This is a genomic window from Kitasatospora sp. NPDC057965, from assembly GCF_042887135.1.
Lineage (GTDB): Bacteria > Actinomycetota > Actinomycetes > Streptomycetales > Streptomycetaceae > Kitasatospora.
Genome location: NZ_JBHVPZ010000014.1, coordinates 113,602 through 169,496 on the forward strand (window position 1 = coordinate 113,602; position 55,895 = coordinate 169,496).

A 55,895-nucleotide genomic window follows, 5' to 3' on the forward strand; every position below is an offset into this window, starting at 1 on the left:
CCCCGCCCCGCCACCCGGGGAGCGGGTGGCGGGGCGGGGCCGTGAGCGGCTTGCGGGTGGTGCGGGCGTCAGGCCTTGGTGACGTCCTCGATCTCGTCGTCGTCCTCGCGACCGGGGGTCTTGAGGTCGAACTTCACGATCGCGAAGCGGAACAGGAAGTAGTACAGCGCGGCGAACGCCAGGCCCAGCGGGATGATCATCCACGGGTCGGTGGCCTTGCTCCAGGCGAGCAGGTAGTCGATCAGGCCGCCGGAGAAGGTGAAGCCGTCGTGCACGCCGAGCGCCCAGGTCACGGCCATCGAGACGGCGGTGAGGAGGGCGTGGATCACGTACAGCAGCGGGGCGATGAAGACGAAGGAGAACTCGATCGGCTCGGTGACACCGGTCACGAAGGAGGTCAGCGCCAGCGACAGCATCATGCCGGTGACGGCCTTGCGGCGGTGCGGCTTGGCGGTGTGGGCGATGGCGAAGGCGGCGGCCGGCAGGGCGAACATCATGATCGGGAAGAAGCCCGACATGAACTGTCCGGCGGTCGGGTCACCGGCGAAGAACCGGGTCAGGTCGCCGTGCACGACGGTGCCGTCGGCCTTGGTGAAGTCACCGGTCTGGAACCAGGCGTAGGAGTTCACGAACTGGTGCATGCCGACCGGCAGCAGACCGCGGTTGACCAGGCCGAACGCGCCGGCGCCGAACGCGCCGGCCCCGATCAGGGTGTCGTTCAGGCTCTTGATCGCGTCACCGATGGGGCCCCAGGTCAGGGCGAACACGACACCGACGGCGGTGCCGACGAAGGCCATGATGATCGGGACGAGGCGGCGGCCGTTGAAGAAGCCGAGCCAGTCGACCAGCTTGGTGCGGTGGTACTTCTGCCACAGCACGGCGCTGAGCAGGCCGATCACGATACCGCCGAGGACGCCGGGGTTCTGGTAGGTCGCGGGGACCCACTTGCCGTCGGCGATGTGGCCCTCGGTGATCGGGAACGCGGTCAGCACGTTCTTGTAGACCAGGAAGCCGACCAGCGCGGCGAGGGCGGTCGAGCCGTCGGCCTTCTTGGCGAAGCCGATGGCGATGCCGACCGCGAAGAGCAGCGGCAGGTTGTCGAAGACGCCGTTGCCCGCGGTGGCGAAGACCGCGGCCACCTTGTTCCAGCCGAGGCCGTCCTTGCCGAAGACGTCGTCCTGGCCCAGACGCATCAGCAGGCCGGCGGCGGGGAGAACGGCGATGGGCAGCTGGAGGCTGCGGCCGATCTTCTGCAGACCCTGGAGCAGGTTCTGGCCGAACTTCTTGGTGGGGCTGGGTGTGGCCGGAGCCGTGGCGGGCGCCGGTGCCTGCGCAGACTGACTCATGGGGGTGGGTTCCTAACGGCAAGGGCGGGTCGGTCGGGAGAGGGTGCACAGGGGGCCGAACCGCGAACTGGTCTACACCACACGTGGTGTAGACCAGTTTTGTAGCACGGGTGGAGGAGGGGCGGAACCCTTGAAAGCGCCGCAGCTGAGAAGCGCTATGAAATCGAAACCTACTTGCGGATCAACGATCTTGATTACCCGCCGTGATTGGCATTTTGGCTATTTGCGCAACAAAAAGCCGGGGCGGCCGGACGCTCCACGGCAGGTCACCGGCTCGTCACCGACTGCCCGTCCGGGCAGCGTCGGTGGGCGTTCGCACCGGGACCATCGGCCCGGCCCGGATATGGCGAAGGCCCCCGGACGGGCGGTCCGGGGGCCTTTTCGGATTCGACGCGGTGACGCTCGGTTTATGCCTTGGTCACGTCCTCGACCTCGCTCTCGTCCTCGCGTCCCGGCGTTTTCAGGTTGAATTTCACGATGATGAAGCGGAAGAGGGCGTAGTACACGGCGGCGAAGCCGAGGCCGATGGGAATGATCAGCCACGGCTTGGTGGCCAGGCCCCAGTTGATCACGTAGTCGATCAGGCCGGCCGAGAAGCTGAAGCCGTCGTGCACCCCCAGCCCCCAGGTGACGGCCATCGACGCGCCGGTCAGCAGCGCGTGCACGGCGTACAGCGCCGGGGCGATGTAGGCGAAGGAGTACTCGATCGGCTCGGTGACGCCGGTCACGAAGGAGGTCAGGCCGACCGAGAGCATCAGGCCGTAGATCTCCTTGCGCCGGTGCGGCTTCGCCGAGTGGGCGATCGCCAGCGCGGCGGCCGGCAGCGCGAACATCATGATCGGGAAGAAGCCCGACTGGAACTGTCCGGCGGTCGGGTCGCCCGCCAGGAAGCGCGGGATGTCGCCGTGCACGATCATGCCGTCGGGCTTGGTGTACTCGCCGAACTGGAACCAGACGAAGGTGTTCAGCAGCTGGTGCATGCCGATCAGCAGCAGGGCCCGGTTGGCCACGCCGAAGATTCCCGCACCGCCCGCGCCCAGGTCGGCGAGGGTCTGGCTGAAGGAGTTCAGTCCGCGGCCGATCGGCGGCCAGACCCAGACCGCCACGACGGCCAGCAGCATGCCGACCAGCGCGGTGATCATCGGCACCAGGCGGCGGCCGTTGAAGAAGCCCAGCCAGTCGACCAGTTTGGTGCGGTGGAACCGTACCCAGAGCCAGGCCGACATCAGGCCGAGCAGGATGCCGCCCAGCACGCCGGGGTTCTGGTACGTCGCGGCCGCCGCCTTCGCCGAGGTGTAGTCCACGCACTGGTCGCTCACCAGGACGGTCGGCGGCTTGCAGTGCTCCGGGAAGGCGTGCAGCACCCGGTAGTAGACGAGGAACCCGACCACCGCGGCCAGCGCCGTCGACCCGTCGGCCTTCTTCGCCATGCCGATCGCGACGCCGATGCAGAACAGGATGGGCAGGCCGAACGAGGAGTCCAGCAGCGCGCCGCCGGCCGCCGCGAACACCTTGGCCACGTTGTCCCAGCCCAGCCCGTCCTTGCCGAAGACGTCGGGCTGTCCGAGCCGGTTGAGGATGCCGGCGGCGGGGAGCACCGCCACCGGCAGCTGGAGCGAGCGGCCCATCTTCTGGAGGCCGCCGTAGAAGGTGTGCCACCACGTCGCCTGCGGTGCCGTGGCGCCTGCCGAACTCATCATTCGCCCTCCGGGTGCGGTGGCCGGCCGACGGGCCCTGCCGGGGCCCGGGGGCGGGGCCGGGAACACCCGGGGCCCTTCCTGCGTTCATCGGAGTACACATATATTGGTGTAGACCACTTTTGGGACGCAGGCCGCGCGCCGGGAGACGGCCCCACTGCTCGTCATCCTCGGACGTCGGTCCGGGGGATGCGCGCCGAAATGGGCCAAAAGTGGACTAACGTGGCATATCGGTTCGGCTCGGGTCATGCTGGTCGCGCTGCTCCGGCAGCACGCCACGGCACGACCGACCACTGACCCCGCGTCACCGCGACCGAGGTCACCGCGCAGGACGGCACCCGGCAGAGCAGCCGACGGGCCGAGACAGAGGGAGAAAGCAATGGCCAGCAAGGCTGAGAAGATCGTCGCCGGTCTGGGCGGCATCGACAACATCGAAGAGGTCGAGGGCTGCATCACCCGCCTGCGCACCGAGGTCAAGGACGCCTCCCTGGTCAACGAGGCCGCGCTGAAGGCCGCCGGCGCCCACGGCGTCGTGAAGATGGGCACCGCGATCCAGGTCGTCATCGGCACCGACGCCGACCCGATCGCCGCCGACATCGAGGACATGATGTGAGCTGAGCCCACCAGGCTCGCTCCCGCGGCCCGCCGACCCCACCGGGGCGGCGGGCCGCGGTACGTCCGGGCACCGGGAGCGGTACGTCCGGGCAGACCCGGACGCCTCGGGACGCCTCGGGGCGTACCCGGAGCACCGGCCGAAACCGACTACGCTCGGTGCCTATGTCACGCATCGACGGCCGCACCCCCGACCAGCTCCGCCCCGTCACCATCGAACGGGGCTGGAGCAAGCACGCCGAAGGCTCCGTCCTCATCTCCTACGGCGACACCAAGGTGCTGTGCACCGCCAGCGTCACCGAGGGCGTCCCGCGCTGGCGCAAGGGCAGCGGCGAGGGCTGGGTCACCGCCGAGTACTCCATGCTCCCGCGGGCCACCAACACCCGCGGCGACCGCGAATCCGTCAAGGGCCGGCTCGGCGGCCGCACCCACGAGATCAGCCGGCTCATCGGCCGCTCGCTGCGCGCCGTGGTCGACCACCGCGCGCTCGCCGAGAACACCATCGTCCTCGACTGCGACGTCCTCCAGGCCGACGGCGGCACCCGCACCGCCGCCATCACCGGCGCCTACGTCGCGCTCGTCGACGCCGTCAGCTGGGCCCGCGAGCGCAAGCTGCTGCGCGCCAAGGGCAAGCCGATCACCGGCGGCGTCAGCGCCGTCAGCGTCGGCATCATCGACGGCGTCCCGATGCTCGACCTCCAGTACGAGGAGGACGTCCGCGCCGAGACCGACATGAACATCGTCTGCACCTCCGACGGCCGCTTCGTCGAGGTCCAGGGCACCGCCGAGGGCGCGCCCTTCGACCGCGCGCTGCTCGACCAGCTGCTCGACCTCGGCACCCTCGGCTGCGCCGAGCTCGACGAGGTCCAGCGCAAGGTCCTCGGTGAGCTGGAGGGCTGACGCCGGGGGCACGCCCTTTACCCCCTGAGGTACCGGTTCCGCTTCGGTTTCCGGAAATCCCCGGGCTCCGGGCCAGGCCGCTGTACAGGCCGGGTCCGGAGCCCGTACGGTTCCGGCAGCACCCGTTGCGGGAACCGCGCACCCCTCAGCGCGCGTCCTTCCCTTCCGGATACCCGCGCACCGAGGAGGACCGGATGCCCCAGAGCATCGCCCGCCCCACCATGCTCGCCGTGGCCGGCCTGATCGCCATCCTCCCGCTCAGCGCGGTCAGTTGCTCCGCCGCCCAGAAGGCGATCGACTGCGGGAACACCGCCGTGAAGATCACCGGCGACATCAACGAGGTCAGCAGCGCCTACAACAACGCGAGCAACGACGCGGCCGCCGCCGGCGAGGCGCTGCAGAAGCTGAAGAACGACCTCGACCAGCTGGGCAAGAACTCCAAGGACACCGACGTCGCCCAGGCCATCACCGACCTCGGCACCCAGGTCGACAAGGTCCAGCAGGCGGTCAACAACAAGCAGGTGCCGGACTTCAAGCCGCTGGGTGACGCCGCCTCGAACCTCACCAAGGTCTGCACCGGCTGACACGGCTTCACCCGGGACGGCGCCGGATCGCGCGGTTTGCTCGGTTTAGGGTGGATCCATGACCACTCGACTCATCCTCGCCACCCGTAACCAGCACAAGGTCGCCGAACTGCGTGACATCCTCGGCGACGCCGGCCTGGACGTCGAACTGGTCGGGGCCGACGCCTACCCGGAGATCCCCGACGTCCCCGAGACCGGCGTCACCTTCGCCGAGAACGCCCTGCTCAAGGCACACGCCCTGGCCCGCGCCACCGGCCTGCCGGCCGTCGCCGACGACTCCGGCCTGTGCGTGGACGTGCTGAACGGCGCCCCGGGCATCTTCTCCGCGCGCTGGTCCGGCAAGCACGGCGACGACCGCGCCAACCTCGACCTCCTGCTCGCCCAGCTCTCCGACATCGCCGCCGAGCACCGCGGCGCCCACTTCTTCTGCGCCGCCGCCCTCGCGCTCCCCGACGGCACCGAGCGCGTCGTCGAGGGCCGCCTCCTCGGCACCCTGCGCACCGCCCCGGCGGGCGACGGCGGCTTCGGCTACGACCCGATCCTCCAGCCCCTCGGCGGGACCCGCACGTGCGCCGAACTCACCCCCGCGGAGAAGAACGCCATCAGCCACCGCGGCCAGGCCTTCCGCGCCCTCGCCCCGGTGGTGAAGGACCTGATCGGCTGACCCCCGGCCGACACGAAGGCCCGCCCCGGAGATCACTCCGGGGCGGGCCTTCGATTTTAAGGCTGGTGCGGCCTGAGGGATTCGAACCCTCACGGGATTTCTCCCACGGGCACCTAAAACCCGCGCGGCTGCCCTTTCGCCAAGGCCGCAAGGCCTTCAGTCTAGGCGCTCGCGGGGTGCGGGGACACCGTCATTCCGGCTCGTCGGGCGGCCTCGGCGGGCATGGCCGGCGGACTCCGTCCGGCGGTTCTTGTTCCGTCCGCAGTAGGTGTCCGTGACGGCATGACAGTTCGGGCAGAGCAGTCGGAGGTTGTCCGGGCGGTTGTCGGACCAGTCTCCGTTGACGTGATCCACCTCCAGGGTGAGCGGGCGGCCCCGCCACTCGGGCCCGGTGCCGCAGCCCGCGCACAGTTCCGGCCGGCCCAGTTCGGCCAGCGCCAGGCGGATGCGGGAGCCGGGCAGCCGCTTCGCGTCCGGCGGGCGCTGGACCAGGACGTCCTCGGGGGAGAGCCGTCGCGCCGAACGCTTGCCGCGGTTGTGGGCCTGCCCGGTGAAGTGCGAGGTGTCGATGCCGAGAGCCTTGATCCGGCGCCCGATGTGGGCCTGCGTGCCGCCGGCCTGCCGCAGACGCAGGTGGCGCACCACGCCGGCGACGCTGTGCGAGGCGTCGACGGCCTCCTGGAGGAGCTCGCGGGTGTAGACGCTCCCGGTCGGGCGGAAGTGGGAGGTGTCGACGCCGAACGCGGTCAGCTTGCGGCGCAGGTACTTGCGGCGGTCGGTGTCCGGCTCCTTGCCGAGCGCGATCAGCATCTCGTCGAGCGACGCGGCGGTCGACGCGACGTGCGCGAGCAGTTCGCGGGTGTATTCGACGGCCATGGCGTTCCCCCTCCGGGCGCGTGCGGGCCCCGTCCCCGTGGGGGTGAACGAGTGGCGGGGCGTTCGGTCACGGGGTGGCCGGAGGGAGGTGGGGCGGGTGGGGCGGGTGGGGTTGGTGGGGTGTCAGGGCGGTGCCGGCCGGTGGCCGTTCGACCGGGGATGTTGGGGAAATGATTACCAATTGGTCCAGACCTATTGACCTATGTGGTTCAGACCACATAGCTTCGGCGCCAATCTGCTTTCCCCCACGTGCGTGCTCCCCCACAGGCACGCGCCGGCACTCTGCCCGGAGGACCGAGTGTTGATCCGATCCACGGCGGAGCGGCGTCCCACCGCTGCCCGTCGTTCCACGAGCCCGGCGGCCCGCGCCGGCCTGGCCGCGCTGGCGGGTGCCGCGATGGCCGGCCTGCTGGTGGCCACGCTGGGTGCGGCGCCCTCCCAGGCGTCCGCCACCGTCGACAACGCCGCGTGTCGGCCCGACGGCCTCTACACCACGCCCGGTGTCGACGTCCCGTACTGCAGCGTCTACGACACCAACGGCCGCGAGAAGATGGGCGCGGACCACCAGCGCCGCATCATCGGCTACTTCACGAGCTGGCGCACCGGCCAGGACGGCACCAAGCCGTACCTGGTCAGCGACATCCCGTGGGACAAGGTCACCCACCTCAACTACGCGTTCGCCCACGTCGGTTCCGACAACAAGCTGTCGGTCGGCACGGACAACGAGAAGAATGCGGCCACCGGGATGTCCTTCCCCGGGGTGCCGGGCGCCGAGCTCGACCCGTCGCTGCCCTACAAGGGGCACTTCAATCTGCTGACGAAGTACAAGAAGCAGTACCCGAACGTCAAGACGATGATCTCGGTGGGCGGTTGGACCGAGACCGGTGGGTACTTCGGGGACGACGGCAAGCGCGTCAACTCCGGCGGCTTCTACTCGATGACCGTCAACCCGGACGGCAGCGTCAACCAGGCGGGCATCGACACCTTCGCCAACTCGGCCGTCGACTTCATCAAGAAGTACGGCTTCAACGGCGTCGACGTCGACTACGAGTACCCGACCTCGATGAAGGACGCCGGCAACCCGCTGGACTGGCAGCTCGCCAACGGCAAGCGCGCCTCGCTGGCCAAGGGCTACGCGGCGCTGATGAAGACGCTGCGCGAGAAGCTGGACCGGGCCGGCGCCGCCGACGGCAAGCACTACCTGCTCTCGGTCGCAGCTCCGTCCTCCGGCTACCTGCTGCGCGGCATGGAGACGTTCCAGATCGCGCAGTACCTGGACTACGTCGACATCATGTCGTACGACCTGCACGGGTCCTGGAACAAGTACGTCGGTCCGAACGCCGCGCTGTTCGACGACGGCAAGGACGGCGAGCTGGCGGCGGCCAACGTCTACGGCACCGGCCAGTACGGCGGCATCGGCTACCTGAACGCCGACTGGTCGTACCACTACTTCCGCGGTGCGATGCCGGCCGGCCGGATCAACGTCGGCCTGCCGTACTACACCCGCGGCTTCAAGAACGTCCAGGGCGGCACCAACGGCCTCTGGGGCACCGCTGCCGCGACCACCTGCCCGGTCGGCTCCGGCCTGACCGCGTGCGGTGACGGCGCGGTCGGCATCGACAACATCTGGAACGACAAGGACGACGCGGGCAAGGAGTCCCCGGCCGGGTCGAACCCGATGTGGCACGCCAAGAACCTGGAGAAGGGCATCGTGCCCGACTACCTCTCCAAGTACGGCGTGACCGACACCGCCCTGCAGGGCAGCTACGTCCGCAACTACAGCTCCACCCTGGTGGCGCCGTGGCTGTGGAACGACAGCAAGAAGGTCTACCTGTCCACCGAGGACGAGCAGTCGATCGCCGCCAAGGCCGACTACATCGTCAACCAGGGTGCCGGCGGCACGATGATCTGGGAGCTCGCGGGCGACTACAAGTGGGACGCCACCGCCAACGGCGGCAAGGGCCAGTACGTGCCCGGCGACACGCTGACCTCGCTGATGTACGACAAGTTCAAGGCCTCCTCGCCGTACGGCGCGACCCGCTCGACGATCGCGCTGCCGCAGCAGACCCTGCCGATCGACGTGTCGTTCACCAACTTCGCGCTGGGTGACTCGAACTACCCGATCAACCCGAAGATCCACATCGTCAACAACTCGACGACGACCCTGCCGGGCGGCACCGAGTTCCAGTTCGACTACAGCAACTCGGCCCCGGGCAACGCCAAGGACCAGTCCGGCTTCGGCCTGACCGTCATCCGGCAGGACCACACCGGCACCGGCAACGTGGGCGGCCTCAAGGGCACCTACAACCGGGTCTCGGTGAAGCTGCCGGGCTGGCAGTCGCTCGCGCCGGGCGCGTCGATCGACATGGACTTCGTCTACTACCTGCCGGTGTCGACCCCGTCCAACTGGACGGTCAACGTGGGCGGCACGCTGTACGGCCTCAAGGGCGACCTGACCCGCGGTGCGGTGGACGGCGGTACGACCCCGCCCACCACTCCGCCGACCACCCCGCCGACGACGCCTCCCACGACGCCGCCCACCACTCCGCCCACCACTCCGCCCACGACGCCGCCGACCACGCCGGCCGGTTGCGCGGGTGCGCCGAGCTGGGACGCGGGCACCACCTACGCCACCCCGACCAAGGTCTCCTGGAAGGGCCACTACTACCAGAACAAGTGGTGGACCAAGGGCGACGACCCGAGCGCCAGCGGCTCTTGGGGTGTCTGGAGCGACCTCGGCGCCTGCTGATGACAGCGGTCGCCTGAGGTGAGAGACGGCGGTGGCGGTGCACCCGGTCGGGGGGTGCGCCGCCACCGCTGCTCTTCCGGTTCCGTCGCGGGCCTACTTCTCGATGTCGCCGCGCATCTTGGCGAACAGGGCGGCCGCCTCGGCCGGAGTGGTCCTCGGGAACAGCGCGACGCCGGCGGTGGAGGCGTCGGACCAGCCGCAGACGACGTCGGTGGTGGGCGCCTCCGGCAGCTTCAGGCACTCCAGCGAGCCGCCCAGCGGTCCGGCGGCGAACGGGGTTGCGGTGGTCGGGGTGCCGGTCGAACCGTTCTGCAGGGCGTAGTCGATCATGCCGCGCCAGAGGTGCTCGCGGCGCTTGGCCGGGTCCTCGGGGATGTTGTCGACGGCGATCAGCAGGATCCGGCGGCCGGAGGTCTGCCCGGGGCGGTCGTAGTTCGCGAGCACCATGTGCATGTTGTCGCGCATCTCGCCCGGGTCGACGGCGACGTCGGAGACCGCGTCCTGGCCGATGGTCTTGGCCAGCCCGCCGGCCGTCATGGGCCCGACCACCTGCCGCTTGCCGGCCGGGGCCGGGGAGGAGGGCTTGGCGGTCGTGGTCGGCTGAGTGGTCGTGGTCGCGGTCGTGGTCGGCTGAGCGGTCGCGGTCGCGGTGGCAGTCGGCTGAGCGGTCGGTTGCGCCGTCGCGGTGGCCGGCGGCGGTGCGGCGGTGTCGTCGTTCTCCGGCCCGCAGGCCGTCAGCGCGAGCGCCGCGACGATCGCGCCGGCGACGGCGACACGGGCGGTGGACACGGATCTGGCACTCTGCACGGCTCTGCTCCCCTGACAAGGACGGGCCCGGGCCGCTGGTGCCCGGTGGAACAGAACGCTAGGGGGCGCCGGGGTCCCTCCGACAGGTTCCGGGCAGAGCGCGGACAGCACCGGGACACGGCGGTGACGAAGTGTCACGCGCCGCCGCCGTGTCCGGACGGCGCGTCAGGCCGCCTCGACCTTGAGGTCGCGCAGCAGCTTGGCCACGTGGCCGGTCGCCTTGACGTTGTACAGCGCGTGCTCGACCTTGCCCTGCTCGTCCACGATCACGGTGGAGCGGATCACGCCGGTGACGGTCTTGCCGTACAGCTTCTTCTCGCCGAACGCGCCGTAGGCCTCCAGCACCTTCTTCTCCGGGTCGGAGAGCAGGGTGACCTTGAGGTCCTCGGCCTCGCGGAACTTGCCGAGCTTCTCCGGCTTGTCCGGCGAGATGCCGATGACGTCGTACCCGGCGCCGGAGAAGACCTCCAGGTTGTCGGTGAAGTCGCAGGCCTGCTTGGTGCAGCCGGGGGTGAGCGCGGCCGGGTAGAAGTAGACGATCACCTTGCGGCCGAGGTGGCCGGCGAGGGACACCTCGTTGCCGTCGGCGTCGGGCAGGGTGAAGGCGGGCGCGGTGTCACCGGGCTGGAGACGCTCACTCACGGGGTTTCTCCTGGTGCTGGACGGGCGGTCGTACCACGGCAAACTTACCTCCGATGGTGGGTGGGGCCGCGCGGCCCCGCGTGGCAGCTGACACACTGGGTCAGTCGCACAGGACGAACATCGTGAATGGGGTGGCCCGAGTGGGCGAGGCGAGCAGTACGGACAAGTCGGCGCGGACGACCGCCCAGATCGAGGCGGACATCTCCCGGACCCGCACCCAGCTGGCGGCGACGCTGGACGAGCTCGCCGTGCGCGTGCACCCGACCACCATCTCCGCCCAGGTCAAGGCGAAGGCCGTGGCCGCCGTCGAGGAGAAGGCCGGCCGGGCGTACGTGGCCGCGAGCGGTCTGGTGGAGCAGGCCCGCGCGCAGTTCGTGGACGAGAAGGGGCAGCCGCGCAAGGAGCGGATCGTCCCGGCCGCGCTGGTCGGCGTCGGCCTGGTGCTGCTGGTCGCCTCGGCGCGCAGGCGCCGCAAGCGCTGAGTCACGACCGCACCTCCCGGGCCGGGCAGCCGCTGCCCGGCCCGCGCCGGTCCGCCGGTCCGCCCGCGGCACCGGGCTGGCGTCACACGCCGCGCCCGGGAGCGGTACCTTCGGGGTCGTGAGTACGAACGACGAACCGACCCAGCAGTCCCTGCCCGGCGCGGGCGACGCGCCGCGTCACGACCGGCTCGGCGAGAAGCTGCCGATCAAGATGCTGCACGACCGCGTGCTGGTGAAGACCGAGGCCGGCGAGGGCGAGCGCCGCTCCACCGGCGGCATCCTGATCCCGGCGACCGCGGAGATCTCCAAGCGCTGCGCCTGGGCCGAGGCGGTCGCCGTCGGCCAGAGCGTGCGCTCCGTGGAGCCCGGTGACCGGGTGCTCTACGACCCCGAGGACAAGCTGGAGGTCGAGGTCCGCGGCGCCACCTACGTCCTGCTGCGCGAGCGCGACCTGCACGCCGTCGCCGCGATGCGCTTCGGCGACACCGAGGGCTCGACCGGGCTGTACCTGTAGTCGCCGAGCGGTTCTCCCCGGTGGGCCGCCGTGCCGTGGGCGCGGCGGCCCACCGGCCTTTCCGCAGGTCCGTCCCGGCGTGGTGGTAGCGTCGCCGGACGGGATGGTCCGGGCAGCGGGACGGGGGACGGCATGGGGACTTCGCCGATCGATTTCGGTGGCACGGCTCCGCGGGTGCGGGGACTGGACGTGCGGTGGATCCACGGGTCGGAGTCGGCGAAGCACAACACCGATCCGGACATCCAGGTGCACGAGTACGACGAGCACACCTTCGTGCTGCGGCAGAACATGGCGGTGAACTACGAGGCGCCGTTCCTGTTCCTGCTGTTCGGCAACGAGCGGGCGGTGCTGATCGACACCGGGGCCACCGCCTCCGCGGAGTACTTCCCGCTGCGGGAGACCGTCGACGGGCTCGTCGCGGACTGGCTGGAGCGCAACCCGAGGGACGGGTACGAGCTGCTGGTGCTGCACACCCACGGGCACGGGGACCACGTCGCGGGGGACGGGCAGTTCGCGGACCGGCCGGACACCCGGGTGGTGCCCGCGGACCGGACCACGGCCTGGGCGTTCTTCGGGTTCGACCGGGACGCCGACGCCGTGGCCCGGGTGGACCTCGGGGGCCGGGTGCTGGAGTGCCTGGCGACGCCGGGGCACCACGAGGCGGCGGTGACCTTCCACGACCCGTGGACGGGGTTCCTGCTCACCGGAGACACGGTGTACCCGGGGCGGCTCTACATCCAGGACTGGGCGGCGTTCGGCCGGTCGATCCGCAGGCTGATCGACTTCTGCGAGGCCCGGACGGTCACCCATGTGCTCGGCTGCCACATCGAGATGAGCGTGAAGCCGGGGGTGGACTACCCGATCCGGTACACCTACCAGCCGCACGAGGTCCCGTTGCAGCTGACCGTCGGCCATCTGCGGGAGATCCGCGCGGCGCTGGACGCGATCGGCGAGGTGCCGCAGCGGCGGGTGTTGCCGCTCTTCATCCTGTCGCCGAACACCTGAGCAGCCCCTAGGATCCGCCCATGGTGAGCAACGGGGCGGTCCAGGTCGACGACGGGCAGCGGCGGGCGCGGTTGGGGCGGCGGTTGCTGCTGGCGCCCGCCGGGCGGGCGGCGCGGGTGGAGGAGGTGGCCGACGCGGTCGTCGGGCTGCACGCCACCGATGCCGCGACGGTGTACCTGTCGGCGTGCGCGCGGCTGCGCGAGCCGTCGGCGGCCGAGGTGGAACGGGCCCTGTACGACGAGGTCTCGCTGGTGAAGCTGCTGTCGATGCGGCGGACGATCTTCGCGGTGACCGAGGAGTTCGCGCCGTACGTGAGCGCGGCGGCGGCGCGGCAGATCGCGGCCAAGGAGCGGGCGACGCTGCTGAAGCACCTCGCGGACTTCGCCGAGGGGTGGGACGAGGCGCGGCTGGACGAGACCCAGCGGGCGGTGCTGGCGGCGCTGGCGGTGCGCGGCGAGGCGACCACGGCCGAGCTGGGCGCGGACGTGCCGGCGCTGCGCGAGACGATGCTGATGTCGGCGGGCAAGCCGTACGAGGCGAAGCAGAGCGTGGGGAGCCGGCTGCTGCGGCTGCTGGCCTCGGACGGGCACGTCCGGCGGTGCCGGCCGCGCGGGTCGTGGCTGAGCAGCAGCTATCCGTGGGCGCCGGTGGCGCCGTGGCCGGAGGTGCCGGCGCGGGAGGCCAAGGCGGAGGTGGTGCGGCGCTGGCTGGCGCGGTACGGGCCGGGCGGCGTCGAGGACGTGAAGTGGTGGACCGGCTGGACGCTGGGGGACGTGCGCAAGGCGCTGGCCGACGTGGGCGCGGTGGAGGTGACGACGGCGGGTGGTGCGGCGGGCCTGGTGCTGCCGGGGGACGAGGGGCCGGTGGCGGAGCCGGAGCCGTGGGCGGCGTTGCTGCCGGCGCTGGATCCGGCGGTGATGGGCTGGCGGGGCCGTGACTGGTACCTGCGGCCCGAGGACGTGCCGGCGCTGTTCGACCGGGCGGGGAACGCGGGGCCGACGGTGTGGTGGTGCGGCCGGGTGGTCGGCGGCTGGGCGCAGCGGGCGGACGGCGAGGTGGTGTGGCGGCTGTTCGAGGACGCGGGGGCCGAGGCGCGGGCGGCGGTCGCGGTGGAGGCGGAGCGGTTGGCGGGGTGGCTGGGAGCGGTCCGGGTGACGCCGCGGTTCCGTACGCCGCTGGAGCGCGAGCTGGCGGCCTGAGTCGCCGGACCGGGCCCCAGGCGGTGGAGCCGGGCCCGGGCCCGGGCTGTCAGGCCGGGGTCGAGGTGGCCGGCTGGGGCGTGGCGGGGGGTTTGCCGGTGCCGGTCGGCGGGACCGGCGGAATCGGCGGGGCCGGGGTGCGGGTCGGGTCCGAGGTCTTGCCGGGGGCGGTGGACGGCGGTTCGGCGGTGGGCCGGTCGGCGGTCGGCCGGGTGCCGGGGGTGGGCTGCGGCGGTGCGGACTCCTGTGGCGCGGAGGCCGCGGCGGTGGGGGCCACGGGGGCGGACGGCTCGGGGGCGGCGCTGGTCCGGTCGGGTGCCGGTGCGGTGCCGGCCGTGGTGGCCGTGGTGGGCCGCCTGGGTACGGCCGGGGCCGCGGGGGCCGCCGGTGCGGCCGGTGCCGCCGGGGCCTGGACGGTGCCGCCGTGGCCGCCGGTCGGGTCCGGGGCCGAGGAGGGGGCGGTCGGGGTGGTTGAGGCGCGGGCGTTGGTGGGGGTGCCACTCGGGGCGCCGGTCGGGACACCGGTGCCGGGGCGGCCGTTGCCCTCGCTGGGTTCGAGTTCGAAGTCCTGGACGGGGGTGCCCTCCAGGGCGTCGCTCATGTAGGCGGTCCAGATCCGGGTGGGGAAGGCGCCGCCGTTGATCCGGGCGTAGCCGGCGGTGCCGGCCAGCGGTTCCTTGGCGTGGGTCCTCGGGTTCTCCCGGAAGAGGCCGACGGTGGTGGCGAGTTCGGGGGTGAAGCCGGCGAACCAGGCGGAGAGGTTGGCGTCGGTGGTGCCGGTCTTGCCGGCGGCGGGTCGGCCGAGGTCGAGGGCGGCGGAGCCGGTGCCGCGCGGGCTGATGACGTCGCGCAGCACATCGGTGACGGCGTCGGCGGTGCCCCGGTCGAGGGCGGCGGTGGTGTTGTGCGCGGGCAGCTCCGGCGGCTCGACGGGGCCGGTGCCGGGGGTGATCCGTTCCAGTCCGGCGACCGCCCAGGGCCGGTGGGCCTCGCCGTGGTTGGCGAGGGCGGCGTAGACGCCGGCCAGGTCGAGGGCGCTGGGGGTGGCGGTGCCGAGGGTCATCGAGGTGTTGGCCGGGTCCATGCCGGGGACGTCGGCGGGGATGCCGAGCCGGATGCCGGTCTCCCGGACGTGGCCGAGCCCGGCGTCCACGCCGACCTGCGCGTACACCGAGTTGACGGACTTGACCATGGCCTGGCGCAGGCTGATCGGGCCGTAGTCGATGTCGTCCTCGTTGGGCGGCGCGTACGGGGTGGGGCCGTCGGTGACGGGGCGTTCGCTGGTGCCGTCGTAGCGGGTCTCGGTGGTGATCGGGCGGCCGTCGCCGCTGCTGTGGTTGGAGGTGAGGCCGGCGGCGAGGTCGACGGGCTTGAAGGTGGAGCCGATCTGGTTGTCCTGGCGCAGGGCGTCGTTGTAGGGCTGCTCGGCGTAGTCGGGGCCGCCGTAGACGGCGACGACGCGGCCGGTGGCGGGTTCGACGGAGGCGCCGGCGACCCGGACGTCGCTGTCGGTGTCGGGCCGGGCGGTGGGGTCGAGTTCCTCGGTGAGCTCGTCGTGGACGGCGTGCGCGAAGGCGTCCTGCTTCGTCCGGTCGAAGGTGGTGGTGATGCGCCAGCCGCCGGCCTTGAGGGTGGCGCCGTCGAGGATGCCGCTGCCGACCAGGTAGTCGTCGGCGACGCCGACCAGGTACCCGGCCTGGCCGGCCAGGCCGCTGGCGGGCTGCGGGTCGATCGGGTCGGGGAAGGTGAGGGAGGAGCGTTCGGTGGCGCTGAGGAAGCCGAGCTGGACCATGCCGTCGAGGGTGTAGTGCCAGCGGGCGACGGCCTTCTCGCGGTTGGCGGGGGTGGCGGTCTTCACGTCGTACGCGCTGGGGGCCTGGAGCAGGGCGGCGAGGTAGGCGCTCTGCGGGAGGGTCAGTTCGGAGACGTCGACGCCGTAGTAGGCGCGCGCGGCGCTCTGGATGCCGTAGGCACCGCGGCCGAAGTAGCTGGTGTTGAGGTAGCCGGCCAGGATCTCGTCCTTGCCGCGCTGCTGGTCGACCTTGAGGGCGATGAGGAGTTCGCGGCCCTTGCGCTCGATGGTCCGGCTCTGGGTGAGGTAGTAGTTCTTGACGTACTGCTGGGTGATGGTGGAGCCGCCCTGCAGTCCCTGGCCGGTCAGGGTGTTCCAGCCGGCCCGGACCATGCCCTTCAGGTCGATGCCGCGGTTCTGGTAGAAGGTTCGGTCCTCGGCGGAGACGACGGCCTGCCGGGTGGGGACCGGGACCTTGTCGATGGTGACGTCGGTGCGGTTGACGGCGCCGGTGCGGGCGATCTCGGTGACGCCGTCGGCGTAGAGGTAGACGTTGCTCTGGGCGACCGCCTGGGCGTTGGGGTCGGGCAGCGGCACGATGACGTAGAGCACGGCGAAGGCGCCGACGGCGAGCAGCAGCGCGGCGAGGACGGCGCCGAGGACGATCCGCCAGGTGGGCAGCAGCCGCCGCCAGAACGGCAGGGCGCGGCGTGCCTCGCGGCGGGCGGCCCGTCTGGCCCGGCGGCCGGTGCTCAGGGTCATGCCGAGATTATGTGCTATTTGACCGAGGATCAGGGGCCGGGGCGACTCCGTCCGGGTGGTGGGAAAACCGGGTGCGCGAGGGATCCCGCCGCAGTACGGTGAAAGGTGCAAACCAGATAGCGCGGCCACTTCGGGCCGAGGCCCGGTTCGAGCTCCGCCCGCCGTCCCGGCCCCCCGGGAAGGCGGTCGGAGCCGGTCCGGCATGCGCTGCCGCGCGGACAGGGGTCTCCCTGTACCGCCATTTGTCGATAAGGAGACAATATGCAGAGGCTTGGGCCACCGCAGGCCGAGCTCCGTCCCCCCGATCCCGGCGGCGCTCCCGGCGGCGCGCGGGCCGCCTTACTCCTGTACGCCGCCGTCGTCCGCGGCGCCTTCCGCCGCTTCTCCACCTATCGGGCCGCCACCCTGGCCGGCGCCTTCACCAACACCGTCTTCGGCTTCATCCTCGCCTACACCTTCCTCGCCCTCTGGCACGCCCGCCCCGGCCTCGGCGGCTACGACGAGGCCGCCGCCGTCACCTACATCTGGGTCAGTCAGGCCCTGCTGGCCACCGTCGCCGTCATGGGCGGCGGCTTCCAGGACGACGTCCAGGAGCGCTTCCGCAGCGGCGACATCGCCATCGACCTCTACCGGCCGGTGGACTTCCAGGGCTGGTGGCTGGCCACCGACCTCGGCCGGGCCGGCTTCGAACTGCTCGCCCGGGGCGTGCCGCCGACGCTCGCCGGCGCCCTGGTCTTCCACACCCGGATGCCCGAACACCCGCTGACCTGGCCGGCGTTCCTGCTCGCCACGCTGCTCGCGGTGGTGGTCAGCTTCGGGCTGCGCTTCCTCGTCTCGCTCACCGGCTTCTGGCTGCACGACTCGGAGGGCGTGCAGTCGGTGCTGATGGTGGTGTCGCTGTTCTTCTCCGGGATGCTGCTGCCGCTCGCGCTCTTCCCCGGCTGGCTCGGCACCCTCGCCCCGCTGCTGCCCTGGGCGGCCCTGATCAAGGTGCCCACCGACGTCTTCCTGGAGCGTGCCACCGGCACCGAACTGCTCGGCGCGCTGGGCTTCCAGCTCGCCTGGGCCGTGGTGCTGCTCGCGGCCGGCCGGCTGCTCCAGCTGCTGGCGACCCGCAAGGTGGTGGTCCAGGGTGGCTGACCAGGCCGTCATGACCCGTGAGCCGCTGCCCGGCACCGCCCGTGAGCCGCTGACCGCCCGCACGGCCTGGGCGCTGCGCTCCTGGTGGCTCGTCGCCGGCATGTGGACCAGGGCGATCATGTCCTACCGGGCCTCGTTCGTGATGATGCTCGGCGCCAACCTCGTGGTCACCTTCCTCGACTTCGTGGTGATCATCCTGATGTTCCGGCACACCGACAGCCTCGGCGGCTGGAACCTGTCCGAACTCGGCTTCCTCTACGGCACCTCGGCCCTCGCCCTCGGCCTGGCCAACCTCTTCGTCGGCTCCATCGACGCCCTCGGCGAGCGGATCCGCACCGGCACGCTCGACGTCATGCTGGTCCGGCCCGCACCCGCGCTCGCCCAGCTCTGCGCCGAACGGTTCTCGCTGCGCCGGCTCGGCCGGCCCCTCCAGGCGGCGGCCGTGCTGGCCTGGGCACTGGCCGCGCTGGACACCCACTGGACCTGGGACCGGGTGCTGCTGGTCCCCGTGCTGGTGGTCTGCGGCACCCTGATCTTCAGCGCGGTCTTCATCGGTTTCGCCAGCCTCCAGTTCTGGTGGGGCGAGGCCAGGGAGCTGCAGAACTCCTTCACCTACGGCGGCGCCACCCTGCTGCACTACCCGCCGACCGTCTTCGCCAAGGAGCTGGTCGCCGGCACCGTCTTCGGCGTGCCGCTGGCCTTCGTCAACTGGCTGCCCGCGTTGCGGATCCTGGACAAGCCCGACCCGCTGGGCCTGCCGACCGCCTTCCAGTTCGCCTCGCCCCTGGCCGCCGTCCTCTCCCTGGCCGCGGCCGGCCTCGCCTGGCGGATCGGACTGCGCGCCTACCGCGGCGCCGGCGGCTGACCCCTCCACCCCTCTGGACCTGGGAACCACCATGACACTGATCGAACTCGACGACGTCCGCCGCACCTTCACCGTCCGCGCCAAGGCCGGCCGGCTGAAGCGGGAGAAGCGCGAGGTGCGCGCCGTCGACGGACTGACCTTCACCGTCCGGGCCGGCGAGTGCGTCGGCTACATCGGCCCCAACGGCGCCGGCAAGTCCACCACCATCAAGATGCTGACCGGCATCCTCGTCCCCACCGCCGGCCGGCTGCGCGTCGCCGGCGTCGACCCGGCCCGTGAACGGGTCGCGCTGGCCCGCCGGATCGGCGTCGTCTTCGGCCAGCGCACCACCCTCTGGTGGGACCTCCCGCTGCGCGACTCCTACGAACTCGCCCGCCGGCTCTACCGGATCCCCGAGCACCGATATCGCGCCAACCTGCAACGCTGCGTCGAACTGCTCGACCTCGGCGCGCTGCTCGACACGCCCGTGCGCCAGCTCTCGCTCGGCCAGCGGATGCGCGGCGACCTCGCCGCCGCCCTGCTGCACGACCCCGCCGTGCTCTACCTGGACGAGCCGACCATCGGCCTGGACGTGGTCAGCAAGGGCAAGGTGCGCGACTTCCTGCGCGAGGTCAACCGCGAGCGCGGCACCACCGTGCTGCTCACCACGCACGACCTCACCGACATCGAGCAGCTCTGCGACCGGGTCATGGTGATCGACCACGGCCGGGTCGTCTACGACGGCGGTCTCGACGGCCTGCACGCGGTCGGCGACAGCGAGCGGACCCTGGTCGTCGACCTGGCCGAGGCCGGGCCGCCGATCGAGGTGCCCGGCGCCCGGGTGGTCCGGGTCGAGGGCCCGCGCCAGTGGCTGGCCTTCCCGGCCCAGCAGAGCGCCGCCCCGCTGGTGGCGGCCGTCGCCGCCCGCTACCCGCTGGTCGACCTCTCGGTGCGCGAGCCCGCCATCGAGGACGTGATCGCCCGGATGTACGCGGAGGCCGCCATCGGCTGAGCCTTCGACCGGGGAACGGGCGTCCGGTGTCGCTCGCTCGTGCGGGTGGCGGACGTGACCCCGTGCCGCGCCGCCTAGTTGACCGTTTCATCGCCCGGCGCCGCGCCGCCCGTCCCGTTCCACGGGCGGCGCGGCGCCGGGCACCGTCCTGGCGACCCGCGCACCGGAGGGCAGCGCCCGATGACCGTACCCGACGTGACCGTGGTGATCGCGGTCTACAACACCCTGCCGTACCTGACCGCCTGCCTGGACTCCCTGGTCCGGCAGAGCATCGGGCCCGCGCGCATGGAGGTGGTCGCGGTCGACGACGGCTCCACGGACGGCGGCGGCGAGCTGCTCGACGCCTACGCGGGCCGGCACCCCGGGCTGTTCACGGTGGTCCACCAGGCCAACTCCGGCGGCCCGGCCGCCCCGACCAACCGCGGCCTGGCGCTGGCCCGCGGCCGGTACGTGTTCTTCCTCGGCGCCGACGACTGGCTCGGCGACGAGGCCCTGGAACGGATGGTGACCGCCGCCGACGCCTGGGAGTCGGACGTGCTGATCCCCAAGCAGGTCGGGGTGAACGGGCGGCTGGTCCCGCAGGGCATCTTCGACGCCACCCGCGCCTCGGTCGGCTTCGAGGACTCGGCCCTCGCCTGGGCGCTCGCCGACACCAAGCTGTTCCGGCTGGACCTCCTCCGGCGGCACAACCTGGCCCGCAAGGAGGAGCTCAAGGTCTACTCCGACCAGCCCTTCACCCTCGCCGCCTGCCTGCGCGCCCGCCGGATCTCCGTGCTCGCCGACGACGACCACTACTTCCTGGTGCTGCGCGAGGACCGCGGCAACGTCACCCAGCGGGCCGGGGCGCTGGACCGGATCCGGGGCGTCGCGGCGGTTCAGTGGGTGGCCGCCGAACTCGCCGCGCCCGGCGGGCAGCTGGACGCGATCAGGGCGCGGCACTTCGGCTGGGAGGTGCCGCAGCTGCTCGGGTCCGACCTCCTGGCGCTCGACGCGGGGCAGCGCGAGGAGGTCGTCGCCGGAGTCGGCGAACTCGTCCGGCGCTTCGCCGCCCACGAGGTGTACCACCGGCTCGCCGCGGCGGACCGGGTCCGGCTGGAGCTGGCCGCCCGCGGGGAGTACGGCGCGCTGTGCGAGCTGATCGGGTACGAGGCGGAGCACGGCGCGCCGCCGGTGGTGACCGAGGACGGGGCGGACGGGGTGCGGCGCCGGTACGCGGGCTACCCGGCCTTCCGGGGCGGCCTGCCGGAACTGGCGGACGCGCTGTTCCTGCTGGGGGAGGAGGCGCTCGCGGCGCCCGGGCCGTCCGCCGAGGCGGCCGAGCCCCCGGGCGAACCGGCCGCGCCGCCGCCCACCCTGGTGCAGCAGCTGTGGCGCGGCGCGGTGCCGGTCCGGGTGCGCCGGCGGCTGCGCCGCCACCCGGCCTGGCGCCGGCTGGCGAACGCGGTGGCCCGGTCCGGCTCCGCCGCGAACGGGGGCGGCCGGTGACCCCGCTCGTCATCCGGCCGCCCGCCGACCGGCCGCTCGACGTCTGCGTGGTGGGCCTCGGCAAGCTCGGCCTGCCGCTCGCCGTGCAGTTCGCCGCCAAGGGCCACCGGGTGACCGGCGCCGACCTCGCCCCGCCGGTCGTCGAGGCCGTCAACCAGGGCCGGCCGCCGTTCCCCCGGGAGGCCGGCCTGGACGAGGCGCTCAAGCGGGTGGTCGCCGGGGGACGGCTCTGCGCCACCACCGACACCGCGGCGGCCGTCGCCGGCGCCGAGGCCGTCGTCCTGGTCGTCCCGCTGGTCACCACCGCCGACGGCGCCCCCGACTTCGCCCTGCTCGACGCCGCCACCGACGCCGTCGCGGCCGGGCTGCGCCGGGGCACGCTGGTCAGCTACGAGACCACCCTGCCGGTCGGCGTCACCCGGGGTCGCTGGGCACCGCGGCTGGCGGCCGGCTCGGGCCTCGTCCCCGGCCGGGACTTCGCGCTGGTCTTCAGCCCGGAGCGGGTGCGCACCGGCCGGGTCTTCGCCGACCTGCGCCGCTACCCCAAGCTGGTCGGCGGGACCGACCCGGCCGCCACCCGGCGCGGCGCCGCGTTCTACCGGGCGGTGCTGGACTTCGACCCGCGTCCGGACCTGGACGCCCTCGGCCGGCCGAACGGCGTCTGGGAGCTGGAGTCCGCCGAGGCGGCCGAGTTCGCCAAGCTCGCCGAGACCACCTACCGGGACGTCAACATCGCGCTCGCCAACCAGTTCGCCCGGTACGCGGACCGGATCGGGGTGGACTTCGCGGCGGTCGCGGACGCCTGCAACTCGCAGCCGTTCAGCCATCTGCACCGGCCGGGCATCGCGGTCGGCGGCCACTGCATCCCGGTCTACCCGCGGCTCTACCTGTGGAACGACCCCTCGGCGACGGTGGTCGGCGCGGCGCGGGCGGCCAACCTGGAGATGCCGGCGTACGCGGTCGGGGTGCTGGACGGCGCGCTGGACGGCGGGCTCGCCGGGCAGGGCGTGCTGGTGCTCGGGGCCGCCTACCGGGGCGGGGTCAAGGAGACCGCGTACTCGGGGGTGTTCCCGCTGGTGGAGGCAGTGCGCGCGGCCGGGGCCCGGCCGTACGTGGCCGATCCGCTGTACCCGGCGGCGGAGCTGACGGCGCTGGGCCTGCCCCCGTACGCCGGCGAGCCGGTGGTGGCGGCGGTGCTCCAGGCGGACCACCCGGAGTACCGGGAGCTGGCCCCGGCCGATCTGCCGGGCGTCCGGGTGCTGCTGGACGGCCGACGGTGCACCGATCCGGCCCGCTGGACGGGCGTGGCCGGGGTGCGCCGGATCGTGCTCGGGGGCGCGTGACGCCGCGTCCGCGCTGACCTCCGCGCTGACCTCCTCGGGTCCGGGAGGGCTGCACGCCGGCGGGCGCGGCACCGGCGGGGCACGCGTTACCCGGGCGCGCCGTCCGTTCGCGCCGGGCAGCGGGCAGACTGGCGGGGTGAGCGACGAAGCCTTCAGCGGGACCGGCCCCGGAATGCGGTTCACCGCGGCCGACGAGGAGAAGAGACGCGGCGTCCGCCGGATGAAGACCATCGCGACCGGCCTGCTGGCCCTCGCGACCCTGGTCTTCGCCCTGGCCACCTGGGCGAAGGCGGCCGGCGCCGGCGCCTGGGCGGGCTATCTGGCCGCCGCCGCCGAGGCCGGCATGGTCGGCGCGCTGGCCGACTGGTTCGCGGTGACGGCGCTGTTCCGCCGCCCCTTCGGCCTGCCGATCCCGCACACCGCGATCATCCCGACCAAGAAGGACGCCTTCGGCCGCTCGCTCGGCGACTTCGTCGGCGAGAACTTCCTCTCCGGACACGTGGTGCGCGGCCGGCTCGCCGCGCTCGGCATCGCCCGGCGGCTCGGCGAGTGGCTGGCCGCGCCCGGCAGCGCCGAGCGGGTCACCAAGGAGGCCTCGGCGGCGCTGCGCGGGGTGCTCGCGGTGCTGCGCGACGACGACGTGCAGGCGGTCGTCGCCGAGGCGGTCACCCGCCGTGCCGCCGCCACCTCGGTCGCCGAGCCGGCCGGCCGGATGCTCGGCAAGGTGGTCGCGGACGGCGGCCACCACGGGGTGGTCGACCTGATCGCGGTCCGGGCGCACGACTGGCTCACCGACAACCACGCCGAGGTGGTCGAGCGGGTCACCCAGAAGACCCCGGGCTGGACCCCGAAGTTCATCGACCACCAGGTCGGCGAGCGGGTCTACAAGGAGCTGATGCGCTTCGTCACCGACATCCGGGACGACCAGGAGCACCCGGCGCGCGGCGCGATCGACAAGTTCCTCGCCGACTTCGCCACCGAGCTGCAGACCGACCCGGAGACCATCGCCCGGGTCGAGCGGGCCAAGGGCGAACTGCTCGCCCGGCCCGAGGTGCAGGACCTCATCGCCTCCACCTGGGCCGCCGTCCGCTCGCTGGTGCTGAACGCCGCGGAGGACGAGGAGAGCGAGCTGCGCCGGCGCATCCGCGAGGGCGTGCGCAGCTTCGGCACGCGTCTGGCCACCGATCCGAAGCTCCAGGCCAAGGTGGACGGCTGGCTCCAGGACGCCGCCCAGTACCTGGTCGACACCTACCGGACCGAGATCACCTCGCTGATCTCCGAGACGGTGGCGGGCTGGGACGCCGAGGACGCCTCGCGCAAGATCGAGGCCAACGTCGGGCGGGACCTCCAGTTCATCCGGATCAACGGCACGGTCGTCGGCGCGCTGGCCGGGCTGCTGATCCACACCGTGGCGGTCGCGCTCGGCGGCTGAGCCCGGGCTGCTTATCCTTTCCTGCACCACCAGAAACGCGCGTAGATCCTCACCTCAGACCTCAGACCTCAGACCTCAGCCTCAGAGAAGAAGGGCACCCACCGTGGTCCAGCCGGACGGAAGTCGGATCGGAACCCCCAGTGCCAGCGCTCCCGCGACCCTCGCGGCCCCCGCGGACCGCTCCATCGAGGCGTTCATCGCCGCGATGCCCAAGGCGGAACTGCACGTCCACCACGTCGGGTCGGCCTCGCCGCGCGTGGTCGCCGAGCTGGCCGCCCGCCACCGGGGCGGGGCCAAGGTGCCCACCGACCCGCAGGCCCTCGCCGAGTACTTCACCTTCACCGACTTCGCGCACTTCATCGAGGTCTACCTGAGCGTGGTGGACCTGATCCGCGACGCCGAGGACGTCCGCGCCCTGACCTACGGCGTCGCCGAGGACATGGCCCGGCAGAACATCCGCTACGCGGAGCTGACCGTCACTCCCTACTCCTCGGTCAGCCGGGGCATCCCCGACGTCGCCTTCATGGAGGCCATCGAGGACGCCCGGGTGCGCGCCGAGAAGGACCTCGGGGTGGTGCTCCGCTGGTGCTTCGACATCCCCGGCGAGGCCGGACTGGCCGCCGCCGAGGAGACCGCCCGGCTCGCCGTCGACCTCGCCCCCGAGGGCCTGGTCAGCTTCGGCCTCGGCGGTCCGGAGATCGGCGTCCCGCGCCCGCAGTTCAAGCCGTACTTCGACCGGGCGCGGGCGGCCGGCCTGCGCAGCGTCCCGCACGCGGGCGAGACCACCGGGCCGGAGACGGTCTGGGACGCGCTGCGGGTGCTCGGCGCCGAGCGCATCGGCCACGGCACCCAGGCGGTCGCCGACCCGGCGCTGCTCGACCACCTGGGCGAGCACCGGATCCCGCTGGAGGTCTGCCCGACCTCCAACATCGCCACCCGCGCGGTGGAGCGGATCGAGGACCACCCGATCAAGCGGATGGTCGACGCCGGGCTGCTGGTGACCGTCAACAGCGACGACCCGCCGATGTTCGGCACCGACCTCAACACCGAGTACGCGGTGGCGGCCCGGCTGCTCGGCCTGGACGAGGCCGGGGTGGCCGCGCTGGCGAAGAACGCGGTGGAGGCGTCCTTCCTCGATGTGTCGGGCAAGGCCCGGCTGGCGGGCGAGATCGACGCCCACCTGACGCGGTGGCGTCAGGGCTGACCTGAGGTTTTCCGCTCCTTCGGGCCCCGTCGGCGAGTGCCGGCGGGGCCCTCGGCATGCCACTGGTGCCACGTTCTGGCCGAGTGGCATCACTTGATGGTGCCAAAAAGACTCGACATGGCATCACTGGTGTGCCATGCTCTGGCCATGGGTCGCACGCCGCACATCGACAACCTCCACCACGCGCTCGTGGGCGGACCCGGAGTTCGCGGCCCCGGTGCCGTCGGTGCCGTGGGTGGCGCTCATGGCGCCACCCACGGCGCCACCGTCGGCATCGGCCGGGGCTGCGCTGCGCGGGCCGGGTCCGCTAGGAGTCGCCCTGCCGGCCGGGCAGGCGGAGCGCCAGTCCGTCGAGGATGACGTCCAGGCCGTAGTCGAACTTCGCGTTCCGCAGGGTGGCCGGGTCCGCGGCGGCCGCGGCGTCGGCCGCGGCGTCGGCGAAGGCCTCGGCGAGGAACTCGTGCCCGGCCACCGCCTCCTGGGCGGAGGGCATCAGTCCGGCGATGAACTCGGCCTCGGTTCGGCCGCTGCGCATCACCGTGGTCAGGAAGGCGGCCTCCGAGGTGCTCATCCCGAGGACGTAGGAGAGCACGGTCTCGATGGCCCGGGACGGCTCCGGGAAGCCGACGGCGGAGAACAGCGCGGCCATCCGCTCGGAGATGGCGACCAGGTTGGGGCCCAGGTAGACGAGTCCGGCCTGGCCGATGACGGACCCCAGCCAGCGGTGGCGCAGCGTGGTGGCCCGGAAGGCCTGGCAGGTCGCGGTGATGTCGGCCCGCCAGTCGGAGGCGCCGGGGTCCGGGACGGGGATCTCGCCGAAGACCTCGTCCAGCGCGAGTTCGATCAGCTCGTCCTTGGTGGCGACGTGCCGGTAGAGGGAGGTCGCGCCGGCGTTGAGGCGGGCGCCGAGCTTGCGCATCGAGAGCGCCTCGACCCCGTCGGCGTCGAGCACGGCGATCGCCTCGCGGACGATCGCGTCCCGGTTGAGCGCGGGCTGTTCGGGCTCGCGCTGCGGGCGGGCCCACACGGACGGGATCGGATTCGACTTGGCGGCCATCGGCCGGTCCTCCTTCGGGGGCATCGGTGCGGGGCGAAATTCCTGCGTACACCGTTCGCAGGCAGCGTACAGGAAACAGGATTGCGCACACTGTTCCTCCATGCGTACAGTGTGCGCATCGACGGAACATCGTTCGCAGTGTCGTACTTCGGAGGGGAAAAAAACATGGAAGGCCGTAACCCGCGGCGCTGGTGGATCCTGATCGTGCTGTGCCTCAGCACGCTCGTCCTGGTGGTCGACAGCATGGCGCTGACCGTGGCGGTGCCGTCGATGACCGAGGACCTGAAGGCCACCGCGCAGGACACGCAGTGGATCCTCGACTCCTACATCCTGGTCTTCGCGGGCCTGCTGCTGACCTCCGGAAGCCTCGGCGACCGGTTCGGCCGGCGGAAGGTCATGATCATCGGCCTGCTGCTCTTCGGGGCGGCCTCGCTGGCGGCGACGCTCTGCACCAACCCCGGGGAGGTCATCGCGAGCCGGGTGGCGATGGGCGTCGGCGGGGCGCTGATCATGCCCTCGACCCTGTCGATCCTCATCACCGTCTTCGAGGAGGACGAGCGCGGCAAGGCGATGGCGGCCTGGGGGTCGGTCTCGATGCTCGGCCTGGTCGGCAGCCCGGTGCTCGGCGGGGTGCTGATCGACCACTTCTCCTGGCACTCGATCTTCTTCATCAACGTGCCGGTGGTGGTGCTGGCGATCACCGCCGCCCTGGTCCTGATGCCCGAGTCCCGGGGCCCGTGGCAGAAGCCCGACCCGCTGGGCGCGGTCCTCTCGGCGGTCGGCATGACCGCGCTGATCTGGTGGATCATCGAGATCCCGAAGCACGGCGCGTTCGGTGGCAACTCGCTGGTCTCCCTGGTGGTGGCGGTCGTGGCGCTCGGCGGCTTCGTGGTCTGGCAGAACGTGGTGGCGGAGCCGATGGTCCCGCTGGCGCTCTTCCGCAAGCGCAACTTCAGCGGCGGCTCGCTCTCGCTGACCCTGGTCCAGATCGGCAACGGCGGCCTGCTGCTGGTGCTCACCCAGTACCTGCAGTTCGTGCTGGACTACTCGCCGGTCAAGGCGGGCCTGGCCTTCGTGCCGATGGCGGTCGCCGCGCTGGTCGGCAACGGCGCGGGCGCCGGTCTGACCGCGAAGGTCGGCTTCCGGCCGCTGGTCCTGGTCGGCATGGCGATGATGGCCGGCTCGTTCGTCCTGCTCAGCACGGTCGACGCGGACACCGGCTTCACCGTCCCGGCGGTGGCGCTGGCCCTGCTCGGCCTGGGCGCCGGCCTCGCGATGCCGGCCGCGGTCGGTGCGCTGATGGGGGAGATCCCGCCGGAGAAGGCGGGCGTCGGTTCGGCCCTGAACGACACCATCCAGCAGGCGGGCACCGCGCTCGGCATCGCGATCCTGGGCTCGCTGCTGGCGAGCGGCTACGCGGACAAGATGCCGGCGGGCAGCTCCGAGCAGGCCTCGCAGTCGATCGTCGGCGCGCTGGCCGAGGCCGGGGCCAAGGGCGACGCGGGCCTGGCCCACGCGGCCCGGGAGGCGTTCACCTCGGCGATGTCCACCACCCTGACGGTGAGCGCGGCGGGCGTCCTGGCGGCGGCGCTGCTGGCGGCGGTGGTGCTGCGGAACAAGAAGGCGGGCGGCGCGCAGGCCCCGGAGGCGCCGAAGGAGGACGTCGCCGAACTGGCGGTGTGACGCGGGGAGGGCGAACGCGACGAAGGCCGGTACCCCGGGGAGGGGGGCCGGCCTTCGGGCGTCGCCGGGGGAGGGGACTACAGGACGACGTAGTCCGCCTTGTCGTTCCAGTAGCCGCCGTACGGGTAGGGAGCGGGCCCGAGGTCGTAGCAGGAGCCGTTGCCCACGTAGAACGAGGGGTCCGGCTGCAGGGTGCGCTCGTCGTAGATCGTCATGCCGCCGGAGCGGAACGCGCAGGCGGCGCTGGCCTGGTCGCGGAACGACCAGTCGGAGAGGTACTTGGTGCCCGGCTGTGACCAGCGCAGCAGGACGCCGGTGTAGGTGGAGTGCTCCCAGAGGCAGGCGTAGCCGGAGCCGCACTCCGACGGCGAGGCCGGCGACAGCACGACGCCGGCGGCCGGGGCCGGTGCGGCCTTGGCGGCCTGGGCGAGCACCGGGTCGATGGTGGCGATGGCCTGGTCGGCCTCGGCGACGCTGTCGTGGCAGTAGACGGCACCGCTCGTCACCTCGGTGCAGACGCGCGCACCGTCCCACCCCTTGGCCAGGTCGATCCTCCGGCCCTTGTAGGTGGCGATCACCGGCTTGGACGGCGTTGCCTTCGCCGGACCGGCGGACTGCTGGGCGTCGGCGGACGCGACCGCCGGTGCGGACGGTACGGGTGCCGCCGTGGCCGCCGGTGCCGCCAGCGCGAGCGCGCCGGCGGCCGCGGTGACGACGGCGAGCATGCGGGAGGAACGCACGGTCAACTTCTCCCCTGATGAGTCGTGGCAGGACTGTGCTGCCACGACCCAACGCCCGATCGGCCGTTCGCACAATAGTTCCGACGAGGACCGGACAATGGCTGGCCGAATTGGCTCAATGGCTTGATTCCGCAGCCGCCGCGGGAGCTGCCTCGCCGAGGGCGCCGACGATGCACTGGGCGAGCACGGCGGTGGAGTCCACCTCGTCACCGGCGCTGCCCCACACTCCGTCCCGGATCAGGACGGTGCGGGTGCCGAGCAGCCCCAGGGTCGCGGGGTCGAAGATCCACTCGAAGCGCCGGCCGTCGTTCACCCGGGCCACGGCCACCCCGTGCCGGCCGGTGGCGTCGACCGAGTCGTCGACGGTCACCACTCCGGGGATGCGGGCGGCGGCGCGGTAGAGCGCGGAGCTCACCTGGGGCGGGGCGACCACGTCGCGCAGGAGGTCACCGATGGTGATGAAGGCCTCGTGGTCCGCCCCGGTGCTCGACGCCGAGCCGGAGCCGTGGTTCAGCCGGGCGTTGGCGTAGATCTGCTTCAGCAGGGCGTCGGGGTCGGTCGGCATGGTGGACAGCAGGCGGTAGGTGCGGGAGCCCATCGAGCCGGTGGTGTAGGGGAGCTGGGTCTCGGCGCCGTTGCGGCGTTCGAGACCGGTCCGAGTGCCGTCCACCGAGGTCCAGCGCTCGGTGTGGGTGGTGAGGTCGGCGCGCGCCATGCTGCCGTCGGGGGCCTCGGTGAGGCTGCGGCTGTGGGAGACCGTCCGGAGGTACGTGAACTGGTTGTCCTGGGCCGGGGGCTGCGGCTGGGCGTAGGCGACCCTGGCGATCCGGTCGAGGAGTTCGACGGACGCGGCGGTGGCGGGCGGCGAGGGGGCCCGCGAGGTGGTGGTGTCGGGGGCGAGGGCGGCGGCGGTGATGGCGGCGGCGGTGGCGACGGCGGTGACGACGGCCAGGCTGCGCCAGCGGGCGGTGAGGGCGGAGAAGGGGCGGGGGCGGCCGAACTCGGCGAGCAGGACGTCGCGGCGGGCGGCCAGGTGGGAGGGGGAGGGTTCCGGGTGGGGCGGCGGGGGGAGCAGCCGGGCGAGTTCACGGCGCTCGCTGTGTTCGTTCCACTCGGAGTGGTTGGTGCGCGTATTGCTCATGGCCGCCTTTCCTGGTGGTGGCCCACGGACTGATGGCTGATGGCGAGGCCGGCCCTCCGGCGTGGCACGGGGGGATCCTCGGCGTCGACGATCCGGCGGAGCTTGTCCCGGACCCGTGAGAGCCGGGAGCGGACGGTTCCGACGGGTATGCCGAGTGCCCGGGCGGTCTCGGCGTAACCGAGGCCGGCCCAGACGACGAGGGTGAAGACCTCGCGGTCCGGGCCGCCGAGCTGGTCGAGTGCCCGGACGGCGGCGGCGGCCGTGTTGGCGTCGGTGATCCGGCTGACGACCTCGTCGGCGAAGTCGGGGATCGGGTCGCGGCGGGGGAGCCGGGACATGGCGTCGCGGTGCCGGCGGGCGGTGCGGGCGGTGTTGCGGAGCACGTTGGTGGCGATGGCCAGCAGCCAGGCACGGGGGTGGAGGACTTCGTCGCGGAGCTTCCGGCGGAGCCGCCAGGCTTCGAGGAAGGTGAGGGAGACGATGTCGTCCGCGAGGTCGCGGTCCCCGGTGGATCTGTACGCGTGCGCGAAGACCGTGCGAGCGTGCTGATCGTAGAGCTCGGCGAACAGCTGGCGCTCGCCGGCCTGCGTCTGCTTACTGGACAAGGAGAACTCCACGCAGATCTGGTGTCCGCAGGACGGGGGCGGTTCCAGGGAAGTTTGAGGAAATTGGGAGGGGGAGGGAGGAGAGGGTCAGACGTCGAACTCCCCGTTGCGGACCCCGGATAGGAGGTCCCGCCACTCCGAGAGGGTCAGCCGGGCTATGGCGGACGGCTGAAGACTGCTCCGTAGGTAGACGGCGTCGTCGGCTATGGCCACCTCCGGGCAGTTGTTGGCGTTAGCGCACGACGACGGCCGTGTCCAGGAGAGTTCTTCCATCAGAGCTCCTTCTTGATCTTTGAAATCAGGTCGCGAGAGCCGTCCACGGAGAGCGATCGATCGGTCATCACTTTCATGAGTCCGCGATACCTCTCCAGATGTTCCGTTGTGTGCAGGAACGTCGGACCCTCGACAGTGTCGTACTGGACGGTGTCGAGTCGCGGGACCGGGCCGTTCATGTAGATCAGGGCTTGTCCGGAACCCTTGAATCCCCCGGCGTCGAAGCTGATGACGCGAAGCGTGATGTGCGAACGCTCCGACAGTTCCAGCATCCAGTTCAACTGTTCACGCAGCACTTCGCGTCCGCCGAACTGCATGCGGAGCGCAGCCTCGTGCACGATCGCGGTGTAGGGCGGCGCGCCTTCCGCCATGAGGACCTCGGCCCGTCGCATGCGATGTTCGACACGCGTTTCGACTATCCGCGGAGTCAGTGGCGGCTGGGCATCCCGGAAGATGGCCCTGCTGTACCGCTCGGACTGCATGGGGCCGGGCGGGTGGCAGATCTGATAGGACTGCGTAGCCCTTGCGTAGTACTCCTGCTCGGCAAGGTCGAGGAATCCGAGCGGCACGACTCCCCGGTATTCCTCCCACCACCCCTTGGAGCGATCACCCGCCATCGTCGCAAGCGCCGAGACGAACCCGTCGTCGGTCTCGCCGTACTTGCGGGCAAGTGCGGTGACTCTCTCGGGTGTCACCGCATAGAGGGCCTGCTCGATCAGTGTGATCTTCGTGCGGTCCACGCCGAGGACCGTGGAGGCCTCGGCAGTGGTCGTGCCGGCGGCATCTCGCATCTTTCGCAGCTCGATGCCGACCCGCTGCCTTCGTGCACTTGGGGTTGGTGGCATGCGCCCAAGCATCCACCGCGAGCGTTGTGCGAGTCCAGCCGCGATTGACGGTACAAGTCTCGACATTGGCGGTACAAGTACCGCCCGATGCTCTACAGTCTGTGATGCACCGCTCACCGGACGGATTGTCATCAACCTCCCCGACCCGGGCAGTTGGCACCCTCATGCCTCCGTCCGGTGCGCCCCCACCTACACCGCTGGGAGTCCCCATGTGTAACCGCAACACCCCCGCCCTCACCGTCTCCCGCGAGGCGCTCCGTTCCGTCATGAACCTCGCCGGCTTCCGGCCCGACCTCATCGCCGACGCCGAACTCGCGCTCGTCGAACTGATCGTCAACGCCTGGCGTCACGGCCGCACGGACTCGCCCGTCGTCCTCGTCCTCATCCTCGACCGCACGCTCCGGGTCTCGGTCGCCGACAACTCCTCCGACCTCCCCGACCCCCGCACCCCCGCCGGGCTCGCCGAATCCGGCCGGGGCCTCCAGCTCGTCCAGGGCCTCACCCACCGCTGGGGCGCCGAGCCCCAAAAGCTCGGCAAGCTGGTCTGGTTCGAGCTCGACCACGCGGCCTGACCATGCTCGGTCTCCTCGCCCTCATCATCACCGCGGCGATCGTCGGCGCGGTCTGCCGGCTTCGATCCGACTCCCTCCACGACCCCCACCGCCGCGACCGCGACCACCGCATACCCGAGTAGCCCTCGCCCGGGGCGGCGCGCGCCCGACCTGACCGGCTGCCCGGTCGGCCAGGTCGGACGCATCCGCCACCGCCGTTGCCCCGCCATCGCCGCCGCAGGGGGTGGGCAGGATGACGACGACCGTGGCCCGATCATCGTCCCGGTGCCGAACTCCCCTCGTCCACCTGCCGATCGGCTGGTCGAACCTCCTCCCCGGAGCGCACTCCGGGGCCGGAGATCCACGCTGCTACCCTCCCCGGCGTGTCGAAATCAAGGCAGTATGCCGTCCCCGCCGTCGTGTTGGCGTTCCTCCTGGCGCTCGGCGCCTTCCTCGTGCTCCCCTCCCTCCTCTCCACCGACCCGCCGCCGAGCCCGGCGGGCCGATGGGTGGCGGAGGGGCCGACCGATGCCCAACTGGAGCTGCTGGAGGGCGGACGGCTCGGCCGGTCTTCCGCGATACCGGCGTCCGCTTGCGAGGATCCCGGATCCCCTTCCACGGCGAGCGCGGTGAAGGTGACGGAGGGAGCCTGGCGCTACCGCCAGGACCCGGAATCCGACCACCTGGTGACGGTCAGCATCCAGTGGCCCCTGCGATGCACCCTCACGTTCGTGAACCACCTCACCGACAGCGGGAAGCACGTCCTCCGGTCCACGGGCGCCAGTAACTCCTTCGATCTTGTGCGCCCCTGACGCACCGTCCGCCGCTCGCGGGGCGGACGGTCCAGCGGTCGGCGGCCCGGTCGCCGGTCAGCGCGTGGCGCCCAGTGCGCCCGCGCCCCGCAGGGCCGACAGCCCCGCCGTCGCGTCCGCGACCGCGCCGGCCGGAGCCTGCGCGCCGCACAGCGTCTTGATCGCCACGTTGACGACGGCCTCGTCGAGGCCCGACTGGTCCGTGCCCTCGTACGGGTTGTACGACAGTGCGACCTGCCGCTTCCCGTCCGCCGTGCCGAACAGCAGCGTGCCCCAGCCCGGCAGGCCGCCGTCGTGGCCCCACAGCGGGCCGCAGCCGAAGTCGGCCTTGGCGACGCCGAGTCCGTAGAACGAGTGCCCCGAGCCGGTCGGCACCGTCCGCGTCAGCTCGGCCTGCTCGGCCGGCCGCAGCAGCTTGCCGCCGAACAGGGCGGCGTGGAAGCGGTTGAGGTCGGCGGGCGTGGAGATCCCGTTGCCCGCCGCGTCGGCGACGGTCGGGTTCAGCCGGGTGATGTCCGCCGGGCCCTCCGCCAGCTTGGCGTACGCGTGGGCGTGCGGGCCGCGCACGCCGGTCTCGGACCGGGGGAAGGTCGTGTCGTCGAGGTGCAGCGGCCGGACGATCCGCCGCTCGACCTCGCTCTGCCAGCTGTGCCCGGTCAGCTTCCGGATCAGCATCCCGGCCAGCACGTAGTTGGTGTTCGAGTACTTCCAGCCCTGCCCCGGCGCGAAGTACGGCGCGTGCGAGAAGCCGATCGCGACCAGTTGCTCCGGCCGGTAGTCCTGCCACCGGCTCGGCCCGTGGACCCAGTCGCGCAGGCTTGCCTCGTCCCGGTAGAAGAACTGCGGGTCCTCCAGGTAGTCGAACAATCCGCTGGTGTGATTGAGCAGTTGGCGCACGCTGATCGCGCCGCCGTTCGGGACGAGGCCCGGGAGGTGGCGCTCCACCGGGTCGTCCAGCCGCAGCCTGCCCTCGGCGACCAGCTGGAGCACGACCGTCGATACGAACGACTTGGTGACGCTGCCGATCCGGAACCGGCCGTCCGGCCTGACCGGCTGCCCGGTGGCCAGGTCGGACGTGCCGGCGGCGCCCTGCCAGATCCGGCGGCCGTCCTGTCGGACCTCGGCGAACGCGGCCGTCGAGGAGCCGTCCGCGATGAACGCCCGCAGCTCCGCCCGGGCATCGACGCCTCCCCTGTGGGCGTCGACCCCGGCGGGTGAGTCCGCCGCCGCGGCCGTCGCCGCCGGGGCGAGTGCGACGACGCTCGCCCCGGCCAGTGCGACGGCCGCCAGCCGCTTTCCCAACCGGCCACGTCTGCGCGGTGCTTGAGCCTGAATGAACGCCATGCCGATCCACCCTCCCCGGCCCGGACCTCGGGCCCTCGTGTCACTCAGACTCGCATCCGCCCTACCCGCCCCGCGTCGTCCTGCGGATTGCCTCGGAGGCCTCCGGCAGTCCATCGGCGGTATCCCGGGACCCGGTCGAACGGCGGGGGTGGCCGCGATGGCTAATCGGCATCAGCGGGCTTGACGCCCGTGTGTCCCCGCCCGGCCGGTCGCTCAAGGCAGCGGCGTGAACGGCGAGTTCGCCGTGCGCGCGTCCGGGGTGGCGGCGCCGGCCGAGCCGCACGACGCCTTCTCGATGAAGGCGTTCAGCGTGGTGAAGGTGTCATCGGTCTCGGACCCCTGGGTGAGGTTGAAGGAGAGCGAGAACTGTCGGGTGCCGTCCTTCGCCCCGAGCCACAGCGTGTTGTAGCCCGGTATCCCGCCGGTGTGGCCCCAGGCCTCGCCGCAGGACAGGTCGTACCGGATCAGGCCCAGCCCGTAGTGCGCGAAGATCAGTGGCGCCGGGACGGCCGTCGTCATCTCGGCGAGCCGGGCCGGCGACAGCAGCCTCCCGCCGAACAGCGCGGCGTGGAAGCGGTTGAGGTCGGCGGTGGTGGAGATGCCGTCGCCGGCCGCGTCGCCGAAACTCGGGTTGATCAGCGTGATGTCGGCCGGGCCCTCCGGCAGCTTGGCGTAGCCGTGCGCGTGCGGTCCGGGGATTCCCGTCCGGGCGCCCGCGAACGTGGTGTCGTTCAGGTGCAGCGGCTTGACGATCCGCCGGTCCACCTCGCTGCGCCAGTTGTGCCCGGTGACCTTGCGGATCACCTCGCCGATGAGGACGTAGTTGGTGTTCGAGTAGTGCCAGCCCTGCCCGGGCGGGAAGTACGGCGTCCCCTGTGTGCCCACCTCGATCAGCTGGGTCGGGGTCCAGGTCTTCCAGCGGCGGTCGGCGAGGTAGCTGCGCAGGCTCGCCTCGTCCTCGAAGAGGAAACGAGGGTCCGACAGGTAGTCGTACAAGCCGCTGGTGTGGTTGAGCAGTTGCCGCAGGGTGATCACGCCGCCGTTCGGGACGACACCCGGCAGGTAGCGCTCGACCGGGTCGTCCAGCCGGAGCTTCCCCTCGTCGGCGAGCTGGAGCGTGACCGTGGAGACGAAGGTCTTGGTGACGCTGCCGATCCGGAACCGGCCGTCGGCGCGGGCCGGGCGCTGCGAGTCGAGGTCGGCGACCCCGGCGGCGTCGCGCCAGACCCGGCGGCCGTTCTCGCGCGCCTCGCCGAACGCGGCGGTCGAGGCGCCGCGTTCGACGATGGCCCGCAGCTCGGGGCTCGGGTCGACCCGGGCGGCGGCGTCGGCCGATACGGCGGGCGGTGCGTCCGTGCCGCCGGCGGCCGTCGCCGCCGTCGGGGCGAGCGCGACGACGGTGACGCCGGCCAGTGCGACGGCGGCGAGCCGCACGGTGCGGCGGCCGGCGCGGGCGGTGCGGGTGACGTTCATGGTGATCCCTCCCCGGGGCCCGAACTCCGGTCCCCTGAAGCCACGTTCGCACCCGGCCCGACCGGCCCGCGTCGTCCTCCGGGGGCATCGCCGTGGCCCCCGAGGACGGTTCGCCGTGCGACCGGAGAGGGGGGTTGCGCGCCCCCGAATCACCGCGTGGACGCTTGACGGCGCGCCGCCCCGCAGGTCGGCGCGCCGTCCCGAAGCCGTCCTACGTCCGGCTCAGCGCAGCCGGGAGGAGGACAGGATCGACGCCAGGTGCGCGACCACCATCCCCCAGGTGATCACGGTGATCGCGGCGACCGTCGCCTGCGTCGGGTCGGTGTTGCCGACCACCGCGTCCACGACCGCCGCCGCCAGCAGCACCAGCGAGGCCTCGATCCCGTTGGTCACCCGGTGGATCTTGAACACCGACGCCAGCCGTCGCGCCGTCGCGATGCCCTGCGAGCGGGGCTGCGTCGACTCCTCGTTCGCCGGTGCCATCCCGCTGCGCGCCCGTGCCACGTCCACCAGGTCGGTCGACGCCTTCAGCAGCACCACGCCCAGCGCGGCCGCCAGACCCACCGACACCCACAGCTCCGAACCGCCCCGGGCCGCCCGGACACCCGCGCCGATCATCAGCGCCGCGTCCGCCAGGTACGCGCCGAGCCGGTCGACGTACACCCCGGCGATGCTGAACTGCCGCTTCCAGCGAGCCACCTCGCCGTCCACGCAGTCGAACAGCAGGAAGCCCTGCATCAGCACCACCGCCAGCACCGCACCCGGCAGCCCGGGGATCAGCAGCGCCGCCCCGGCACCCACCCCGCAGACCACCATCACCCAGGTCAGGGTGTTGGGCGACACCGAGGTCCGCACCAGCTGCCGGGTGACCCGCAGCGACACGGCGCGCATGTAGAGCCGCCCCGCCCAGTGCTCCCCGTTGCGGCTCGCCAGCTTCGCCTGCGGCTGGCAGACCTCCCGCAACTCGGCCAACGCCGGAGCAGCGACCGCCATGATCCGACCCTTCCCTTCGCCCGTGTGATCTCACCCGCGTGATCTCACCTGTGTGATCGTCCGGCCCGACCGGTCCAAACGATCACACAGGCTAGAGGAGGCCGGGCCGGCCGGCCGACCCGGGCGTCACACCAGGGCGACGCCCGCCGGCTCCGGCGCGCCGTCCCGGTACAGCCAGGCGCGCTCGACGGCGGTCCAGGTGGTGGTGGTCAGCAGGTAGACCCCGGCCGCCAGCGGCACGAGGGCCGCGAACAGCACCGTGCCGAAGGACAGGTACGGCAGGAACGCCGGCCCCGGCTGCGGCGGCGTGCCCGGCACCGCCTTGGCCGCCTGCGCGGCCTGCGCGCGCCGGGCCCGCCGGAAACCGGCGTACGCCACCGCCGCCAGGCCCGCGTACAGCACGGCGAACACCGCCCACTGCCCCGCGCCCTGGACCTGGCCCACGTGCAGACCGAGCGGGGCGCCGAACAGGGTGTGGCCGAGCAGGTCGTTCGGCGTGGTGAACAGCCGGTACATCACCGAGAAGAACGGGATCTGCACCAGCATCGGCAGGCACCCCGCGAACGGCGAGGCCTTCTCCTCCCGGTACAGCTCGGCGAGCGCCGCCTGGAGCTTCTCCGGGCGGCCCTTGTGCTTGCGGTTCAGCTCGGCGACCCGCGGCGCCAGCCGGGCGCGCGACTTCTCGCCGCGGGCCGCCGCCCGCGCCAGCGGGTGCAGCGCCAACCGGACGCAGACGGTGAACAGGACGATCGCGAGCGCGGTCGGGACGACGTGCGCGAGCGCGGCGACGATGTCGTGGGCCAGGCCGACGGCCGGGTCGAGAACAGCGAAGACGGACATGACGGGGTGAGCCCTCCGGGGCCTCGGGGTACGAGTGGTCGGCGGAGGACGGCCGCGCTTGTGCGGCGTGCCGGGAAGGGACTGCTTCCGGGACGGGACTACGCGGCCGCCGGGGCCGCCCCCGGCGCCCTCGGGCGCCGTCGGCCCCGGGCGTCCGGATCGCGCTGCGGAAGGAACGCCGTCCGGAAGGCGCGCCTGCGCAGCACCCCGCTCCGCACGCTCGCGGGCGCCCGCGCCCCCAGCAGCCGCGCGACGACCAGCGCCCCCGCGACCGCCCCGGCCACCAGCACCACGGCCGCCGCGGCCGCCACCGAGGTCAGCGACCCGCCACCCTCGGCGAGCCACTCCCCACTCAGCACCCGGAGCACCCCGAGCAGCATCGCGATCACCGTCACGTCCCCGCCCTCCCTGTGCGCTCCGGACCCGTGCATCAGCTCTGTCAGGGCAGAAGACGACCGAACCCCCGCGAAGGTTCCCGGTTCAGGACGTCTGGAAGGCGCTGACCCACACCTGGCTCGTCCCGTCGTCCCGCGCGGCCAAGCAGACGCGCGTGCCGATCTGCTTGGCCGGACCCGGTGAATAGAAGTCCCCGCAGGTCAGCGGGAGCGTGCTCGATGGATCGGGTGCACCCACGTGCTGGAAGCCGGCCAGATCCACGCCCTGGACGTACCTGCTCTCGGCCCAGCCCGAGACAGTGAGGGTGCCCTTGAAATCCTCCAGTCCGGCCTGCGGCACCCGGAACGCGAGGACGGCGAAGTCGTCCTGGAACCCGTTCTGGTAGCCCCACCGGATGTCGATCGCCGCGGCCGGGATTCCCACATGGGCGAAGCGGGACACCTCGTCCGCGCTCGTGGACATCCAGGCGCCTGGCCGCCCACTGTCGGGCTCGGGATGGCGAGACTCGTAGTCCAGCCAGTAGAGGCCGCCCACGGCGGCGGCCACCAGCACGACCAGCGCCGTGAATCCGCCGATCAGCAACCGCCGACGGGAGCGGCCGGTCGTTGCTGAGGCTCGTGACGTGGAGGTCACCGTGTCTCCCTCCCGGCGTCGGTACGCCCGCCCTCCCGGTCGGCGTACCGCTCACCCGTGCCCGCAGGCAGGACCGGCCCGGTGTCACTCACCGTCCGCGTCGACGGTGTACTTCGGCCGCTCAAGTTGTACTCCTGTGCCAGGCCCGTCTGGTGGAGGCCCTGCATGTCCGAGTCCGAGACGCTGATACCGGCGATGTTCGTGCTCTTGCCCGAGTCCCAGTTGTACCGGTCCCACACATTGACCTGGTACTGCATCGCTACCGCAGGCTTGCCGTCGGACCCCGGTCTCACCGTGACCAGGCCCGACACCACACACGCTTGGCTGCCCACAGCGGTGAACCAGTTCGACTGGCTGCCCTGCGGGAACGTGTAGTCGTTGGTCCGACTGCGCGGGGTTTCCACCGGGACGGCGACCGGCGCGCCACCCGCCTCCCGGTAGGCGGCCAGCGCGGTCTCCCGCCACGCAGCGTCGTTCGTGGCCAGCAGGGAGTCCACGTGGACGCGGAAACCCGGATCGTCGCGCAGCATGCGGTCGACATCCACGGTCAGCGGCTCGCCGGTCGCGTCGAGGAAGTGCTGCAGGTGACGGGCCGCGTCCGTATTCCCTTTGAAGTCGCCGCCGGCGACGAGCAGGCCGGCGAAGGCACGGAAGGACCGTTCCCCGGCGCCGGGCTCGCGGACGTTGAACGGGCCCGCGCCGTCGGTCGGTGGCGACCACACATAGGTCGGGTCCAGGATTCCGGCCTCGATGAGGCGATCCGGTGTCAGCTCCATCAGTTGTGAGCGGATGGCGGGGTCCACCGCCGCCCACCAGGCCGGGACGTCCTTGCGGTCCTTCGGCATACCGACAGCGCCGATGACATCGGCCTTGGCGTTGTCCACGGCCCCCGGCCGGGTCGCCGGGTCGACCTCGGTGGGGTCGAGGGCGCGGAGGGTGGCCGTGGCCGTGGTGTCGGCCTCGGTGGCGGCCGACACGGCCTTCCGCATGGCCTCGACGTACTGCTGGAGTTCGTCCCACTTCCGCCGCCGGTAGGCGATCGCGTCCGGATCGTTGCGGTCCTCGGGCGGCAGCGGCGGCAGCGTGACGGTGCCGTCGGCGGCCACGGTGGCGCCGAGGGCCTCGGCGTCGCCGATGGCGCGCAGCAGGGTCTGCCGAGCCGCCTCGAAGGCGGACCTGGCCCGGCGCAGGGCGGCGGTGACGGCGAGGGCCTCGTAGTGGAAGGCGGTCAGCTCGTCGGCGAGCAGTCCGATCTCACGGGTGGCCTCGTCGGCCGCGACGCCGGTCCAGGCGCGGGTCCCGCCGGGAGCGAGGGAGCCCGGCGCGACGCCGGTGAGCGGTTGCAGGACGCCGGACCGGATCTGGCCGGCGATCTGTTCGGTGTGGCCGGCGACGCCGTTCCAGGTGTCCCCGGCCTTGTCCAGCGACTCGAAGGTGGCGTGCCGGAGCTGCGCGAAGGTCACCATGGCTCACTGCGCCTTGAACGGGGAGGCGGCGGACGCGTCCGCCGAGCGGTAGGCACCGGCGGTGGCCTCCAGCCGGTCCGCGGTCAGCCCGAGGCGGTTGTCCAGGCTGGTCCACCGGGCCTTCCACCAGGCGAGTACCTGGGTGAGCGCGGCGCCCGAGGCGAAGGAGTCGGTGGACAGGGCCCGGGCGGCCGCTTCGGTGTCCGGCTCCGCGTGGCCGACGGCGTACCGCAGTTCGCCCTGGAGGTGGCGGGCCGCTCCGGCGGCCCGACGGAGTGCGGCGGGTTCCACGGTGACCGGAGCACCGGCGGAGGGACCGTTCGCCCAGGGACCCGCTCCGCTGCCGGGGCCTGGGATCCCGGAGGGCGGTCCGTCCTGGCCGTAGAGCCATGGATTCCGCTGTGCCTCGGTGGTGTCGCTCACGATCGGAACCCCCCCGGTGTGACTGCTCGTGTGCGTACCGTAACGGATGGCCGGCGTCCGTGCGATCGATTTATTGGATCGGATCGAGCGCGAGGTGTAGCCGCGGGTGCTACGCGGGGCTACCTTGGGAGGATGAAGACGATTACCCAGCGGGAGTTCCGGAACAACTCCGCCGCGGTGATGGACGCCGTGGAGGCGGGGGAGACCTTCCACATCACCAGGAACGGGGTCGAGGTCGCGGAGCTGCGGCCGGTCGTGGGGCGGCGGCGGCTCACGGCGGAGGAGTTGGTGGCGCGGCACGTGAAGCTGCCGCGGGTGGACTACCAGCAGATGCGCAAGGAGGCCGAGGAGGACTTCGGCCCGGAGGAGCTGGTCGGGGACGAGGACGGCGACCCGTTCGAGCGGCCGCGGCGTGGCTGAGCGGCGGCGGGGCCCCCGGCGGCGGCCCGCCGGGGTGCTGGACACGTGTGTCTACATCGACCTGGCGCTGCTCAGTCCGGCCGACCTGCCGGCCGTGCCGGAGCTGACCGCGATCACCTTCGCCGAGCTGCAGCAGGGCGTCTCCATGGCCCGCGACCCGATCAGCCGGGCGGCCCGGATGGAGGTGCTGGGCGCGGCGATGGCGGACTTCGAGCCGCTGCCCTTCGACGCGGCCGCCGCCGCCCGCTACGGGACCCTGGTGACCCTGACCATCGCCGCCGGGCGGCAGCCGCGTCCGCGCCGGATCGATCTGATGATCGCCGCGATCGCCTCCGCGCACGGCCTGCCGCTGTACACGCGCAACGTCGCGGACTTCAAGGGGCTGGGCTCGGCGGTCGAGGTCATCGGCGTCTGACCCCGCTCAGCCGCCCGCGGTCCGCAGGGCCGCCGCGCCCTCCCGCTCGACGCGCTCGGCCAGCGCCGCCGCGGCGAGGGCGGCGGGCCGCCGGTCGCGCCCGCGGTGCACGACCACGGGCTTTCCGCCCGCTCCCACGGCGGCGACGACGGCCCAGCGCGGCCGGCCGGACAGCCGCAGGAACAGCAGGCGGAGGCCGTGGTCGAGCCCCAGCAGCAGCAGGACCGGCAGCAGGAGGACGAGGCCCAGCCCGTCGGTGATCATGCCGCCTCCCGAGGCCGACGGGCGGCAGGCCCTGGCCACGGCCCGGAAGCGGCCGAGCCAGACCACCGCGATCCGCACCGGCTCACCGCCGTCCGGGCCGCCGACCTCGGTGAACGCATGACGCTCGCCGCGCTCGCCGCGCGCCCAGGCCGCCCGCAGGGCAGCCGCGCGCTCGGTCCGCGCGCGCTCCGCCCGCGCCGCGTCGGCCGCCGCCGCCCGTCGTTCGAACTCGGCGGTCCACTCCCGCTCCCGGCGGCGCTGCTCCCCGCCCCCCGTCACGCGAGGGCGGCGGTGCCGTCGTGTTCGATCCGGTCGGCGAGCGCCGACGCGGCGATCAGGGCCTGCCCGCGGCGGCGGGTGCGGTGGACGGCGACGGGGGTGCCGTCGGCGGTGGCGATGACGGCGTAGTGCGGGCGGCCGGTCAGTTCGACGAACAGCCACCGCAGGGCGAGCGCCAGGAGGGCGAGGGCGCCGACGAGCTCCCACAGCGCGGCGAGGAGCCCGAGGAGGCCGGCGAGGAAGCGGTCGCCGGTCCGGCGCTTGTCGGGCTCTCCGTCGGCGGGCAGTCCGGCGCCGGCCCACACGACCCGCAGGCCGACCGGCCGGCCGTCCGGGGTGGTCACCGTGACCGGCGTCCCGTGCACGTTCTCGCCCCGGGCCCAGCTGCGGCGCCGCAGGGCGACCGCGTCGGCCCTTGCCCGCCGCCGCTGCTCCGCGCTGTCGCTCAGGCCCTTCCGGTACCGCTGCTCCCAGCTCCGCATGGGGTGCAGCGTAGGCGGACGGGGGAGCGGGCCGACAGGGCCGGCGGGCCGAGTTCAGCGGAGTTCAGTGACCCGGTCGGGCCGGGGCCGGGGCCCGGGTCAGCCGAGACGGACGGTGGTGCCGGTGGCGGCGGAGGCGCGGGCGGCCTCCAGGACGGTGAGGGCGGCGACGGCGTCGCGCGGGTCGACCGGCGGCGGGGTGCCGGGGGTGGCCAGGGCGGCGGCGACGCCCGCGTAGAAGGCGGGGTAGTCGCCGGGGTCGGTGGGCACCGTCACGGCGGACTCGTCGGTGCCGAGGACGCCGTCGCGGGCGGGGTCCTCGGTGCCCCAGGGGGTCGCGGCGGCGGGGTCGGGGCGCAGCCCGGAGCGCAGCGCGGCCTCCTGCGGGTCCATGCCCCACTTGACGTACCCGGCGGTGTCGCCGAGGACCCGCAGGTGCGGGCCGACGAGCGGGGCCACGGCGCTGGTCCACAGGTGGGAGCGGGTGCCGTCGGCGTGGGTGAGGGCGAGGAAGGCGTCGTCGTCGACCACCGCGCCGTCACGCCGGATGTCGATCTCGGCGTACACCGTGTCGGCCGGCCCGAAGAGCGTGAGCGCCTGGTCGACGAGGTGGCTGCCCAGGTCGTAGAAGGTGCCGCCGACCTCGGCCGGGTCGGCGAGCTCGCGCCAGCCCGCCTTGGGCTTGGGCCGGAAGCGCTCGAAGCGCGACTCGAAGCGGTGCACCCGGCCGAGCGCGCCCTCGCGGACCAGCCGGGCGGCGGTGAGGAAGTCGCCGTCCCAGCGGCGGTTCTGGAAGACGGTGAGCAGGGTGCCGCTCGACTCGGCGAGCGCGCAGAGTGCGCCGGCCTCGGCGGCGGTCCCGGCCAGCGGCTTGTCGACCACGGTGGCCAGCCCGGCGGTCAGGGCGGCGCGGGCGAGCGGGGCGTGGGTGCGGTTGGGGGAGGCGATGACGACCAGGTCGAGCGCCTCCGGGTCGGCGAGCAGCTGCTCGGGCGTGTCGAGGGCGCGCGCCCCGGGGTGCTCGCGCCGCAGCTGCTCCCGGCGCTCCGGGTTGGCGGTGACCACCGCGTCCAGCCGGAGCCCGGGGGTGGTGGCGATGAGCGGGGCGTGGAAGGCGGAGCCGGCCAGGCCGTAGCCGATCAGACCGACGCGGAAGGGCGGGTGGCCGCCGGAGGGGCCGGTCGGCGGGACGGGGCGCGCGGAGGTCGTCATGCGGCCTACTCAACCACGGCGCGCCCGTCCGGCCCCGGATTCGGCGCCGCCACGGGGCGGGCCGTCGAGGGGGCACGTGCGGGCGCGCCGGGGGCGGGCGCCGTGCCGCCGCCGCGGTGGGGGGCGCGGCGGCGTGGCGTTCACGGTAGCGGGGTCGGACCCTGCTGCCGAAGGGGGAATCGCTGCGGTTAGGGGCGTCTTAAGGAGCCCTTGAGGAGGGCATGCCGAGCGGCCTCGGCGTCCCGGGGCGTCCCGGCGGGCGGGACGTACTGCCGTCGACCTGGTGTGCGGATTAGGCTGTGGCCCGGTTGGGGCAGCCAGCAGTACCCCCGGCGGTCCGGTGTCCCGAGGAGGGTCCGGCCGGTGGGAGGCGCAACGGTGACGGCGATGCGCCGCAATTTCGTACGACCATCGCCATCGCATGACATGGCAAGACTTCGGGAGACACGCACGTGGCAGACCGCAAGCCCATCGAGTCCTGGCTGACCGACATGGACGGTGTCCTCATCCACGAGGGCACCCCGATTCCGGGCGCGGAGGAGTTCCTGCGCCGGCTGCGGGAGTCGGGCAAGCCGTTCCTGGTCCTCACCAACAACTCCATCTACACCCCGCGCGACCTCAGCGCCCGACTGGCCGGCATGGGCCTGGAGGTGCCCGAGGAGTGCATCTGGACCTCCGCCCTGGCCACCGCCAAGTTCCTGAAGGGCCAGCGCCCCGGCGGCACCGCGTATGTGATCGGCGAGGCGGGCCTGACCACCGCGCTCTACCAGGCCGGCTACGTGCTGACCGACAACAACCCGGACTACGTCGTCCTCGGCGAGACCCGGACCTACAGCTTCGAGGCGCTCACCAAGGCGATCCGCCTGATCAACCAGGGCGCCCGCTTCATCTGCACCAACCCGGACGAGACCGGCCCGTCCACCGAGGGCGTGCTGCCGGCCACCGGTTCGGTCGCGGCGCTGATCACCAAGGCGACCGGCGTCGAGCCGTACTTCGTCGGCAAGCCCAACCCGCTGATGATGCGCGAGGCGCTCAACACGGCCGGCGCCCACTCGGAGACCGCCGTCATGATCGGCGACCGGATGGACACCGACATCGTGGCCGGCATGGAGGCCGGCATGGAGACCATCCTGGTGCTCACCGGCCTCACCGCCGCCGCCGACGTGGAGCGCTTCCCGTACCGGCCGACCCGGGTGGTCAAGTCGATCGCGGACCTGGTCGAGCTGATCTAGTCCCGAGCCGCTGTCGCGGGCCCCGCTCCCGGCCGGTCGTGTTCCGACGGCCGGGAGCGGGGCCCGTTCGCTCTGCGCCTCGGGACCGCCGGGGAAGGGGCCGGTTCGGCGGCGGGGGAGCCGGTTGTCGGTGGGCCTGTGTAGCGTTCGGGGTGAAAGAGGGCGTACGGCGCGAGGGGCGCGATATGCCCGCAGGTCGGGGCGGTGCGGCGGTGAGCGGCCGTCCGGTGGGAGGTAGAGGTCGTCGTGACGGACACGGTCGAGGCGGGGACGGTCGAGGCGAACGTGGGCGGGACGGAAGCGGGTGCCGGCCTGGAGCTGCCGGGTTCCTGGCAGGCGGTGCTGGGCGCCGAGACGGAGAAGCCGTACTTCGCCGAGCTGGCGGCCTTCGTGGCGGCCCAGCGCGCGGAGCACCAGGTCTTCCCGCCGAGCGGGCAGGAGTTCTCCGCGCTGGAGGCCACGCCGTACGAGAAGGTCCGGGTGCTCGTCCTCGGGCAGGACCCGTACCACGACGACGGCCAGGCCCACGGCATGAGCTTCTCGGTGCTGCCGGGCACCAAGACACCGCCGTCGCTGCGCAACATCTTCAAGGAGCTGGACGCCGACCTCGGCATCCCGGCGCCCGACAACGGCTACCTGATGCACTGGGCCGAGCAGGGCGTGCTGCTGCTCAACGCGGTGCTGACGGTGCGCGCGCACGAGGCCAACTCGCACAAGGCCAAGGGCTGGGAGAAGTTCACCGACGCGGTGATCAAGGCGGTGAGCGCGCGCGAGGAGCCGGTGGTCTTCGTGCTCTGGGGCAACTACGCGAAGAAGAAGCTGCCGCTGATCGACACCGACAAGCACGTCGTGGTCCAGGGCGCGCACCCGTCGCCGCTGTCCGCGAAGCTGTTCTTCGGCAGCCGGCCGTTCTCGCAGATCAACACCGCGCTGGAGGGCTTCGGGGTCGACGCGATCGACTGGCGGATCCCGGACCTCAAGCAGGCCTGAACCGCCGCACCCCCCGGCCCGTCCTGACGGAGCGTCTCCCGGTCCGTGAGAGCCCGCCGTTCACCCGATAGTGGGCGGCGGGCGGGGCCCCGTGTGCGAAGCTTGGGGCCGGCCGGGGTGGCCCGGACCGGGTCGGGGGAGGGGCGGTACGTGCGCCGAGTTGGGCGAGGGGCGGGGTTCCGGCTGGCCGCGGGGGCGGCGCTGCTGGGGCTGCTGGCGGCTGCCACGGGATGCTCGGGGGGCGGCGGAAGCACCTCCGGAGTCAAGGGCGCTTCCGGCGAAGGGAGTTCGACCGGGACGACGGCCGCGCCGACCGTACCGGCCGCATCGCCCGCGTCACCCGGGGCGGGTGCGGCCGCGCTGCCGCAGCTGCCCGGCCAGACCTTCTACGTCTCCGACCGGACCGCCGTCGCCCGTCAGTCGGCCGCCCTGCGCGGCCGGGGCCGGACGGCGGAGGCCGACACCCTGCTGCGGATCGCCGGCCAGCCGTCCTCGCAGTGGCTCGGCGACCAGGCGGCCCGGGACATCGCCGACCAGGTGAGCCGCCGCGCCGCCGAGGCCGACCGCACGCCGGTCTTCGTCGCCTACAACATCCCGCACCGGGACTGCGGTCTCTACTCGGCCGGCGGCGCGCCCGACGCCGCCGCCTACCGGGCCTGGATCACCGGCCTGGCGGAGGCCCTCGGCGACCGCCGGGCCTGGGTGGTGCTGGAACCGGACGCCATCGCGCACACCCTGGACAGCTGCGGGGTCAAGGGCGATGCCGCCGCCGAGCGGTACGGCCTGCTGGCCTTCGCCGTCCAGGAGTTGAAGAAGCGCCCGCGGGTGCGGGTCTACCTGGACGCCGGGAACCCCGGGTGGACGTCGGACCAGTCCGCGCTGGCCGAGGCGCTGCGCAGGTCGGGCATCGCGGCGGCCGACGGCTTCGCGGTGAACGTCTCCAACTTCTTCACCACCGACCGCAACGCCGCGTTCGGCGCCCAGCTGTCCGCCCTGCTGGACGGCAAGCACTTCGTCGTCGACACCAGCCGCAACGGCAACGGCCCGCTGGACTCCGAGGCGTGGTGCAACCCGCCCGGCCGCGCGCTCGGCGCGCCGCCCACGAGCGAGACCGGGCGGCCCGGCGTCGACGCGTACCTCTGGATCAAGAACCCGGGGGAGTCGGACGGCGAGTGCGGTCGCGGCGAGCCCCCGGCGGGCGAGTTCTGGCTCCCGTACGCGCTGGGGCTGGCGACGGCGGGTGCCGGCACCGGTACCGGCGGCGGCACCGGCACCGCGGGGTAGCGGCGGGCTGCGCCCCGCGCCCGCCGGCTCAGGGCGTGACCTGGATCCAGCGCGCGGGCGAAGGGGTGCCGGCGGCGTCCGTGACGAAGAGCATGTACCAGCCGGGCGGCAGCAGGTTCGGGTTGGCGGGCAGGGTGAGCGCGACGCCGTCCGCCGTGCGCGCGCCGATGTCCAGGGCCACCGAGCGCTGTTCGACGTCGGTGGCGTGGGTGACCGAACTCGGCCGGACCAGCTTGGCGGTGGAGATGCGGTCCGGCGCGGACGTGGCCACCCGGACGGTGCCGCCGAGCCGGGCGGCGGCCGGGGCGTCGGTCAGCTCCGGCCGTTCGCCGCGGAACAGGTAGGCCGGACTGTAGATCTCGATCCGCTGCTCGAAGGTGCCCGGCTCGGTGCCCGCCTTGTCGTTGAAGAGCGGGTCGGAGCCGAGCACCGCCACCCGGCCGTCGGGCAGCAGCAGCGCCTCGGAGTGGTAGTTCCGGCCGACGGTGGGCTCGGCGGCGGTGGTGAAGGTGTTGGTGTCCGGGTGGTAGGTCTGCGCCTTGAGCAGGTCGCTGCGGTGCTTGCCCCGGTAGTCGCGCGAGCCGCCGGTGGTGAAGACGGTGTCGTCGGGCAGGATCACGCTGTTGAGGTAGCGGGTGCCGCCGGCCGGAAGGTCGGGGCCCGGGGTGAACGCGGGCTGCGCGGCGTTGAGATCGGCGATGTCCGTGCGGGCGGTGGAGAGCGGGGACTCGCCGACGCCCCCGCCGCCGAGCACCATCACCTTCTGCGCCTGCGCGGGCGGCAGCAGCACGGAGGCGGACGTCTCGGTGAGCTCCGGATCGCGCAGCCCGGGGACGGGCCGGAAGCTGTTGTCGGTGAGGTCCCAGAGCCCGGGCTCCCGGCCCTTGTCGGCGGGCCCGTAGCCGGCGTTCGAACCGGAGTAGAAGAGCCGGCCGGTCGCGGTGAGGAAGATCGACGGGTAGGTCGGGAAGTAGCGGTCCGGCGCCTTGGACCAGGTCTTGCGCGCCGGGTCGTAGATCTCGTTGTCGTTGCCGCTGAGGATCTGTCCGGTGTCGTCCAGCCCGGAGACGGTGACCACCCGGCCGTCGCCCAGCCCGGTCAGCGTCGGGTACCAGCGGGCGTAGGCCATGTCGGTGACCTGCTCGTACAGTTCGGTGTCCGGGTTGAACTCGAAGGCGGCGCGGATGCCCTGGTAGTCCTGCTTCTCCAGGGTCATCCGCTCGGCCGTGCCGTAGACGTTCCGGGCGTCGGCGCCGGTCAGGCCCTTGACCGTGAACTGGGCCGGGGCGTCCAGCACCGAGGCCCGGCCGGGGACCACCGCCTCCGCGAACACCCGGGTCTCGGCGGCCTTGACGACGGTCGCGGTGCCGGCGCCGGTCTTGGTCGCGGCGGGGACGGTGACGTCGTCGGTGGAGACGTACTCGCGGCCGTCCGGCGCGCGGAAGACGGTGCCCCTGGGGAGGGTGTGGGCGGCGTCCGGGTCCTCGTTGCGGATCCGCATGGTGCCCGCCGCCTTCTTCACCGCGCCGTCCAGCGCCTCGTAGCGGCGGGTGCCGCCGGCCACCAGCATCCGGCCGTCGGGCAGCGCGGTGTGGCCGCCGCAGAACATGTCGGCGGGGGTGGGGACGTTCTTGTAGGTGTTGGCGACCGGGTCCCAGAGCAGGCTCCTGAAGGTGCCGGCGTCGAAGTTCTTCTGGTTGTTGCCGGAGCCGGCGATGATCAGGACCTTGCCGGTGCGCAGCAGCGCGGCGTGGATGGCGTTGATCCGGAACTCGGCGGGGAGCACCAGGGTCTGCCAGTGGCCGTACTCGGCCTTGTAGGCGGGGCGGTTGATCACGTAGTGGTGGTACTGGTCGTTGGCGAAGCCGAGGACGGCGGGCGCGTTCATCCCGGCCACGGTCAGGGCGACGGTGCTGCCGAGGGCGAAGCGCCGGGTGCGGCCGGTGTGGCGGATCTTCACGGTGGTTCGTCATCCCCTCGTGGCGGGCGTGGCCGCGGGTGCGGGCGTGGATTCGGACCCGGGGTCGGACCCGGGGTCGGGAGCGGGATCGGACCCGGGCTCGGGAGCCGGGCCGAGCGAGAGGGTGGAGACGGGCCGGGCCCGGCGGCGCTGTACGGCGTCCGCGGCGAGCAGCAGCATCGGCAGCAGGCTGAGGAGGAGGGCCAGGCAGGCCCAGGTCCGCATGGCGATGTGGTCGTGGCCGGTCAGGAAGGAGGCCGCGACGGCGCCGCCGAAGACCAGCGCCCAGAAGAGGTGGAGGCGGAAGGTGTGGATCCGGTCGGGGCTGGTCGACTCGCCCTTCGGCGTCACCACGAACCGGCTGCGGATCCGCAGCAGGGTCTGCAGCAGCGACGCGGCGTAGATCGGCCCGCACAGCGCCGACATCACCATGCCCGCCACGCCCGACGATCCGGCCGGCTCGTGCGGGCTCACGTTGTGCTTGCGGTTCCAGGTGTAGAGCAGCATCTGCAGCGCGGCCGCGTCGCTGTAGAGCGCCATCCACAGCTCGGAGGACACATGCACGCCCGAGGCGCCGAAGCCCAGGTAGAGCACGCTGGACACCCCGCCGAGCAGCCAGGTCAGCGCCGCCATCGGGTAGTAGGAGACCATCAGCGTGTAGTTCAGCAGCCGGCCCGGTGACAGCCCCCACGCCGCCCGCCAGTACTGGGTCAGCAGGGTCTCGTAGGTGCCCCGGCTCCAGCGCAGCTGCTGGGAGAAGAAGTCCGTCCACGACGACGGCCCCTCGCCGACCGCCAGCACGTCCGGCGTGTAGACCGACTTCCAGCGCTCGCCGGTGGCCGGGTTGCGGTGCCGGTGGAACTCCAGGCCGGTGGCCATGTCCTCGGTGACCGAGTCGTACAGCCCGCCGATCGAGCGCAGCGCCCCGATCCGGACGGCGTTGTTGGTGCCGACGAACATCGGTGCGCCGTAGCGGTTCCCGGCCCGCTGGATCAGGGCGTGGAAGAGGTACTGCTGGCTCTCCGAGAACTTGGTGACCAGCGAGCCCGAGGTGCGGTAGTTCCCGTACACCTGCGGGCCGACGACGAACGCGACGTCGGGGTCGCGGAAGTAGCCGAGCATGCGTTCGCAGAACTCGGGCAGCGGCACGTGGTCGGTGTCCACCGAGACCCAGAAGTCGTAGTCGGCGCCGTACGCCTGGAGCCAGCTGTTGTAGTTGCCGTGCTTGGTCCGGGCGCGGAACCGGCCCTTGGGCGTGTTCCACTGCGGGATGTCGTCCCGGCTGAAGTGGCGCACGCCCAGCCCGTCGCAGAGATCGCGCATGGCGGGATCGTTCCCCTCGTCCAGCAGCCAGACCTGGAAGGGGCCGTCGTGTCGGACGGCCAGCGCGGCGGTGAGCGTGGCGCGCACCATCTCGGGCGGCTCCTTGCCCGGGACGAAGGTGGTGAGGAAGGCGACCCGGGTGCCGCGTTCGGGCGTCACCGGGACCGGGTCGCGGGCGGCGAGCGTCGCATGGGCGTTGGAGACGACGTTGACCAGCCGGAACACCTCGACCAGCGCGATGATCGCGATCATCACCTTGTCGCCGGCGAGCAGCCAGGTGTCGGTCTCGCCGGGGCGGACCGGCCAGTGGCCCGGCTGGAGCAGCCAGACCAGCAGCACGCCCTCGACCAGGGGCGCGGCCAGCAGGAGCAGCGTGGCCCGGACGCGGTGCGGTTCGCGGCTCAGCAGGCTGCGGTAGCGCACCCGGTACGGCTCATCGGCGGCGGTGACCTCCTCCGCGCGGCCGGCGAGCCGGCTGAAGTAGGCGTAGTCGTAGGGGGCTTCGGGAACGGCGATCGGTTCGGGAGCGGGGGGCGACTCCGCGACGGGGGGCGGTAAGGGTCCCGGAACGGGGGGTTCCGCGCCCTTCGCCCGACGCGAGAACGGCCCGGTCATGTGCGCTCCCCCCGTGGCCGGCCGCGCGGACCCGCCTCTTCGTGCGTGCTCCGACCAGGGGTGTGCGATCCGGTGCTTCGCACGGTCGCCCGGCGGTTCCGGTGATTCCGGACCGTCAATCACTAAAACGTGTACGATCGATCGAGGTGTGTGACGGTGCGGCGGCGTCGAATGCGGGATCCCCGCGGTGCCCCCGGACTCCCTTCCGGGGAAACCGGACCCCCTGGCTTCCCCAACTGTCGCGGAGGGTGCGCCCGATTGCAACCGGTCAGGGGAATGACCAGCGCGTGGACCGGTGAATATGGCGATTCCCGGCCAATTGCCCGCATGTCGGTGTTATAGCGGCGAATCATCGGCCGCCCTTTCCGGACCATTCGATTCCGCGGGTGGCTCGGCGGGCGGGTGGTATGGGGCCGGCCGCCATAGCAGGATGGGCTGATGCATCGTCCGGGCACATGTCGCAGCCCGCACGTCCGGCCTACGGTTCCGGCATCCGCCCTCGCGGCACCCCCGGGTCGCCGACCGGATCGCGCCCGGATCGCCGTGCCGCCCGGCGCCGGCCCACAGGAGGTAGTCCAGCATGAGCCAGCCCGAGAGCCCGATCGACCACTTCGCCGGGGCCGAGACCGAGCACGGGACCGAGCCCGAGCCCGAGCCCGAGCCCGGGGCCGGGACCGGGGCCGGGACCGGGGCCGGGACCGCTCCGGAGCGGATCGCCGTTCCGGTCCCCGGCGGGGAACTGTCCGTGCTCCGCTGGCCGGCCACCGTGCCCGGCGCGCCGACCGTCGTGGCGGTGCACGGCATCACCGCCAACGGCCTCGCCTGGTTCGAGGTGGCCCGCCGGCTGGCCGGGCGGGCCACCCTGCTCGCGCCGGACCTGCGCGGGCGCGGCGCCAGCCGCGACCTCGGCGGGCCGTACGGACTGGCCCGCCACGCCGACGACGTGGCGGCCCTGATCGGCGGGCTCGACCTGGGGCCGACCGTCGTCGTCGGGCACTCCATGGGTGCCTGGGTGGCGGCCCTGGCGGCCGTCCGCCACCCGGAGCTGGTCGGCCGGGTGGTGCTGGTCGACGGCGCGGTCAGCTTCCCGCCGCCCGAGGGCGTGAGCGAGGGCGACGCCCTGGCCGCCGTGCTCGGACCGGCGCTGGCCCGGCTGTCGATGACCTTCCCCGACCGGCAGGCGTACCGCGATTTCTGGCAGCGGCACCCGGCCTTCGTGGGCGGCTGGTCCGCCGGGATCGACGCCTACACCCAGGGCGACCTCGTCGGCGAGGAGCCCGAACTGCGCTCCTCCTGCGTGCTGGCGGCGGTCGAGACCGACGGGGCGCAGGTCCTGCTGGACCGGGACGCGGCCGCCGCCGTGCACCGGCTGCCCTGCCCGGGCGAGCTCATCTGGGCGGAGCGCGGTCTGCTGGACGAGCCGCAGGGTCTCTACGACGAGAAGCGGCTCGCCGCCGCCGGGCTGGACGGCACCCACCCGGTCCCGGCCTCGGTGGTGCCGGACACCAACCACTACTCGATCCTCTGGGGCGGCGCCGGGGCCGGGACGGTGGCCCGCGCCGTGCTCGGCGGGCCCTGTGGCTCAGATCGCTAGCCGGCCGCGCCGAGGAAGGACTCCCAGCCGCCGGCCGGTGCCTGCCCGACGTTGAGGGTGCGCAGCTTGCGCAGGGTGGACTGGTCCTGGACCTCCAGCCACTCGACGAGCTGCTTGAAGGAGACCAGCCGGACCTCGGGCCTGCTCGCGACGGTCTTCAGCACCTCCTCGACGGCGTCCATGTAGATGCCGCCGTTCCACTGCTCGAAGTGGTTGCCGATGAAGAAGGGCGCGCGGTTGCCGTTGTAGGCGCGGTCGAACCCGGCCAGGTAGGCGTCCCGGGCCTGGGCGCGCCACTCGTCGTACTTGGCCGGGTCCCCCTTGGTGGTGCCGGACGACTGGTTGGCCAGGATGTTGTAGTCCATGGAGAGCACCTGGAAGGAGTGCCCCGGGAAGGGGATGCTCTGCAGCTGGAGGTCCCAGATCTTGCCGTCCTGCACCTTCTGCGGCCAGATCTGCTGGCCGCCCGAGGAGCTGGCGTCGTACTTCCACCCCAGGTTGGCGATGGTCGGCAGCAGGGCCTTCTGCCCCTCCAGGCAGGGGGTGCGGCCGCCGATCAGCTCCTTCTTGTAGTCGAAGGGGAGCGGGTCGACGTCGGTGAAGCCGGTGTTGGTCCGCCACTGGGTCACGAAGCCGACGGCCTGGTCTATCTCGCTCTGCCAGTCCTCGGGGGTCCACTTGTTGACGCCGTTGCCGTCCGAGCGGGTCGAGCAGAAGTGGCCGTTGAAGTGGGTGCCTATCTCGTGGCCGGCCAGCCAGGCCTGGCTGATGAGCTTGAGGGTGGTCTTCACCGCACCGTCCGACAGGTAGGGGATGTCGGAGGCGCCGACCGCGTGCTTCGGCGGGTGGTAGAGGTCGGCCTTGCCCTTGGGCAGGGCGTAGATGCCGGAGAGGAAGAAGGTCATCGAGGCCTTGTGCTCCTCGGCGAGCTTGAGGAACCGGGGGAACTGGCCGTCCTCGGTGCCACCGGCGCCGTCCCAGGAGAAGACCACGAACTGCGGCGGGCGCTCGCCCGGCTTGAGCTTCTCGGGCTTGGGCTGGTTCGGCTGCGGTCCGGTGTCGGAGGTCGAGCCGTCACCGATCGGCGTGCCCTTGGCCGGGGTCCCGGTGGGGGTGCCGGTGGTGGTCGGCCCGGAGCTGCCGGTGCCGGTCGTGGAGGTGGGGGCGGAGCCCGGCGCCGATCCGGTGGGACCGGCCGGCCCCGAGCCGCCCCCGGAACAGGCCGCCACCGCTCCGAGAGCCGCCGTCGCGGCGGTGGCTGTGAGCACGGTCCTGCGCGAGATGCTGCCCATCGTCTCCCCTGGATCGTCCGGACCGGGTGGTGATCACGGCCGGAGCCGCATCGGTCATATCAGACAATTGATTGATTATCCGTCGTTAGCATGTCACGCGGCCGCGGGGGTCACCAAAGCCCGGAGGGTCCGCCGGGACTGAACACGCGGGGCACACCCGTGCGGTATGCGAAGAAATGTCTTCTGTTGCCGTCCTGTGACGCTTCGCCCGTTCGTCGCAGGCGTTCTCGCGAGCACCGGGGCGGCGTCGGGGCGGCGTCGGGGAGTGTCAGGGGGTGTCAGGGGGTGTCGGGGCCGCCGGGGGAGGGGCGGGCGCGCGCGTCAGTCGAGGGCGAGCCGGCGGTTGCGGCGGACGACCCGCGCGATGGCCGTGCTCACCACGGTGGCGGCCGTGCAGGAGACCGCGAGGCTCAGCCAGGCCGTCTCGAACCAGTGGCTGTTGAGCCAGCCCAGCGTCACGATGTAGGCCGCCCAGATCATCGCGGCCAGCGCCGACCACCGCAGGAAGCGGTGGGGATGGGCGGGGGAGTGGCCGATGGCCAGGTCGAGCACGGTCCGCCCGGCGGGCACGAAGCGGGCGATCACCACCATGGCGGCCGCCGCCCGGGTGGTGCGACCGTCCAGGGTCTGCTGGACCCGGGCCACGCTGGCCGCCAGTTTCGGACGGTGTTCGAGGCGCCGGCTGACCATCGGCGCGCCGCGCCGGGCCAGCCGCAGCAGCAGCAGATCGCCGAGGAAGGAGGCGGTGGCCACCCCGAGCCCGAGCAGCACGGGGGCGCCGTCTATCTGGGCCGTCTTGAGCACCGCGAGGATGACCAGGCTCCCGCTGGGGAGGAAGGGGAGGAAGGCGTCACCGAGGACGGCGCAGAGCGCCAGGGCGCAGATCCACGAGGATCCGACCAGCGCCGCGATGTCCATGTTCCCTACTCCCTCCAGGCTGCCCGGGGGAGCAGTGGTTGCAAGGGACAACGCTAGCGCCTCGACTTTTCATGCCATGAAGCACCCCGGGCGTTGTGGCGGGAGTCACGTCCGGGGCGGCAATGGCACGAGCCCCCGGGGCGGGGTGCCGCTCCGGGGGCTCGCGGGGATCGGTCGGCGCTGGTCCAGCCCGACGACCTTGCTGGTGAGTGCGGATCCGGTTGGGTGATCCGCCTGGGACCCAGCCTGCCGGAAGCCGGCCGCCGACCGCGAGACCCCGGGCTGGCGACTTCCCGCGCTGGCGTGAAGTCGCCACGGGTGTTCGTCCGCTGGCTCTGAGTCAGCCCGCCCGTCGCGGGCCGGTCCGTCGGATCGGGGAACAAGCGAGCCCCGGACCGGGGTTGACCCATGTCGGCACCGGCGGCGGCAGCGACCGTCCCCGGTGCGAAATCCGGTGAACCGCACCGGTGGACGGGACCGACCACGGCCAGGAGGACGGACGGCATGACGACCGAGGACAGCCAGGAGAGCCGGCGGGAGAACGGGGCCGGACCGCACCCCGCGGACGCGATCCGGGGCACCGTCCGGGGAACGGCGCCCGCTCCGCTGTCGATCCTGGACCTGGCCACCGTGGGGGCGGGCGACACCCCCGCGCAGGCGCTCGCCGCGACCACCACCCTCGCCCGCAGTGCCGAACAGTGGGGCTACCACCGCTTCTGGGTGGCCGAGCACCACGGCATGCCCGGCGTCGCCAGCTCCACGCCCGCCGTCCTGCTCGCCCACCTCGGGGCCCACACCACCACGCTGCGCCTCGGCTCCGGCGGCGTGATGCTGCCCAACCACGCCCCGCTGGCGATCGCCGAGCAGTTCGGCCTGCTGGAGGCGCTCCACCCCGGCCGGATCGACCTCGGCCTCGGCCGGGCCCCCGGCACCGACCAGGCCACCGCCCGGGCCCTGCGCCGGGGCCTCGGCGAGGGCGCCGACGACTTCCCCCGCCAGCTCGCCGAGCTGACCCACTTCCTGGACGGCAGCTTCCCCGCCGGGCACCCGTACGAGCGGCTCACCGCCGTGCCGAAGGGGGAGGGACGCCCGCCGGTCTGGCTGCTCGGCTCCTCCGGCTTCAGCGCCCAGCTGGCCGGCCGGCTCGGCCTGCCGTTCGCCTTCGCGCACCACTTCAGCAGCGCGAACACCCTCCCGGCGCTCGACCTCTACCGCTCGGAGTTCCGCCCCTCGGCCGTCCTGGACGAGC

The 55,895-nt window shown here is 72.7% G+C and carries 53 protein-coding genes and 1 tRNA gene (1 of these 54 running past the window's edge); 26 read left to right on the forward strand and 28 right to left on the reverse strand.

The features are described from left to right. Positions 1–68 precede the first annotated feature (68 nt). Positions 69–1,346 carry a PTS transporter subunit EIIC gene (locus ACFVVU_RS19750; RefSeq protein ID WP_380689401.1) on the reverse strand — a complete coding sequence of 426 codons (1,278 nt, stop codon included), beginning with the start codon at positions 1,344–1,346 and terminating at the stop codon, positions 69–71. A gap of 407 nt (positions 1,347–1,753) precedes the next feature. Beyond that, positions 1,754–3,043: a PTS transporter subunit EIIC gene (locus tag ACFVVU_RS19755; RefSeq protein WP_380689403.1), complete on the reverse strand. Its 1,290-nt coding sequence runs from the start codon at positions 3,041–3,043 to the stop codon at positions 1,754–1,756. Positions 3,044–3,422: 379 nt separating this feature from the next. Between ACFVVU_RS19755 and ACFVVU_RS19760 the strand changes: the two genes are divergently transcribed. The 4 genes from ACFVVU_RS19760 to rdgB all read left to right on the forward strand — a co-directional run bounded on the left by ACFVVU_RS19760 (position 3,423) and on the right by rdgB (position 5,803). After that, a complete protein-coding gene (locus tag ACFVVU_RS19760) occupies positions 3,423–3,656 on the forward strand; it encodes a glucose PTS transporter subunit EIIB (protein WP_063349220.1) in 234 nt (77 codons plus the stop codon). 164 nt (positions 3,657–3,820) lie between these two features. After that, positions 3,821–4,555 carry a ribonuclease PH gene (rph, locus tag ACFVVU_RS19765; RefSeq protein WP_387791181.1) on the forward strand — a complete coding sequence of 245 codons (735 nt, stop codon included), beginning with the start codon at positions 3,821–3,823 and terminating at the stop codon, positions 4,553–4,555. 194 nt (positions 4,556–4,749) lie between these two features. After that, a complete protein-coding gene (locus ACFVVU_RS19770; RefSeq protein WP_380688110.1) occupies positions 4,750–5,139 on the forward strand; it encodes a hypothetical protein in 390 nt (129 codons plus the stop codon). Positions 5,140–5,197: 58 nt separating this feature from the next. Further along, positions 5,198–5,803, forward strand: a complete 606-nt coding sequence (rdgB, locus tag ACFVVU_RS19775) for an RdgB/HAM1 family non-canonical purine NTP pyrophosphatase (protein ID WP_380688112.1) — start codon at positions 5,198–5,200, stop codon at positions 5,801–5,803. Positions 5,804–5,866: 63 nt separating this feature from the next. On the opposite strand, the gene ACFVVU_RS19780 is transcribed toward rdgB, so the two are convergent. Then, positions 5,867–5,952 (reverse strand) — tRNA-Leu (locus tag ACFVVU_RS19780). Between the two features lie 7 nt (positions 5,953–5,959). Further along, a complete protein-coding gene (locus ACFVVU_RS19785) occupies positions 5,960–6,679 on the reverse strand; it encodes an HNH endonuclease signature motif containing protein (protein WP_387791183.1) in 720 nt (239 codons plus the stop codon). A gap of 397 nt (positions 6,680–7,076) precedes the next feature. Between ACFVVU_RS19785 and ACFVVU_RS19790 the strand changes: the two genes are divergently transcribed. Further along, complete coding sequence (locus tag ACFVVU_RS19790; RefSeq protein ID WP_387791277.1) at positions 7,077–9,428, forward strand: chitinase C-terminal domain-containing protein; 2,352 nt, start codon at positions 7,077–7,079, stop codon at positions 9,426–9,428. A gap of 93 nt (positions 9,429–9,521) precedes the next feature. On the opposite strand, the gene ACFVVU_RS19795 is transcribed toward ACFVVU_RS19790, so the two are convergent. Together ACFVVU_RS19795 and bcp are read right to left on the reverse strand one after the other, a co-directional pair. Next, positions 9,522–10,217 carry a hypothetical protein gene (locus ACFVVU_RS19795; protein WP_387791185.1) on the reverse strand — a complete coding sequence of 232 codons (696 nt, stop codon included), beginning with the start codon at positions 10,215–10,217 and terminating at the stop codon, positions 9,522–9,524. A gap of 183 nt (positions 10,218–10,400) precedes the next feature. Next, a complete protein-coding gene (gene bcp / locus ACFVVU_RS19800; protein ID WP_380690005.1) occupies positions 10,401–10,877 on the reverse strand; it encodes a thioredoxin-dependent thiol peroxidase in 477 nt (158 codons plus the stop codon). A 131-nt stretch (positions 10,878–11,008) separates the two neighbouring features. On the opposite strand from bcp, the gene ACFVVU_RS19805 reads away from it, so the two are divergent. The 4 genes from ACFVVU_RS19805 (at position 11,009) to ACFVVU_RS19820 (ending at position 14,077) form a co-directional block, all read left to right on the forward strand. Next, entirely contained in the window at positions 11,009–11,359 is a 351-nt protein-coding gene (locus ACFVVU_RS19805; RefSeq protein ID WP_380690003.1) for a DUF3618 domain-containing protein, read from the forward strand. Between the two features lie 211 nt (positions 11,360–11,570). Further along, the gene (locus ACFVVU_RS19810; RefSeq protein ID WP_078881937.1) at positions 11,571–11,873 is read left to right on the forward strand and encodes a co-chaperone GroES; all 303 of its coding nucleotides are present in this window, start codon (positions 11,571–11,573) and stop codon (positions 11,871–11,873) included. A 189-nt stretch (positions 11,874–12,062) separates the two neighbouring features. After that, positions 12,063–12,878, forward strand: a complete 816-nt coding sequence (locus tag ACFVVU_RS19815) for an MBL fold metallo-hydrolase (protein WP_387791187.1) — start codon at positions 12,063–12,065, stop codon at positions 12,876–12,878. A gap of 20 nt (positions 12,879–12,898) precedes the next feature. Further along, positions 12,899–14,077, forward strand: a complete 1,179-nt coding sequence (locus ACFVVU_RS19820; protein ID WP_380686798.1) for a winged helix DNA-binding domain-containing protein — start codon at positions 12,899–12,901, stop codon at positions 14,075–14,077. 49 nt (positions 14,078–14,126) lie between these two features. Here the strand turns inward: ACFVVU_RS19820 and ACFVVU_RS19825 are convergent, their stop codons facing one another. Continuing rightward, the gene (locus tag ACFVVU_RS19825) at positions 14,127–16,631 is read right to left on the reverse strand and encodes a transglycosylase domain-containing protein (protein WP_387791189.1); all 2,505 of its coding nucleotides are present in this window, start codon (positions 16,629–16,631) and stop codon (positions 14,127–14,129) included. 261 nt (positions 16,632–16,892) lie between these two features. Here ACFVVU_RS19825 and ACFVVU_RS19830 point away from each other — a divergent pair, with 261 nt between their 5' ends. The 7 genes from ACFVVU_RS19830 to ACFVVU_RS19860 all read left to right on the forward strand — a co-directional run bounded on the left by ACFVVU_RS19830 (position 16,893) and on the right by ACFVVU_RS19860 (position 25,091). Next, a complete protein-coding gene (locus ACFVVU_RS19830) occupies positions 16,893–17,771 on the forward strand; it encodes an ABC transporter permease (protein ID WP_387791191.1) in 879 nt (292 codons plus the stop codon). Beyond that, the gene (locus ACFVVU_RS19835; RefSeq protein ID WP_387791193.1) at positions 17,764–18,636 is read left to right on the forward strand and encodes an ABC transporter permease; all 873 of its coding nucleotides are present in this window, start codon (positions 17,764–17,766) and stop codon (positions 18,634–18,636) included. Before ACFVVU_RS19830 ends, ACFVVU_RS19835 begins: the two co-directional genes overlap by 8 nt. A gap of 31 nt (positions 18,637–18,667) precedes the next feature. Then, on the forward strand, positions 18,668–19,627 hold the full coding sequence (locus tag ACFVVU_RS19840) for an ATP-binding cassette domain-containing protein (protein WP_380686806.1): 960 nt from the start codon (positions 18,668–18,670) through the stop codon (positions 19,625–19,627). Positions 19,628–19,807: 180 nt separating this feature from the next. After that, positions 19,808–21,112 (forward strand): glycosyltransferase family 2 protein, encoded by a 1,305-nt coding sequence (locus tag ACFVVU_RS19845; protein WP_380684142.1) that lies wholly within the window; start codon positions 19,808–19,810, stop codon positions 21,110–21,112. Beyond that, entirely contained in the window at positions 21,109–22,455 is a 1,347-nt protein-coding gene (locus tag ACFVVU_RS19850; RefSeq protein ID WP_380684143.1) for a nucleotide sugar dehydrogenase, read from the forward strand. The genes ACFVVU_RS19845 and ACFVVU_RS19850 overlap by 4 nt, the downstream gene beginning before the upstream one ends. A 136-nt stretch (positions 22,456–22,591) precedes the next feature. Beyond that, positions 22,592–23,887 (forward strand): DUF445 domain-containing protein, encoded by a 1,296-nt coding sequence (locus tag ACFVVU_RS19855; RefSeq protein WP_380684144.1) that lies wholly within the window; start codon positions 22,592–22,594, stop codon positions 23,885–23,887. 184 nt (positions 23,888–24,071) lie between these two features. Continuing rightward, a complete protein-coding gene (locus tag ACFVVU_RS19860; RefSeq protein ID WP_380684155.1) occupies positions 24,072–25,091 on the forward strand; it encodes an adenosine deaminase in 1,020 nt (339 codons plus the stop codon). Between the two features lie 307 nt (positions 25,092–25,398). On the opposite strand, the gene ACFVVU_RS19865 is transcribed toward ACFVVU_RS19860, so the two are convergent. Next, positions 25,399–26,148, reverse strand: a complete 750-nt coding sequence (locus ACFVVU_RS19865) for a TetR/AcrR family transcriptional regulator (protein ID WP_380684146.1) — start codon at positions 26,146–26,148, stop codon at positions 25,399–25,401. 165 nt (positions 26,149–26,313) lie between these two features. Between ACFVVU_RS19865 and ACFVVU_RS19870 the strand changes: the two genes are divergently transcribed. After that, a complete protein-coding gene (locus ACFVVU_RS19870) occupies positions 26,314–27,831 on the forward strand; it encodes an MFS transporter (protein WP_380684147.1) in 1,518 nt (505 codons plus the stop codon). A gap of 77 nt (positions 27,832–27,908) precedes the next feature. Here the strand turns inward: ACFVVU_RS19870 and ACFVVU_RS19875 are convergent, their stop codons facing one another. From ACFVVU_RS19875 to ACFVVU_RS19895, 5 genes are all read right to left on the reverse strand, one after another. Further along, positions 27,909–28,571: a peptidase inhibitor family I36 protein gene (locus tag ACFVVU_RS19875; RefSeq protein WP_380684148.1), complete on the reverse strand. Its 663-nt coding sequence runs from the start codon at positions 28,569–28,571 to the stop codon at positions 27,909–27,911. Between the two features lie 115 nt (positions 28,572–28,686). Continuing rightward, on the reverse strand, positions 28,687–29,712 hold the full coding sequence (locus ACFVVU_RS19880; RefSeq protein ID WP_387791196.1) for a CU044_5270 family protein: 1,026 nt from the start codon (positions 29,710–29,712) through the stop codon (positions 28,687–28,689). Beyond that, positions 29,709–30,317 (reverse strand): RNA polymerase sigma factor, encoded by a 609-nt coding sequence (locus ACFVVU_RS19885; RefSeq protein ID WP_387791198.1) that lies wholly within the window; start codon positions 30,315–30,317, stop codon positions 29,709–29,711. The genes ACFVVU_RS19880 and ACFVVU_RS19885 overlap by 4 nt, the downstream gene beginning before the upstream one ends. An 87-nt stretch (positions 30,318–30,404) precedes the next feature. Further along, a complete protein-coding gene (locus ACFVVU_RS19890) occupies positions 30,405–30,590 on the reverse strand; it encodes a DUF397 domain-containing protein (RefSeq protein WP_380684150.1) in 186 nt (61 codons plus the stop codon). Next, entirely contained in the window at positions 30,590–31,567 is a 978-nt protein-coding gene (locus tag ACFVVU_RS19895; RefSeq protein ID WP_387791199.1) for a helix-turn-helix domain-containing protein, read from the reverse strand. Before ACFVVU_RS19895 ends, ACFVVU_RS19890 begins: the two co-directional genes overlap by 1 nt. 77 nt (positions 31,568–31,644) lie before the next feature. Here ACFVVU_RS19895 and ACFVVU_RS19900 point away from each other — a divergent pair, with 77 nt between their 5' ends. After that, a complete protein-coding gene (locus ACFVVU_RS19900) occupies positions 31,645–32,007 on the forward strand; it encodes an ATP-binding protein (RefSeq protein WP_387791201.1) in 363 nt (120 codons plus the stop codon). A gap of 398 nt (positions 32,008–32,405) precedes the next feature. Next, positions 32,406–32,798, forward strand: a complete 393-nt coding sequence (locus tag ACFVVU_RS19905; RefSeq protein WP_387791203.1) for a hypothetical protein — start codon at positions 32,406–32,408, stop codon at positions 32,796–32,798. Between the two features lie 57 nt (positions 32,799–32,855). On the opposite strand, the gene ACFVVU_RS19910 is transcribed toward ACFVVU_RS19905, so the two are convergent. From ACFVVU_RS19910 to ACFVVU_RS19945, 8 genes are all read right to left on the reverse strand, one after another. Continuing rightward, positions 32,856–34,142: a serine hydrolase domain-containing protein gene (locus tag ACFVVU_RS19910; RefSeq protein WP_387791204.1), complete on the reverse strand. Its 1,287-nt coding sequence runs from the start codon at positions 34,140–34,142 to the stop codon at positions 32,856–32,858. Positions 34,143–34,355: 213 nt separating this feature from the next. Continuing rightward, positions 34,356–35,615, reverse strand: coding sequence for a serine hydrolase domain-containing protein (locus ACFVVU_RS19915; RefSeq protein WP_387791206.1), 1,260 nt, complete (start codon positions 35,613–35,615; stop codon positions 34,356–34,358). 222 nt (positions 35,616–35,837) lie between these two features. Then, positions 35,838–36,608, reverse strand: a complete 771-nt coding sequence (locus ACFVVU_RS19920; RefSeq protein WP_380688282.1) for a CDP-alcohol phosphatidyltransferase family protein — start codon at positions 36,606–36,608, stop codon at positions 35,838–35,840. Positions 36,609–36,734: 126 nt separating this feature from the next. Then, a complete protein-coding gene (locus ACFVVU_RS19925; RefSeq protein WP_387791208.1) occupies positions 36,735–37,448 on the reverse strand; it encodes a YidC/Oxa1 family membrane protein insertase in 714 nt (237 codons plus the stop codon). A gap of 98 nt (positions 37,449–37,546) precedes the next feature. Beyond that, on the reverse strand, positions 37,547–37,843 hold the full coding sequence (locus tag ACFVVU_RS19930) for a DUF6412 domain-containing protein (protein ID WP_380688286.1): 297 nt from the start codon (positions 37,841–37,843) through the stop codon (positions 37,547–37,549). An 85-nt stretch (positions 37,844–37,928) separates the two neighbouring features. Further along, positions 37,929–38,426 (reverse strand): hypothetical protein, encoded by a 498-nt coding sequence (locus tag ACFVVU_RS19935; RefSeq protein ID WP_387791209.1) that lies wholly within the window; start codon positions 38,424–38,426, stop codon positions 37,929–37,931. A 47-nt stretch (positions 38,427–38,473) separates the two neighbouring features. Continuing rightward, the gene (locus ACFVVU_RS19940) at positions 38,474–39,943 is read right to left on the reverse strand and encodes a hypothetical protein (protein WP_387791211.1); all 1,470 of its coding nucleotides are present in this window, start codon (positions 39,941–39,943) and stop codon (positions 38,474–38,476) included. A 3-nt stretch (positions 39,944–39,946) separates the two neighbouring features. Further along, entirely contained in the window at positions 39,947–40,366 is a 420-nt protein-coding gene (locus ACFVVU_RS19945; protein ID WP_387791212.1) for a hypothetical protein, read from the reverse strand. A gap of 132 nt (positions 40,367–40,498) precedes the next feature. Here ACFVVU_RS19945 and ACFVVU_RS19950 point away from each other — a divergent pair, with 132 nt between their 5' ends. Together ACFVVU_RS19950 and ACFVVU_RS19955 are read left to right on the forward strand one after the other, a co-directional pair. Further along, positions 40,499–40,786: a type II toxin-antitoxin system prevent-host-death family antitoxin gene (locus ACFVVU_RS19950; protein ID WP_355370544.1), complete on the forward strand. Its 288-nt coding sequence runs from the start codon at positions 40,499–40,501 to the stop codon at positions 40,784–40,786. A 34-nt stretch (positions 40,787–40,820) separates the two neighbouring features. After that, positions 40,821–41,201 (forward strand): type II toxin-antitoxin system VapC family toxin, encoded by a 381-nt coding sequence (locus ACFVVU_RS19955; RefSeq protein ID WP_380715236.1) that lies wholly within the window; start codon positions 40,821–40,823, stop codon positions 41,199–41,201. Positions 41,202–41,207: 6 nt separating this feature from the next. On the opposite strand, the gene ACFVVU_RS19960 is transcribed toward ACFVVU_RS19955, so the two are convergent. The 3 genes from ACFVVU_RS19960 to ACFVVU_RS19970 form a co-directional block, all read right to left on the reverse strand. After that, on the reverse strand, positions 41,208–41,744 hold the full coding sequence (locus ACFVVU_RS19960) for a hypothetical protein (RefSeq protein ID WP_387791215.1): 537 nt from the start codon (positions 41,742–41,744) through the stop codon (positions 41,208–41,210). Further along, positions 41,741–42,226, reverse strand: coding sequence for a hypothetical protein (locus ACFVVU_RS19965; RefSeq protein WP_387791217.1), 486 nt, complete (start codon positions 42,224–42,226; stop codon positions 41,741–41,743). Before ACFVVU_RS19965 ends, ACFVVU_RS19960 begins: the two co-directional genes overlap by 4 nt. Before the next feature lie 99 nt (positions 42,227–42,325). Beyond that, positions 42,326–43,438 carry a Gfo/Idh/MocA family oxidoreductase gene (locus ACFVVU_RS19970; RefSeq protein WP_387791219.1) on the reverse strand — a complete coding sequence of 371 codons (1,113 nt, stop codon included), beginning with the start codon at positions 43,436–43,438 and terminating at the stop codon, positions 42,326–42,328. A 452-nt stretch (positions 43,439–43,890) separates the two neighbouring features. On the opposite strand from ACFVVU_RS19970, the gene ACFVVU_RS19975 reads away from it, so the two are divergent. The 3 genes from ACFVVU_RS19975 to ACFVVU_RS19985 all read left to right on the forward strand — a co-directional run bounded on the left by ACFVVU_RS19975 (position 43,891) and on the right by ACFVVU_RS19985 (position 46,944). Continuing rightward, positions 43,891–44,670 (forward strand): HAD-IIA family hydrolase, encoded by a 780-nt coding sequence (locus ACFVVU_RS19975; protein ID WP_355370040.1) that lies wholly within the window; start codon positions 43,891–43,893, stop codon positions 44,668–44,670. Between the two features lie 312 nt (positions 44,671–44,982). Continuing rightward, on the forward strand, positions 44,983–45,660 hold the full coding sequence (locus ACFVVU_RS19980) for a uracil-DNA glycosylase (protein ID WP_355370160.1): 678 nt from the start codon (positions 44,983–44,985) through the stop codon (positions 45,658–45,660). Positions 45,661–45,810: 150 nt separating this feature from the next. After that, positions 45,811–46,944 (forward strand): glycoside hydrolase family 6 protein, encoded by a 1,134-nt coding sequence (locus ACFVVU_RS19985; RefSeq protein WP_380687335.1) that lies wholly within the window; start codon positions 45,811–45,813, stop codon positions 46,942–46,944. Positions 46,945–46,972: 28 nt separating this feature from the next. Here the strand turns inward: ACFVVU_RS19985 and ACFVVU_RS19990 are convergent, their stop codons facing one another. Together ACFVVU_RS19990 and ACFVVU_RS19995 are read right to left on the reverse strand one after the other, a co-directional pair. Continuing rightward, positions 46,973–48,904, reverse strand: a complete 1,932-nt coding sequence (locus ACFVVU_RS19990; protein WP_387791221.1) for a galactose oxidase-like domain-containing protein — start codon at positions 48,902–48,904, stop codon at positions 46,973–46,975. A gap of 9 nt (positions 48,905–48,913) precedes the next feature. Beyond that, the gene (locus ACFVVU_RS19995) at positions 48,914–50,842 is read right to left on the reverse strand and encodes a glycosyltransferase family 2 protein (protein WP_387791223.1); all 1,929 of its coding nucleotides are present in this window, start codon (positions 50,840–50,842) and stop codon (positions 48,914–48,916) included. Between the two features lie 580 nt (positions 50,843–51,422). On the opposite strand from ACFVVU_RS19995, the gene ACFVVU_RS20000 reads away from it, so the two are divergent. Next, positions 51,423–52,436: an alpha/beta hydrolase gene (locus tag ACFVVU_RS20000; RefSeq protein WP_387791225.1), complete on the forward strand. Its 1,014-nt coding sequence runs from the start codon at positions 51,423–51,425 to the stop codon at positions 52,434–52,436. Here ACFVVU_RS20000 and ACFVVU_RS20005 read toward each other — a convergent pair. Together ACFVVU_RS20005 and ACFVVU_RS20010 are read right to left on the reverse strand one after the other, a co-directional pair. Next, a complete protein-coding gene (locus tag ACFVVU_RS20005; RefSeq protein ID WP_387791227.1) occupies positions 52,433–53,728 on the reverse strand; it encodes a hypothetical protein in 1,296 nt (431 codons plus the stop codon). The two genes, ACFVVU_RS20000 and ACFVVU_RS20005, sit on opposite strands and share 4 nt — an antisense overlap. A 321-nt stretch (positions 53,729–54,049) precedes the next feature. After that, complete coding sequence (locus ACFVVU_RS20010; protein WP_380683917.1) at positions 54,050–54,646, reverse strand: DedA family protein; 597 nt, start codon at positions 54,644–54,646, stop codon at positions 54,050–54,052. 504 nt (positions 54,647–55,150) lie between these two features. Here ACFVVU_RS20010 and ACFVVU_RS20015 point away from each other — a divergent pair. After that, positions 55,151–55,895, forward strand: the 5' portion of a protein-coding gene (locus ACFVVU_RS20015) for an LLM class flavin-dependent oxidoreductase (protein ID WP_387791229.1). Its footprint extends 359 nt past the window's final position; the window shows 745 of its 1,104 coding nt (coding positions 1–745); the start codon lies at positions 55,151–55,153; its stop codon lies beyond the right edge, outside the window.

Excerpts from the sequence above, each read along its gene's own strand:
- ACFVVU_RS20000 (WP_387791225.1), top strand. The coding sequence starts at position 51,423 with ATGAGCCAGCCCGAGAGCCCGATCGACCACTTCGCCGGGGCCGAGACC.
- ACFVVU_RS19970 (WP_387791219.1), bottom strand. The coding sequence starts at position 43,438 with ATGACGACCTCCGCGCGCCCCGTCCCGCCGACCGGCCCCTCCGGCGGC.
- ACFVVU_RS19995 (WP_387791223.1), bottom strand. The coding sequence starts at position 50,842 with ATGACCGGGCCGTTCTCGCGTCGGGCGAAGGGCGCGGAACCCCCCGTT.
- ACFVVU_RS19760 (WP_063349220.1), top strand. The coding sequence starts at position 3,423 with ATGGCCAGCAAGGCTGAGAAGATCGTCGCCGGTCTGGGCGGCATCGAC.
- ACFVVU_RS19865 (WP_380684146.1), bottom strand. The coding sequence starts at position 26,148 with ATGGCCGCCAAGTCGAATCCGATCCCGTCCGTGTGGGCCCGCCCGCAG.
- ACFVVU_RS19785 (WP_387791183.1), bottom strand. The coding sequence starts at position 6,679 with ATGGCCGTCGAATACACCCGCGAACTGCTCGCGCACGTCGCGTCGACC.
- ACFVVU_RS19965 (WP_387791217.1), bottom strand. The coding sequence starts at position 42,226 with ATGCGGAGCTGGGAGCAGCGGTACCGGAAGGGCCTGAGCGACAGCGCG.
- ACFVVU_RS19895 (WP_387791199.1), bottom strand. The coding sequence starts at position 31,567 with ATGACAATCCGTCCGGTGAGCGGTGCATCACAGACTGTAGAGCATCGG.
- ACFVVU_RS19915 (WP_387791206.1), bottom strand. The coding sequence starts at position 35,615 with ATGAACGTCACCCGCACCGCCCGCGCCGGCCGCCGCACCGTGCGGCTC.
- ACFVVU_RS19900 (WP_387791201.1), top strand. The coding sequence starts at position 31,645 with ATGTGTAACCGCAACACCCCCGCCCTCACCGTCTCCCGCGAGGCGCTC.
- ACFVVU_RS19845 (WP_380684142.1), top strand. The coding sequence starts at position 19,808 with ATGACCGTACCCGACGTGACCGTGGTGATCGCGGTCTACAACACCCTG.
- ACFVVU_RS19820 (WP_380686798.1), top strand. The coding sequence starts at position 12,899 with ATGGTGAGCAACGGGGCGGTCCAGGTCGACGACGGGCAGCGGCGGGCG.
- ACFVVU_RS19910 (WP_387791204.1), bottom strand. The coding sequence starts at position 34,142 with ATGGCGTTCATTCAGGCTCAAGCACCGCGCAGACGTGGCCGGTTGGGA.
- ACFVVU_RS19920 (WP_380688282.1), bottom strand. The coding sequence starts at position 36,608 with ATGGCGGTCGCTGCTCCGGCGTTGGCCGAGTTGCGGGAGGTCTGCCAG.
- ACFVVU_RS19950 (WP_355370544.1), top strand. The coding sequence starts at position 40,499 with ATGAAGACGATTACCCAGCGGGAGTTCCGGAACAACTCCGCCGCGGTG.
- ACFVVU_RS19840 (WP_380686806.1), top strand. The coding sequence starts at position 18,668 with ATGACACTGATCGAACTCGACGACGTCCGCCGCACCTTCACCGTCCGC.
- ACFVVU_RS19880 (WP_387791196.1), bottom strand. The coding sequence starts at position 29,712 with ATGAGCAATACGCGCACCAACCACTCCGAGTGGAACGAACACAGCGAG.
- ACFVVU_RS20010 (WP_380683917.1), bottom strand. The coding sequence starts at position 54,646 with ATGGACATCGCGGCGCTGGTCGGATCCTCGTGGATCTGCGCCCTGGCG.
- ACFVVU_RS19790 (WP_387791277.1), top strand. The coding sequence starts at position 7,077 with ATGGCCGGCCTGCTGGTGGCCACGCTGGGTGCGGCGCCCTCCCAGGCG.
- ACFVVU_RS19830 (WP_387791191.1), top strand. The coding sequence starts at position 16,893 with ATGCAGAGGCTTGGGCCACCGCAGGCCGAGCTCCGTCCCCCCGATCCC.
- ACFVVU_RS19890 (WP_380684150.1), bottom strand. The coding sequence starts at position 30,590 with ATGGAAGAACTCTCCTGGACACGGCCGTCGTCGTGCGCTAACGCCAAC.
- ACFVVU_RS19825 (WP_387791189.1), bottom strand. The coding sequence starts at position 16,631 with ATGACCCTGAGCACCGGCCGCCGGGCCAGACGGGCCGCCCGCCGCGAG.
- ACFVVU_RS19750 (WP_380689401.1), bottom strand. The coding sequence starts at position 1,346 with ATGAGTCAGTCTGCGCAGGCACCGGCGCCCGCCACGGCTCCGGCCACA.
- ACFVVU_RS20005 (WP_387791227.1), bottom strand. The coding sequence starts at position 53,728 with ATGGGCAGCATCTCGCGCAGGACCGTGCTCACAGCCACCGCCGCGACG.
- ACFVVU_RS19870 (WP_380684147.1), top strand. The coding sequence starts at position 26,314 with ATGGAAGGCCGTAACCCGCGGCGCTGGTGGATCCTGATCGTGCTGTGC.
- ACFVVU_RS19940 (WP_387791211.1), bottom strand. The coding sequence starts at position 39,943 with ATGGTGACCTTCGCGCAGCTCCGGCACGCCACCTTCGAGTCGCTGGAC.
- rdgB (WP_380688112.1), top strand. The coding sequence starts at position 5,198 with ATGACCACTCGACTCATCCTCGCCACCCGTAACCAGCACAAGGTCGCC.
- ACFVVU_RS19925 (WP_387791208.1), bottom strand. The coding sequence starts at position 37,448 with ATGTCCGTCTTCGCTGTTCTCGACCCGGCCGTCGGCCTGGCCCACGAC.
- ACFVVU_RS19770 (WP_380688110.1), top strand. The coding sequence starts at position 4,750 with ATGCCCCAGAGCATCGCCCGCCCCACCATGCTCGCCGTGGCCGGCCTG.
- ACFVVU_RS19755 (WP_380689403.1), bottom strand. The coding sequence starts at position 3,043 with ATGAGTTCGGCAGGCGCCACGGCACCGCAGGCGACGTGGTGGCACACC.
- ACFVVU_RS19810 (WP_078881937.1), top strand. The coding sequence starts at position 11,571 with ATGCTGCACGACCGCGTGCTGGTGAAGACCGAGGCCGGCGAGGGCGAG.
- rph (WP_387791181.1), top strand. The coding sequence starts at position 3,821 with ATGTCACGCATCGACGGCCGCACCCCCGACCAGCTCCGCCCCGTCACC.